The following is a 55866-nucleotide window of genomic DNA, read 5'->3' on the forward strand; positions in this document are numbered from 1 at the left end:
GCCGAGCACTCGACGTTCACGCACTGGTGATAGCGCTGTTTGACGTTCTCAGACAGATAGCGACTGGTGCGGGCGTGCGCACTGGTTTTGCAGAACGGGCAGTGAAACATGCTTATACCTCCGCTTTTGTCTCGCCATTACCAGCCAGTTTTCTGGCGAGCATCATTCTCTTCACCGGGCTGCGTAACAGCTCCATATCCACACCGTTAATCTGCGGCCGGTGCATGCCCGTCACGGACAATACCGGCTCCTGCTTCATATCGAAGTGATACAGGCTGCCCTGACGGCTCAGCGCATCGCGCAACTCGCCGATGGCCACGGACTGGGGTGCACTGTCACCCTGCATTTCGAGGGCGCGAATGCGCAGCAGGAAAGCACGAATGAGCGCGGCGGGGAGCGTGTTGACCGCCTGAGCCCATTCCGCGCCGGCATAAGTGGTAAAGGCATCATCATGCGCTGACAGGTATTTACTGGCGGTCGAGCAGGCATTCAGCATGGCGCGTGTCCGATCAGTTTCCAGCTCCGCAATCAGGCCGGTGAACTCGTCGGCCAGCTCGCGACTGGCGATACGCCTGCTGTGCTCAGCTTTCATTTCAGGGGTGAGATTGCCGCGCAGGGTGCGGAAGCGACTGCGCCAGTCCTGCTCCGCCTCTGCACTCTCACTGAGGGCGGTCTGCCGCTCCTGCTTACAGCGTTCAATGGACGTATCAATCTCTTTCAGTTCCTGCATGCTGGCCGCGTGCGTGTCTCTGGCCGCAGTGAATGCGCTCAGCTTGTCTGTGATGCGCTGGCTGCTCTCTGCTGACTGTTGAGCGGCTACATTCTGCAGGTCGGTAATGACTGTTTCGGGTTTCATGTTCAGGCTCTCCGTGTGTTCAACCTGAAATGATTCTGCCCTTCATGACACAACATCTCGATTCATTGCAGTTGTGGCAGTTCTGGCACAAACACCACTTAAAACCCGGCTTGCCAGAGAAAGGTCTCAGCAAAACCTTACTCATCGTTTGTTTTTTTACTGATAACTGTTCACCACTGTTCACCATAAATAAAAATATAAGTAATACAGTAAGTTAAAGGGTGAGCAGTTGCAGGTCTGACTGTTCACCGTCTGTTCACCACTGTTCACCTGCCGTTCTGGCTTATCTCAGGGCTTTTATATTTTATTCCGGTCAATGCAGGAGGTATTAATCAGTAAAAGTAATCATGGGTTTTCCATCAATTGCCACTGATTGCCAGCAGTTGCCATGGGTTTGCCACATTCGATAAATCAACGGTCTGGATGCAAAATCGTCTGTAAAAGACTTGTTGCCCTGAGGGAAAATATTCACAAAATAGAGAGCTACCCGAGGCCGGACGGACACGACCGGCACAGTATGGACTTTATGAGGTAGCCCGATGCACACCGCTTTTTCTTCCCCGTCTTCTGCCCCTGCCGCCCCGATGATGCCGGTCTCTGATGCGGTTCAGGAACGCTTTATCCGCCTGCCCGAAGTGATGCATCTGTGCGGTCTGTCCCGGTCGACCATTTACGACCTCATCAGCCGGGAGGCTTTCCCGAAACAAATCAGCCTCGGCGGAAAAAACGTGGCGTGGGCGCAGTCTGAAATCACCGCATGGATGGCGGATCGCATTGCCGAGCGCAACCGGGGCTGTGACGCATGATGATGACCGTTCAGCAAACAGCCCCTTTTTCTGGCTTGCTTCCTGTCGCCGTTTCCAGGTATAGTTTTCCCGCTGTCGCAAAATCGGCAGCCGGAATTGGCGTTCCGCGAAACTCAATGGCGACACCAGACGCGCCGTGCGTCTTTTTTTTCGTCGTAGCTCAGGCACACCCATTTTCCGGGCTGTGGTGTCTCTTTTTACACCATGGTTCCAGCAAGATAATGGTAGTCCGGGCGGGGCAGCCTTCGGGCTGGCCGGTATCCATTGAGGCCGGTTACGCCAACCCCGTTCGGGCTGCCACCAGTGAAATTGGCGTTTCCGGTGGTAGCAGTAACCGCTACTCAATGGAGGCTGCCATTATGGCTACTATCCTCACCCCGTCACATCCGCAGTTTGTCTTTGTGTTTGCCGCAGTTCGTCGCGCAGACCGTAAACCCCGTATCTGTATGCTCCGCACCGTTGCCGGTGATGAACACGCCGCACGCCTGTCCCTCGTTCGTGATTACATTCTGTCGTTCGCTGGCCGCCTGCCGGTTACGGAGGTGCGACCATGAAACAGACCCTTATCACCCCTCATGATATTGAGTGCCTTGAGCATATGCGTAATGTCGGCCAGCTCATTGACGAGCTGATGAAGGTGCAGGACTCAACCTCCGTTTGTCGCGACCCGGCGCAGCAGTTGCAGCTCACCTCCGTGATTTACCTCATGACCGCCCAGCTCGACGGCGTGGTCGAGCGCTGCAAAAAGCGCTGGCTGACCGGGGAGGATAACGTATGAAAAAGCCTCTTTCACCTGTATTACGCGCCGCGCTCTATCGCCGCGCCGTGGCCTGTGCATGGCTGACAGTATGCGAGCGTCAGCACCGCTACGAACACCTCACCCTTGATGCGCTGGAAAACGCCATTGCCGACGAGCTGGAGGGCTTCTATCTGCGCCAGCACGGTGAGGCAAAAGGCCGCCAGATTGCCTGTGCGCTGCTGGAAGATTTAATGGAAGCCGGACCGCTCATGGCCGCGCCGTCGCTGTCCTTTCTCGGGCTGGCCGTGATGGATGAACTCTGTGCCCGTCATATCACATCGCCTGTTATGCACTGAGGGAGAAAATAACGATGAAAATGAACGTAACGGAAACCGTAAAACAGGCGTGCGGCCACTGGCCGCGCATTCTCCCGGCGCTGGGTGTGAAGGTCATTAAAAACCGCCATCAGGCCTGTCCGGTGTGCGGCGGCTCTGACCGCTTCCGCTTTGACGATAAAGAGGGGCGCGGCACATGGTTCTGTAACCAGTGCGGTGCGGGTGACGGTCTTAAGCTGGTAGAGAAAGTGTTCGGCGTAACCGCATCAGAGGCTGCCGGGAAGGTGAACGCCGTGACCGGCAACCTGCCGCCGGTTGCCCCGGAAGTGATTGCGGCCGCAGAGGCTGAAACCGATGCCGACCGTAAAGCGGCGGCCGCGCTGGCCGTCAGACTGATGGAGAAAACCCGCACGGCCAGCGGCAACGCCTATCTGACCCGCAAGGGATTCCCCGGTCATGAATGTGTCATGCTGACGGCCACACATAAAACCGGCGGCGTGACGTTCCGCGCCGGTGATGTGGTTGTCCCGCTGTATGACGATACCGGCGTGCTGGTTAACCTTCAGCTTATCAATTCTGAGGGGCTCAAACGCACCCTGAAAGGCGGGGCGGTAAAAGGAGCGTGTCACACCATCGAAGGAAAAAAATAGACCGGAAAACGCCTGTGGATTGCGGAGGGCTATGCAACCGCGCTCACCGTGCATCACCTGACCGGCGAAACCGTCATGGTGGCACTGTCGTCCGTGAACCTCCTTTCTCTGGCGAGCCTTGCCCGTCAGAAACACCCGGCCTGTCAGATTGTGCTCGGTGCCGACCGCGACCTTAACGGCGACGGCCAGAACAAAGCCGCAGCGGCCGCAGAAACCTGTGAGGGTGTTGTTGCCCTGCCGCCGGTGTTTGGTGACTGGAATGATGCGTTTATGCAGAATGGCGGGGAGGCCACGCGAAAAGCGATTTATGACGCCATCCGGCCACCGGCACAAAGCCCGTTCGACACCATGAGCGAGGCGGAATTTACCGCCATGAGCGCCAGCGACAAGGCTCTGCGGGTGCATGAGCATTACGGTGAAGCGCTGGCGGTGGATGCGAACGGCCAGCTCCTGTCCCGTTATGAAGCAGGGATATGGAAAGTCGTTCAGCCGTCCAGCTTCGAACGCGACGTAGCCGGGCTTTTTCAGCGCCTGCGCGCCCCGTTCTCGTCGGGGAGAATCACCTCAGTGGTGGAGACGCTGAAGCTGATTATTCCTCAGCAGGCCGCACCGGCACGCCGTCTGATTGGTTTTCGCAACGGGGTACTCGATACCCAAAGCGGCCTGTTCAGCCCACACAGCAAATCGTACTGGCTGCGCACGCTGTGCGACGTGGATTTTACCCCGCCGGTCGAGGGGGAAACGCTGGAGACCCACGCGCCGAATTTCTGGCGCTGGCTCGACCGGGCGGCCGGTAAAAATCCACAAAAGCGCGACGTGATACTCGCTGCGCTGTTTATGGTGCTGGCGAACCGCTACGACTGGCAGCTCTTTCTTGAAGTCACCGGTCCCGGCGGGAGCGGGAAAAGTATACTGGCCGAAATCGCGACCCTGCTCGCCGGAGAGGATAACGCCACGTCGGCCGATATCGACACGCTGGAAGACCCGCGCAAGCGTGCCTCCCTGATTGGCTTCTCGCTTATCCGTCTGCCTGACCAGGAAAAATGGAGCGGTGACGGTGCAGGGCTGAAGGCCATCACCGGCGGTGATGCGGTCTCGGTTGACCCGAAATACCAGAACCCGTATTCAACGCATATTCCGGCGGTCATTCTGGCCGTGAACAATAATCCGATGCGCTTCACCGACCGCAGCGGCGGTGTGTCGCGTCGCCGGGTGATTATTCATTTCCCGGAGCAGATTGCCCCGGAAGAGCGCGACCCGCAGCTCAGGGATAAAATTGCGCGCGAGCTGGCCGTCATCGTGCGCCAGCTTATGCAGAAATTCAGCGACCCGATGGCCGCGCGCGCACTGCTCCAGTCGCAGCAGAACTCCGATGAAGCGCTCAGCATCAAGCGCGATGCTGACCCGACGTTTGATTTTTGCGGCTATCTGGAAATGCTGCCGCAGACCAACGGAATGTTTATGGGTAATGCCAGCATTGTCCCGCGTAATTACCGTAAATATCTTTATCACGCGTATCTGGCCTATATGGAGGCTAACGGATACAGGAACGTACTCAGCCTGAAAATGTTCGGGCTGGGGCTGCCCATGATGCTGAAAGAGTACGGCCTGAATTATGAGAAGCGGCACACAAAGCAGGGGATACAGACCAACCTGTCACTGAAAGAGGAAAGCTACGGCGACTGGCTGCCGAAATGCGATGACCCCGCAGCGACATAACCAACTCCAGACCGGCAACAGCCGGTCTTTTTCTTTCCGGCAATTGCCATAAGGTGAACAATCCACTGTTCACCCTTCACCGTATATTCACCCTGTATCACTATGAAATTATTGATAAAAAGGCAAAGGTGAACAGTGTGAACAGTAAAACCGGAAAAAACTTTTTATACCCCCTCATCACCATCGTATTGCGGTGATGGTCGCCGGAAACAGGCCAGAAACGCGCTGAGGTGAAGAGTCGACTGTTCACCCTTCACCAACTCATCACCACTTAACTTCATGATATAAAATGAGAAATAACTGAGGTGAACAGTGTGAACAGTAAAATGCAAAAAAACTTTTTTTGTGGGCATTAAGTCCCGGTTAGGATCCGGATTTCGGATCCTAACCGAATAGGGAATTAATCTTTAATTTGGTAGCAATATCAAATAGCTAAGTTTGATATGCTCAAAAAAATCGTTGGGGGCACAAAAGGGGGCATATTTCTTATGATTGTTGTAAATGTTATTGTATTTCAGTTACTTAAGTTGTGATTTGAGTCCGGCCTTCGCACTCATCCTCTAAACACCTCCCTAAGATGCCACTCCACAAACCCCTCCCTTGGATAATTCCCTTTTACCATCGGCAGCGCAATTTGCTTCCCTGCAAAATCCCAGAACAGCCGCCCAACAATCCCGCCCCCATTCACCGCCTCAGACACCAGCACCCGCATACTTTCATCCAGCCCAATCGATCCCTTATCAAACGCTTTATGATGAATTGCACACAACGCCAGTCCGTTCGGGATCTCACATGGTCCGCCAAACTGCTTCCACTTGATATGCGCGGCTTCAAGTCCAACAGAGGCGTTATCATGTCGCATGTTAAACCCGCAGATTGCGCACTCATAGTTATAAGCACGTAGCACCTGCTGCCGGAACAGCGGATCGCGAACCTTACGGATCTGCTGGATATCAAAACCCATCTCATCCGCGAGCTCTTCCTGAATGCTTTCAGGAAAGTGCGCTTCAAGGATCTGCTGCGCCAGCGAGCCGATCAGGTTTTTGTTCTTACCCAGTAGCGCAAAGTGTTCTTCATCAAACCCGCCTGCGACGTTATGTTCCACAAGTTCTTTAACGGGCGGTTGCTTACTGCCATTGGTCGAACAGAACTCAGTATTCTTCAGATCCCAAAATCCATCCCCTTTGAGCCGCCAAAAAGGCATATTCGGGTAATGCGCCTTCCTCTGTGGGCCAAAGCGTTCTAACAGGCTAAGCAACTGCTCGTGGACCTCTGTTCCGTAATCAAACAGTCGCGCATGCCCCTGCTGATAGTTCGCCAGCACGTACAGAAGCAATAAAGGCTTATGCGGCGCACGCTGTTCGCCTTTGCGCCAGATGGTGATGTCGGCAATTGCCTGTTCGAGAGTTTTGCTGGAAGCCATCGCGTTACAGAAGAAGGTAAATAATTGCGATGATGCTCGCAAAACCCAGACCAATCAACCCGTAACCAACAAAAACATGACCTTACCGCACCCAACCTTATTTCCTGAATCCCCCTCGCAAATTCCAAATTTACTCCACACCAAACTGCTGTATTTATATTCAGCCCTGTATAATGAGCATCAGAAATTACGCCGAACGGCAAAGGAAGTATCAAAAAATATTTAAAGAAGAATTCGCGATATGAAGGTGCTGCAACACCCCCATACCGCTAACCACAAACAACTATGAAGGAGTTGAAAATGGCTGCGACGAATTTTAAGCCAGAGTTTACTGTTTGCAAAACAGAATCAGACGCTTTCACCGGCATGATTGAAAACCGCGAGCTGGTACGCAAAAACAGCGCCCGTCGTCTTCACGGCAACCAGCCCAACGCGGCGCCCGTCCATCCCCGCGCGGAAACGCCGCAGGACAGTGCCGCCTGCTGCGAACTGTATGCACGCATAGACATGAAATACCTTCTTTTAGGCGGCGACTGGCTAACCCGTGCAGGCTTTATCAACGGTATGCCGGTAAAAATCCGCGCCATGAAAGACTGCATTGTGATTACGCCACAACATACAAGAGAATTATGGGGATGCCTGGAAGGTATGAGTGTGGTGAATGTAAATAAACAGAAAATCGCTCAGTGGTTAAAAACGTTTCCGGGTGCGTTAAATGACACCGGCGATATTCCGGTGATTAAGCGCAACGCTTGATAAATATCCCGGCCCTGCGCCGGGATTATTATTTATATCGCTCTCAAAACACCGGCACCCCCAGCCCAACCTTCACCTCCCTCAACGTCGCCTGCGTCACCCCCTGCGCCCGTTCGGTCCCTCGCTTCAGCATCGCCATCAACTCTCCCTTGTCCCGCATGTACATTGCCCTCCGCTCCCGCATCGGCGCAATCAGCTCCTGCAAACAACCCTCCAGCTCGTTCTTGCAAACCCGGTCCCCAAGCCCGCCTAACTGATAGTGCGCCTTCATCGCCGCCACTTTCTCCTTGTCCGGATGAAACGCGTCGAGGTACGTAAACACCACGTTCCCCTCAATCTGCCCCGGGTCGCTCACCTTCAGATGATTCGGGTCGGTGTACATGGCGCTGACCGCGCGATGAATGGTCTCTTCGCTGGCAGAAAGGTGCAGCGTGTTGCCCAGCGATTTCGACATCTTGGCGCTGCCGTCGATGCCGGGCAGGCGGCTGGTGTCGCTCAGCATCGCCTTACAGTGGCGCAGCACCGGAGCGGGCAACAGACTGTTCATCTTGTGCACAATCTCGTTGGTCTGCTCAATCATCGGCAGCTGGTCGTCGCCGACGGGCACGCACTCGGCCTTAAACGCGGTGATGTCCGCCGCCTGGCTGATGGGGTAGGCCATAAACCCGACCGGCAGCGAGCGGGCAAAGCCCTTCTGCGCAATCTCGTTTTTCACCGTCGGGTTACGCTCCACGCGGGCGACGGTAACGATGTTCATATACAGCATCGTCAGCTCGGCGAGGGCGGGCAGGGCGGACTGCAGGCAGATCGTGGTCAGGTTCGGGTCGATGCCCGCGGCGAGGTAGTCGGCCAGCACTTCGGAGATGTTGTCGCGGATCTTCTGCGGGTTGCTGCCGTTGTCGGTCAGCCCCTGCAGGTCGGCAATCAGCACAAACTGGTTGTGCGTCTGCTGCAACGCCACGCGCTGGCGCAGCGATCCGACGAAGTGGCCAAGGTGCAGCGGGCCGGTTGGGCGGTCGCCGGTGAGGATGGTTTGCGGGTTCATAAAGACTCCTTAACGTTGTAATGCCGAAAGGGGTCTTAGATGTGAGAAAGCCGCCTTTCGGCGGCTATCTGAAAATGGGGAAAACTACTCCGTGCCGCCTTTAAGAAGGCAGCCACCAGCGGTTTACGGTGAGCACGGCGTGGTTTATGTTCATGCTTTTACCGTATCACGTCCGGCGCAAAAAACAAAAGGGCACGTCATGCTGCAATCTCTCAACCACCTGACCCTCGCGGTCAGCGACCTGCAAAAAAGCGTCACCTTCTGGCACGAGCTGCTGGGGCTTGCGCTGCACGCCCGCTGGAATACCGGGGCCTATCTCACCTGCGGCGATCTGTGGGTCTGCCTGTCGTACGACGAGGCGCGCAGGAACGTGCCGCCGCAGGAGAGCGACTACACCCACTACGCGTTTACCGTGGCGGAAGAAGACTTTGAACCGTTCTCGCACAGGCTGGAGCAGGCGGGCGTCACCGTCTGGAAGCAGAATAAAAGCGAGGGGGAGTCGTTCTATTTTCTCGACCCGGACGGGCACAAGCTGGAGCTGCATGTGGGCAGCCTCGCCGCGCGGCTGGCGGCGTGTCGCGAGAAGCCCTATGCGGGCATGGTGTTTACCTCAGACGGGGCTTGAGGCGCGCGCCTTCAGCCTGCCCGCCAGCGTCACGTGCGTGGCGGCATCTTCCTGATTACACAGGTACTCCACCGCCAGCCGTCCCAGCTCGCTGTAGGGCAGCTGGATACTGGTCAGCGGCGGGGTGAGCTGCTCAGAGATCTTCTGGTCGTCGTAGCCCGCCAGCAGCATGTCCTGCGGGATGCGCACGCCGTTCACCGCCAGCGCCTGATAGCAGCCAATCGCCAGCCAGTCGCTGGCGCAGAAGATGGCGTCCGGTCGCTCGGCCAGTTCCAGCAGCGAAGTGGTGGCGGTAAAGGACTCGCTGAACTGCCAGTTGGTCTGGCGCACCAGGCTGTCGTCGCACGCGAGTCCGGCCTGCTGCAGCGCGGCCTGGTAGCCCGCCAGACGCTGGCGGGAGGCCTCCATCCAGCTCTCACCGGTGATGTGGGCGATGCGCGTCGCCCCGCAGGCGATGAGGTGTTTCGTCACCTGGAAGGCATTGGCGTAGTCGTCCGGGATAAACGACGGCAGCAGCGGCGAGCCGGGGTCGCGCTGGTTGAGCAGCACCAGCGGGATGCGGGTGCAGTCCTGGAAGGCCGTCATGTCCACCAGCGTGGTGACCGGAGAGGCGAGAATAATCCCGATGCAGTTGCGTTTCTCCAGCTGGCGGATGATGTTCAGCGCCAGCTCGATGTCGTCGCCGTAGTCGTAGACGGTGAGCAACGTCTCGTTGCGCCACGCCGCTTCCCGCGCCTGGCTGATGGCGTCGATAAACGGGTCGAAGCTCTGCATGGAGCTCACCAGCAGGGCGATCTCTTCCTGGTTGCGCGGGGCGTGAACGGCGGGGAGGCGGTCGTAGCCGAGCTCAGTGGCCACGTTAATCACCCGCTGGCGGGTGTCGTCGCTGAGCTTGATGTTGCGGGACTGGTTAAGCACCAGCGATACCGTCGCCTGCGACACCCCTGCCGCCCGCGCAATATCGTTCATCGTCACTTTCGTTTTTCGCTTCATCCGTCCTCTCCCTTTCGCGATTTCGCATCATACCCTAACCGCACGCTTTAGCGCCGTCGATCACGTTTCTCATTCATCGAAGCGTGAACTTTGTGAGGGCCGTCGCTTTTCTAAACGCCGTGATTTGCGCATTTATCCCGCAGCTAATATTTATTAGCTAAATATTATCAGTAAGAGGATGCGTAATGAAAGAGCAGTGGAGCAGGGAGCAGGCACAGGCGTGGTATCAGCAAAAAGGCTGGCTGTGCGGGTTTAATTACCTGCCGTCGACGGCGGTGAATTGGACCGATATCTGGCAGGAAGAGACCTTCGATGCCGCCACCATCGAGCGCGAGCTGGGCTGGGCGGCGGAGGCGGGTTATAACACCCTGCGCATTAATCTGCCGTTTATCGTCTGGGAGCACGACCGCGACGGGCTGATGGCGCGCATCGACCGCTTTTTGACGATTGCTGACGGTCGCGGCTTCAGCACCATGCTGACCCTGATGGACGACTGCGGTTTCTCCGGCGACGAGCCGTACCTCGGCCCGCAAAAGCCGCCGGTACCGGGCAAGCACAACAGCCAGGCGGCGGCGAGCCCGGGGCGCGACAAGGTGTGCGATCCCGACTGCTGGGCAAACATTGAACGCTATATCCGCGACGTTGTCCGCCAGTTCCGCGACGATAAGCGCGTGCTGCTGTGGGATCTCTATAACGAGCCGGGCAACCGCGGCATTTTCGCGACCGGCACGCAGGAGGTGCAGTACGACGCGAAGCTGGAGACCTGCGCGCACGAGTTGATGAAGCTGGCGTTCCAGTGGGTGCGTGAAGAAGACCCGACCCAGCCGCTCACCGTCTGCGCGTGGCGTCTGCCGCCGGAAGAGGAGGGCGAGACGTTCTTCCAGCATCCGCTGGACCAGACCGCACTGGCACTCTCGGACGTGGTGAGCTTCCACGCCTACACCCACACTGGCCGTATGACGGCGATTATTCAGCAACTGCAAAAGCTTGGTCGACCGCTGTTCTGCACCGAATGGCTGGCGCGCCACGTGGGTAGCACCATCGAGGAGCAGCTTCCGCTGATGTACGCGGCGAAGGTCGCGCCGTATCAGTGGGGGCTGGTCCGCGGCAAAACCCAGACGTGGCTGCCGTGGCCGGTGGTGATGAAGGAGTCCACGGACTACTGCCGCCTCTGGTTCCACGACGTGTTCGAGGAGAACGGCATTCCGTTCTCACGCCGTGAAATCGCATTAATGCAGCAATTGCGCAAGATCGCCCCGAAAGTCCAGGGCTAATAATATCGACCCGGCGGCCGACCGCCGGGCAACCAGGCAGGCATATAACAATGGCAATGACAATGAAAATACCGTCTCGCGAGTTGTGGTCTTATTTTGGCTATGGTTTAGGTCAGTGTTTTAGCTTTGGTTTAGTGGGTTCGTTTATTAACTATTTTTACACCGACGTGCTGGGGATCTCGGCGCTGGCGGCGAGTACCATCTTCCTGATTGCCCGCGCGTGGGACGCAGTTCACGATCCGCTGTTTGCCAGCATCATGGATACCATTAACAGTCGGTTCGGCAAGTTTCGCCACTTTTTGCTGATTGCGCCGCTGCTGATCACCGGCGTCACGCTGCTGTCGTTCTATAAAATCGAAGCAGACATGACCACCAAAATCCTCTACGCCGGGGTGACGTATATCCTGTGGGGGACGCTGTATGCCATCTCCGATATCCCGTTCTGGTCGATGTCGTCGGTGATGACCAACGACTCCGCCCAGCGCACCCGCGCGGTGACGGCGGCGATGCTCGGGGTGAACGCGGGGATTGCCTGCGCCAACATCTTCTTCCCGAAGCTGGCGGCGTTCTTCGCCCAGTACAGCAATGACAAAGGCTACTTTATGGCGGCGCTGGTGATGATGCTGGTGGGCCTGCCGCTGATGCTTAACGGCTTTATGCAGATCAAGGAGCGCGTGCCGCCGAGCCCGGAAAAGGTGACCATCCGCGACACCTTCCACAACCTGCGCCAGAACAAGCCGCTGTTTATTGTCCTGCTGTCGTTCTTTTTCTGCGTGTTCCACAACGTGGCGGGCGGGCTGTATATCTACTTCTTTATCAATAATCTGGGCGACGGCAGCCTGCAGATGGCGATTGGCGTGATGGGGATTGTGGCGGCGGTGCTGTGCCTGGTCGCCCCGATGCTGACGCGCCGGATGCAGAAGCGGAAGCTGTTTATGATCCTCTGCGGGCTGGACGTGGCGGTGCGCGTGGTGATGTGGTTCATCGGCTATCAGCAGGTGACGATGCTGTTCATTCTGCTCGGCCTGAGCACGCTGTTCGTGATGATGACCAACATCCTCACCTCGTCGATGATTGCCGACACCATCGAGTACGCGGAGTACCACACTCACAAGCGCTGCGCGGCGATCACCTTCTCGGGGCAGACCTTTACCGGCAAGATGTCGGTGGCAGTGGGCGGCGGGTTAATCGGCGTGTTTCTGACGATGATCGGCTACGTGCCGCAGGCGCAACTTCAGAGCGAAGGCGTGCTGTCGGGGCTGTTCTTCGGGATTTGTTTGTTACCGGCGATTGGCTCGTTGATCCGCATGGGCTTTATGTCGCGCTTTACCTTTACCGAGGAGAAGCATGCGGAGATTTGTCGGCTGCTGGCGGAGCGGAACGCGTCTGCGAAAGCGCCGGGTGGCAGCTGCGCCTTACCCGGCCTACAGAAAATTACAGCGAGTTCACAAACGCCAGCAGATCTTCGTTGAGCTGGTCCTGGTGGGTCAGCGCGAAGCCGTGCGGCGCGTTATCGTACACCTTCAGCGTGGCGTTTTTGATCATCTCTGCCGCCAGCTTGCCGGTGCTTTCAAACGGCACGATCTGGTCGTTGCTGCCGTGGATCACCAGCGTCGGCACGTCGATTTTCGCCATATCCGGGCGGAAATCGGTTTCGCCGAACGCGGTCACGCAGTCGATGGTGCCCTTCAGTGACGCCAGCAGGGCGATGTTCAGCGTCTGGGTCAGAGCACCGGCAGAGACGGTCTGCCCGGCATTGATGCCGTAGAACGGGGTGGCGAAGTCGCTGATGAACTGGGCGCGATCTTTACGCAGGCCGTCGCGAATACCGTCGAACACGCTCTGATCCACACCCTGCGGGAAGGTATCTGATTTACCGAAGATCGGCGTGACCGCGCCCAACAGCGCCAGACCGGCCACGCGCGCGCTGCCGTAGTTATTGATGTAGCGGGTCACGTCGCCGCCGCCCATGGAGAAGCCCACCAGCGTCACGTCCTGCAGATCCAGAGTGGTAATCAGGTCGTTGATATCGGACGCAAAGGTGTCGTAGTCGTAGCCGTTCCACGGCTGATCCGAGCGGCCAAAGCCGCGACGGTCAAAGGCGATGGCGCGGAAGCCGCGTTCGGCCAGATAGTTCAGCTGGCTGTCCCACATGTCGCCGTCCAGCGGCCAGCCGTGGCTGAAGAGAACCGGTTTACCCGCGCCGCAGTCTTTGTAGTAAATCTGCGTGCCGTCTTTTGCCTTAAACGTTGCCATAGTGTGTTCCTGTACAGGTGATGGTTATGGTTATACCGGCGCGACCAGGTAGCGAATAGCCGGTGATGTTGTGCCCTGATGAAAAGCCAGAACGCGGCTCTGCAGCAGGAGGTCATTCATGGTGTGGCGCTCCTGCTGGCGCAGATGCTCAATCCAGGAGCCCATCAGGAAGGTCTCGATAAACAGTCCGGGGCGCTCGATATCCTCGTATACCGCCCAGCTCATCGCCCCGGCGCGGCGGCGTACCCGGCGCAGCTCGTGCACCGCCTGCAAAAACGCTTTCGCGTTGTGCGGGTCGATGATGTACTCGTGCGACACCAGCACCGGGCCGCGCTCGTTCGGCAGGTCGATCTCCACGCCGTCCAGCGGCTGGCCGCTGAGGTCGAGATTTAAATCAGGATCTTTCTCCAGCTTCCAGCGGAACACCGTCGCGCTCGCCAGCACCATCCCCAGCGTGGCGACCACCAGCGAGGTCGGGGTGCCAAACTGCGAAGCGATCTGTCCCCAGAGGGCGCTGCCTGCGGTCATCGAGCCGAAGAACACCGTCAGATAAACCGCCAGCGCGCGGGCTTTCACCCAGCGTGCCGCACTGCGCTGCGCGCCGAGATTGAGGGTGGAAAGCACCGCAATCCATGCGAAGCCGGTGAAAAACTCAAACAGGTTCAGCAGCCAGAAGTGGCGTACGAACGCCAGCGCCAGCATGGTGAGGGCAAACGTCAGGCTGGCGGCCACCATCAGGCGGTCGGCGTTCAGCCGCTGGCGCAGCCGCGGCAGCAGGATCGCCCCGGCGATCGCCCCCAGGCCAATGCAGGCCAGCATCACGCCGTAGCCCGCCGGGCCTAAACCCAGCTCGCGGCGCGCCACCAGCGGCAGCAGGGCCCAGCCCGCGCTGCCAAAAACGAAGAAGGCCACCGTGCGCACCAGCACGTTGCGCAGCACCGGCGCGGCGTGCACGTAACGGATGCCAGAGCGCACCGCCGAGAAGAAGTGCTCCGGCGGCAGACGCTGCACTGTCGGTGCGGGACGCCAGCGCCACAGCACCCACGCCACGCCGACCACGGAGAGCGCGTTCAGGGCAAACACCATCCACGGCCCGGCCAGCGACAGCAGAAAACCGCCCAGCGCAGGGCCGATTGCCCGGCTGATGTTCACTCCGAGCGAGTTGAGCGCCACGGCGGCACCCAGCTCCGGCTTGCTCACCAGGTCAGGCACCACCGCCTGGAACGGCGGCGAGCTCATCGCCGCGCCCACGCTCAGCAGAAACGTCGTCACCAGCAGAACCGCAGGTGTGACGTGGCCGGTGAAGGAGAGCACCGCCAGCCCGGCGGCGGCGATGAACACCCACAGCTGGGAGAAGAGCAGGTATTTACGTCGGTCGACAATGTCCGCCATCACCCCGGACGGCAGGGCGAAGAGGAACATCGGCAGGCTGCTGGCCGCCTGTACCAGCGCGATATCCAGCGGATCGGCGCTCAGGCTCAGCATGCTCCAGTTAATACCGACGTCGCTCATCCATGAGCCGACGTTAGAGACCACCGTGGCGATCCACAGCATGCGGAATACCGGCTGGCTCAGCGGCTGCCAGGGCGAAACCGTCGGTGCGGGCGTCGTTTCGACGTGGGCGTCACGAACGTCGTTAACCTGGGTCATGCAAATTTCTCCGTTACCTTACGCTGCAGCCGCCACTGGCCCGGCCCGGTCAGGGCAAGGGTGGTGAAGATAATCAGCAGCAGCCAGCCAAACTGCCCTTCGGCAATCGACCAGTTGGGGTGAACCGCCAGCATCGCCACCAGCAGCACGGCAATAATCGGCAGGCACGCCAGGCGGGTGTAGACGCCCGCAATGATAAACAGCGGGCAGATCACCTCGGCGACAATCGCCGGGATCAGGCTCGCCCAGGGCCCGAAGCCGAACGGATCTTCAATGCGCGTCAGCTCTTCGCTGAAGTGCAGCACCTTCGGCAGGCCGTGCACGTACAGCAACAGCAGGCTGCCGGTCAGGCGCAGGAAAAACAGCCCCAGGTTGACCCGGGGCGGAGCAAAGGTGTTTTTCATCAGAATGCAAAGCAGCTGCAGCCCAGCGCCCCCCAGAATGCGTTATCGTCCGACACCGGTATCTCTGACGTGCGCGCAAAATCATGCTGGTGGCTGTGCACCCCGCACGGGCCGCTGCAGTGGTGGACGGCGTTCATACCCACGCGTGTGGCCTGCGGCGGCGCGCTGCGGTAGTGGCCCGGCACCTTCACCACCGGGGACCACTCGGGCAGAACCGGAATGGCAGGCGGGGCCAGCGGGCCAAAGCTGCCTGCGGCGTAGACGATATCGCCGTTGACCACCGTCAGGACGGATTCGATGCCCTTGATCTCCTCTTCCGGCACGCGGAAGTAGTCTTTGCTCAGCACCGCCAGGTCGGCGAGCTGGCCGACTTTGATCTGCCCCTTCTGGTTTTGTTCGCTGGAGAACCATGCGCTGCCCTGGGTCCAGAGCATCAGGGCGGTGTCGCGATCCAGACGGGCGCTGTGATCGTACATCTGCATCCCGCCGACGGTGCGGCCGGAGACCAGCCAGTAGAGGGCGGTCCACGGGTTGTAGCTCGCCACGCGGGTGGCATCGGTGCCTAAGCCCACCGGTACGCCGGTCTCCAGCATTTTTGCCACCGGTGGCGTATGGCGGGTGGCTTCAATGCCGTAACGCTCGGCAAAGTATTCGCCCTGGAAGGCCATACGGTGCTGCACGGCAATGCCGCCGCCGAGCGCTTTGATGCGGTCGATGTTGGCCTGGGTGACAGTCTCCGCATGGTCGAAGAACCAGTGCAGGCCGTTAAACGGAATATCGCGGTTAACTTTTTCGAACACGTCCAGCATGCGGCTGATGGACTCGTTGTAGGTGGCGTGCAGGCGGAACGGCCAGCGGTGCTCTACCAGATGGCGAACCACGCGCTCCAGCTCATCCTCCATACCCGGCGCGAGGTCAGGGCGTGGTTCGAGAAAATCTTCAAAATCGGCGGCGGAGAAGACCAGCATCTCGCCCGCGCCGTTATGGCGGAAGAAGTCGCTGCCCTGGCCCGGCGTGAGCATGTCGGTCCATTTTTCAAAGTCTTCCAGCTCGTGGCCCGGACGCTGGGTAAAGAGGTTGTAGGCGATGCGGACGGTCATCTGCTTTTTCTCGTGCAGCTCGGCAATCACCTCGTAATCTTCCGGGTAGTTCTGGAAGCCGCCGCCCGCGTCGATGGCGCTGGTCAGCCCCAGACGGTTCAGCTCGCGCATAAACTGGCGGGTGGAGTTAACCTGCTGCTCCAGCGGCAGCTTCGGCCCTTTGGCCAGCGTGGCGTAGAGGATCATGGCGTTCGGACGGGCGATCAGCATCCCGGTCGGGTTGCCGTTGGCGTCGCGCTGGATCTCGCCGCCCGGCGGGTTTGGCGTGTCTTTGGTGTAGCCAACCACCTTCAGCGCGGCGCGGTTGAGCAGGGCGCGGTCGTAGAGGTGCAGGATAAAGACCGGGGTGTCCGGCGCGGCGTCGTTGATTTCGTCCAGGGTTGGCATGCGGCGTTCGGCAAACTGAAACTCGCTCCAGCCGCCCACCACGCGCACCCACTGTGGCGATGGCGTGCGCAGGGCTTGTTCTTGCAGCATCCGCAGGGCATCGGCCAGAGACGGCACGCCTTCCCAGCGCAGCTCGAGGTTGTAGTTCAGCCCGCCGCGAATGAGGTGCAGGTGGGAGTCGTTCAGGCCGGGGATGGCGGTGTGGCCTTTTAAATCCACCAATTTAGTGCCGTCGCAGTGGTGTTGCATCACCTCGGCGACGGTACCCACTTCCAGAAATTTTCCGTCGCGCACGGCGACTGCTTCCGCCACAGGATTCTCGCGATCGACGGTGTGAAACTGGCCGTTAACCAGAATGAGATCGGCTTTTCCAAGGGTAACCATAACTGCTCCTGACTGAGAGGGGAATGGTCAGGATTATGGGAACCGGTTTCGGCAAAGATCCAGTTATACAATAGGATAGGTATACCAAAGTATAACTATACCTAAGGTTAACTATACGAAGAGATAATTACGCACAGGCGCAGAAGGCCGCAGGATGGGGGCGACTTTATCGGCGTGGCACTCACGGCGATTTCACCCTTAACCACTGGAAAATGCTATGACCTCTTCAAAGCTCGAAGTATTAACCCCTGCGAACTGTCAGATTATTTTCATCGACCACCAGCCACAGATGGCGTTTGGCGTGCAGTCTATTGACCGCCAGGTGCTGAAAAACAACACCGTGGCGCTGGCGAAAGCGGCCAAAGTGTTCAACATCCCGACCATCATCACCACCGTAGAGACCGAAAGCTTCTCCGGTAACACCTACCCGGAGCTGCTGGACGTGTTCCCGGGCCAGGACATTCTGGAGCGTACCTCCATGAACTCCTGGGATGACCAGAAGGTGCGCGACGCGCTGAAAGCCAACGGCAAGAAGAAGGTGGTGGTTGCCGGTCTGTGGACCGAAGTGTGCAACAACAGCTTTGCCCTGTGCGCAATGCTGGAAGGTGACTACGAAATTTATATGGTGGCGGACGCGTCCGGCGGTACCACCAAAGAAGCCCACGACTTTGCCATGCAGCGCATGATCCAGGCGGGCGTGATCCCGGTGACCTGGCAGCAGGTGATGCTGGAGTGGCAGCGCGACTGGGCGCGTAAAGAGACCTACACCGCGGTGATGGATATCGTGCGCGAGCACTCCGGCGCGTACGGCATGGGCGTGGATTACGCTTACACCATGGTGCACAAAGCGCCGTCTCGTCAGAAGAGCGAGCACCGTACCTTAGCGCCGGTCCCGGCCCGCTAAGTCCCGGTGGCAGGCTGGTCCCTCATCCGGCCTGCCACTGACTGCTTTCTGGAGTTCTCTATGAGTACAGGGTTGATATCCCTTGCGGCAGGCGTGTTGATCGGCCTGATGTATGCCGCGCTGAAGGTACGCTCCCCCGCGCCGCCCGCGCTGGCGCTGATTGGCCTGCTGGGGATGCTGGCCGGGGAGCAGGCGACGCGCCATCTGTTAGCCCGCGACAGCGTGGTGAGCGTTCCGGCAGTGGTTCACCATCCGGCAGGAGAGTCATCATGAAGGCCTGGATAATTTCGCTGGTGTGCGGCGTGCTGGCTGGGGTAATTTACGCTCTGCTCAACGTCCACTCTCCGGCACCGCCGGTTGTCGCCCTGCTTGGCCTGTTTGGTATGCTGGTGGGCGAACAGCTGATCCCGGTGGGACGTCGCATACTGAATCGCGAACCGCTGACTCTGGCCTGGTTTCGTCACGAGTGTGTGCCGAAAATCAGCGGCACGGCGCCTCCCGCGCCCGTGAAGGAAAACCGCGACGTTTAATGATTTTTTGAGGAATAACAGCATGACGCTGCCGTGGCGCATTGCCATCATTGATGACGAACGTTCTGTCCGCAGCGGGCTGAGTAACCTCCTGGAGTCGGAAGGGTATGCGACCGACACGTTTGATTCGGCAGAGGTGTTTCTGAGCCACCCGTTCGCCCTGTCCGGCGCGGCGCTGGTGATCACCGATATCAAGCTGCGGGGCATGAACGGCCTGGAGCTGTTTGAAAAGCTGCGGCTGTTGGCTGCCCCGCCTCCCCCCGTACTCTTTATCTCCGGTCATGCTGATGAAAATATGCAGCGGTACGCTCTTGATTTGGGCGCCGCTGCATTTTTGCGTAAGCCTATTAACATCGATATTCTGCTGGATCATATTCAGCGGGAGCTGGCCCGCCGACAATAAGGATCGCGGATGAACGAAAACGAGCTGCCTGCATTCTGGCCCGCCCAGGGAAATCTCCATGATGGGCGGGTTTTTGTCCTTAAAGAGGATGTCATTTTTACCGTGCTGGCGCAGGAGGGCGGGATCTCCTGGATGAACGCCCGACATCCCCATTCTGGCGGCTCCTTTATCATTGCCACCGCGGTCAGCGACGAAGAGGAAGAGCGGGCCACCCGGCTGCTCAAAAATGAGTTTGCGTTGCGCGATCACCTTCAGGACAGCTGGGCCATTCGCGCCGTGGCCTCCACCCAGTACCGGGGGCGTTTTGCACTGGTGTACGCGCCATTTTCGTTTGAGCTGCTGGCGCGACGCGCGGGCAGGGCGATCTCGGGGATCGCCCGGTTTATCGAGCTGGCGATCCAGATCTGCACGCCGCTGCGTCAGATGCACCTGCAGAACCTGATCCACGGCGATATCAAGCCCGGCAATATCTTTGTTCATCACGATTCAACCTGCCGTCTGGGCAGCTTTGGCCTCTCATGCAGTATCTCCGGGGCCTTTTCCCAGACCCGGCTGGCCGTCTCTGGCGGTACGCCCGCCTATATGTCCCCGGAGCACACCACCCGCACACAGCGGGCCGTCGATTGCCGCAGCGATCTCTACAGTCTCGGCATTGTGCTTTATGAGCTCCTGACCGGACGCCTGCCGTTTGAGCTGGGCGAGAACGAGCAGACCAACTGGGCGCATTACCACATTGCGTCTGAGCCGCTCTCTCCCGCCGTGTTGCGTCCGGATGTGCCCGACATGCTGTCGACCATCATCCTCAAGCTGCTGGAGAAGCAACCCGATAACCGCTACCAGACCGTCGACGGGCTGATTGCCGATCTTCGACGCTGTCAGGCGACGTTAACCTCCGAAGGCGAGATCGTCGCCTTTACGCCAGGCCAGCAGGACCGGACGCCGGCGATCCATCTGGCGGACTCCCTGTTTGCGGCGCATCCGCAGGCAAACGACGTCATCGCCGCGTTTGAGCGGGTGGGGCAAAACATTGTGCCGGAGCTGGTGACGATCGGCGGGCCGTCGGGGATCGGTAAATCCTCGATTATCGCCACGGCGTTAAAAACGTTGCAACAGCGCAGGGTGCTGCTGGCGGTGGGCAAGGTCGATCAGTTTTCGCCGACGTTACCCTACGGCGTATTAAGCTCGGCGTTTCGCACCCTGACGCTGCACCTGCTCGGGCTGCCTGCGGAAGAGGTGGCGAAGTGGAAAATCCGCCTCGCGCGCGCCCTGGAAGGATATGAAGAGCTGGCTGTCAGCCTGGTGCCCGAGCTGGGGTTGCTGCTGGAGAGTAAACCTCGCTTCTCGGCAGATACATTTTCCATTGATGCCCGGGCCCGCTTCAGCCATATGGTGCTGGCGCTGGTTAAAACCTTTGCCTCGCAGGGCTGTCCGCTGGTCTTGCTGCTTGACGATCTGCAGTGGAGCGACGCCGCCAGCCTGCAAACGTTGAAGCACCTGCTGGCGACCTGCGGTGCCATTCCGCTATTGCTGGTGGTGGCGCACCGGGACATCGCCTCGTTATCCGATCCCGCGCTACAGCAGCAGCTCGCGAGCCTGCCGGCGTCGGCGCAACACGCCATCGAGATTATCCCGCAGCCGCTGACGGTGAAGGCGGTAGCACGCTGGCTGGGCACGCTGTTTCGCGTGCGCAGCGCCACAACAACCGACCTCGCCACGCTTATCCACGAGAAAACCGGCGGCAACCCGCTGTTCGTGCATGAGTTTTTCCGCCGCATTGTTGATGACGGGCTGGTGGTGCATAACAAGTATCAGGACAAATGGCAGTACGATCTGCAGGCGATCCGCGCCCGGCATTACACCGAAAATGTCGTCACCCTGGTGCTGGAAAAGCTCGAAGAGATGCCCGACGAGACGCGTCGTCTGCTGGGCAGCATTGCCTGTCTTGGCGGCACGGGCGAGCTGGAGATGCTGTGCCGCGTGGTCGGGATGTCGGTGGCGGAAATCCGTTATGCGCTCCACCCGGCGGTGATGGCGCAACTGATTGTGTTGACGGAAAAAGCGTATGCCTTTACCCACGACAGGGTGCAGGAGGCAGCCTTCGCGCTGCTGGATCAGCGTGAGAGGAGCCACCTGCACCTGACCACCGCCAGCCTGCTGGCCGAGGCCGCGCGTCAGGCGGCGGGGAACGAACTGCTGTTCCGCGCCGTGCATCACGTGACGGCCGCGCTGGACAGCATTCAGCCTGCGCCGCAGCGCCAGATGTTCCGCGAGCTCAGCCTGCTGGCCGCACGGCGGGCGAAGCGCACCGGCGATTATCATTCGGCCCTGAGCTACATTCAGACCTCCAGAGCGCTGGGCAATGCCGGGACGGTGTCTGACTTTATGCTCGACATCGAAGAGGCGGGCTGTGAATTTGCGCTCGGCCACCTGGAGCGAACCCGCGAGCTCTGTGACGCGATCCTCGGCTGCCCCGGCGGGCTGACTGAAAAAGCGCTGGCGGCTAACCTGCTGGTGGAAGTCTACATTCGCCAGTCCGACAGCCGTCTGGCGCTGGAGGCGGCGCTGTGCTGGCTGGGGATTTTTGGTATCCAGATCAGCCACTACCCGGAAGACAGTGAGTGCGACGAAGCCTGGAAACACTTCTGCAACCGAGTGGGTGACGCGCCGCAACAGCAATTTGTCCAGCTCTCGCAAATGGACAACCCGCAAACCGAAGCGGTGATGAACCTGCTGTATAGCGCCAGCATTTGCGCCAGTTTTATCTGTCCGCGCCTGCACTTTTTGCTGCTTTGTCGCATGATGCACCTGACCCTCGACCACGGTATCACCGGCGCCTCCACCACGGCGATGGCCTGGTTTGGGGTGTTGATTGGCCAACGCTACGCCGAGTATCGCCTTGGTTTCCAGTACGGCACGCTGGCCCGCGAGCTGGTAAACCGTCACGGCTACGATGCCTTTGAAGCCAAAACCCTGCTGCCGCTCGATCAGCTCAGCGTCTGGACCCAGCCGCTGTCGTTCACCATCGAGTGCGCTAAGGCCTGCTTTACCGCCGCCGTCACTCACGGTGATATGACGGTGGCCTGCTTTGCGGCCTGCCATCAGGTGATCAACTTCCTCTCGCGGGGCGATCATCTGGACGGGGTGCTGACCAGCATCGATCGCGGTCTGGCCTTTGTCCGTAAAACCCACTTCCAGGACATCGAAACGATTTTGATGCTCCAGCGCGGCTACGTTGAGTTTCTGCGTACGCCGGTCATCGGCACCTGGAGCGCCGCGCAGGTACTCCCTGAAGCGATGCTGCCAGCGGCGCCTGAGCAGGCCCCGGAGCAGACCTCGACCATGCTGTTCTGGTACTGGCTGTACCGTGGGATGGCGCACTTTACCTGCGGGGAGTATGCCGCCGCGCAGGCGGAGCTGGAGCAGGCGGGCTGGTTCGCGTGGTCTGCGCCTGGCCACATTCACCTGCTGGATTACCATCTCTACAGCGCCCTGTCGCTTTCCAGACAGCTGACGCCGGAGACCTTCTCGGCGAATCACCGTCGCAGCATTCACGCCCACTACGACAAAATCGCCCTCTGGGCGCGGATTAATCCGGGCACGTTTGCCGACAAAGAGGCGCTGATTTACGCCGAAATCGTGCGTCTGGACGGGATGAACAGCATTGCGCTTGAGCAGTATGAGAAAGCGGTGCGCCTCTCGCGGGAGGGCGGTTTTAATCCGCTGAACGCGCTGGCCCACGAGCTGGCAGGGCGCTTTGCCCTTGCCTGCGGCTATCCGACCGCCTCGGACGCCCACTTCCGCGGGGCGATCGCCGCCTGGGGCCGCGCCGGTGCACAGGCAAAAGCGCGCCAGCTTGAGCAGGATTTCCCGCATCTTCTGAGCTCCGCCCAGGCCAGCGCGTACGACACGGTGGCTTTCGCGCAGAATGAAGTGATTCGCGATCTGCAAAGCGTGATCAAGGCGTCACGCGCGCTGTCTGAAGAAATTAACCTTGAGCGGTTGATCGAAAACCTGATGACGCTGCTGCTTGAACGGGCCGGGGCGCAGCGCGGTCTGCTGCTGCGCGTGAGCGACAACCATATCCCGGAGATCGAGGCCAGCGCGTGGACCAGTACCGACGGCGTGCGGGTGCGGATCCTGAAAGAGGTCCCGATGGCGACCGATATGCCGCTGTCGGTGCTGGCGGCGGTGATCCGCACCGGACAGGAGATCCGCACCGGCAAGCCGGAAGAGTTCCACCCCTTCAGTCAGGATCCTTATCTCGTGACCTCGGGGGCGGCCGTGATGTGCGTCCCGATGTTCAAACAGGCGCGTCTGGTGGGCGTGCTCTACCTGGAAAATCGCCTGATGCCGGAGGTCTTTACCGCCGAGCACTCCCGCGTGGTGAGCCTGCTGGGGGCGCAGGCGGCGGTCTCGCTGGAGACGGCGCGCCTGTATGCCGAGCTGCTGGCGGAAAACATCCAGCGTCGTCGCGTGGAGAAAGAGCTGCGATCCAGCCAGACCTCGCTGATGCTGGGCGAGCAGATCAGCCACACCGGCAGCTGGCGCTGGGAGCTGGAGCAGGATCTGATGTTTATCTCCGAAGAGTACGCCCGTATCCTCGGCCTGCCTGAACAGCAAAAGAAGATCTCCATGGCGGAGTTTTTGACCTTTGTGCATCAGGATGATTACGCCCGGATCAGTACCATCGTCACCCAAAGCGTACGCGAAGGGCTCTCCATGCGGGCGGAGTTCCGCATTAACCGTACCGATGGCTCAACCCGCTATATTCTCGGGATTGGCGATCCGGTGGGCGTGGGCAGCGAGGTGAACGAGTATTACGGCATCATCACCGACATTACCAGCCAGCGGGCGGCGGAAGATGCGATGCGGGTGGCGCAGGCGGATCTGGCGCGCGTTTCCCGGGCGACCACCGTTGGGCAATTGACCTCTTCCATTGCCCATGAGATCAACCAGCCGCTGATGTCGATCGTCTCCAACGCCGGGGCGAGCCTGCGCTGGCTCAACCGGGAGCCAGCCCGGCTGGATAAAGTGCGTGAAGGGCTGGAGGAGATCGCCGCTGAAGGGGCGCGGGCGGGGGAGATCATCCGCAGCATTCAGTCCCTGACGCGCAAGCAGGATCCGACCTTCTCACGCATCGATCTGCACTACCTGGTCCACCATATCATCGCGCTGTCGCGCAGCGAGCTTGAGCAGCGACACATTAGCGTCGATTACCTTTTGCAGGCGCATGACAGCTTTATCACCGGCGACAGCGTGCAGATCCAGCAGGTACTGCTCAACCTGGTGATGAATGCGGTAGAGGCGATGGCCGAGGTGAAAGATCGCTCTTGCACCATCACCATCAGCACCAGCAATGCAGAAGGGAGAGTGCTGGTGGAGATAGCCGATACCGGCAGCGGCATAGAGCCTGAGCGGCTGGAGAAGATTTTTGACTCGTTCTATTCCACCAAAGCGCAGGGCATGGGGATGGGGCTGACCATCAGCGCCAGCATCATTGAGCGGCACTGCGGGAAACTGAGCGCGCGCCGCCGGGAGCCGCACGGCACCGTCTTTGCCTTTACGCTGCCGCTTGCGGCACAGGAAGGGTAACGGCTATTCCGTTGGCAGACTTTTGCTCAGGCGTTCCACGACCCTGACCAGCTCTGCCACGGAGCGCACCTGCATCTTCTCCATCACGCGGCGGCGATGGACTTTCACCGTGATTTCGCTCACCCCAAGCTCGGCGGCGATCTGCTTGTTCAGCAGGCCGCTTATCGCCAGCTGGAGCACTTCATGTTCGCGCGGGGTAAGAGACATATGGCGCTGCTTCAGGGCGTAGTGCTCTTTGTTACGCACGGCGTTGTTTTCCGCCAGCCGGAGTGCGGATTCAATGGCGTCGATAAGCGCGGCGGATTCAACCGGTTTGGTCAGAAACTCATAGGCCCCGCCTTTGATGGCGCGAACCGACATCGGGATGGTGCCGTGGCCGGTGAGGAAAATAATCGGGATCTCACGCCCGCTGTCCCTGAGGGCATCAGCCACCTCAAAACCGGAGATGGTGGGCATTTGCATATCGAGGATCACGCACGAAGGCAGATCCTCGAAGCGGTGCTGAAGAAATGCTTCTGCCGATGAAAAGCCGATAGCGTTCAGGTCTGCCGATTCCAGTAGCCCGGTCACGGACTGCCTGACGGCGTCATCGTCATCAACCACATACACAATGTGTTCCATTCACCGCCCCGGTGCTGATTTAAATGTCGAGGATGCAAACCGTCCCTTCGGTTACGTAAGAGACTGTTTATGCTGACTTTCATCTTAACACATTAAATATCATTATCATTTAACAATATGATAACCATATGAAGTATAGCGAGCCGGAGCAGGGGCGGTGAAGGAACGAAACGCTGTTTTTATGCACCGACAAGCTCAATGCGATTGCCGTCCGGGTCCGCGATTACCGCTTCATAGAAGCCGTCCCCGGTCATACGCGGGGCGCTAAGCAGCGTGCCGTTTGCCCTGGCCTGTGCCGCCATGCTGTCCACCTGTGCTTTTCCGCCGACGTTGATGGCGATATGCGCCCAGCCGATAAATTCAGGGTGGGCAGGCGCGTCGGGCAGGTCCGGAATGGTCATCAGCTCAATCGTCGGCCCCTCGTCCAGGGTAATAAAATGGGATTCAAAACCCGGACGATTTTTACTGACGTAGCGCGCGTTGCTGCGGCCATTAAACACCGTTTCCCAGAACTGAACCTGGACCTTAAGGCTGCGGGTCCAGAGTGCGACATGTGCAATATTCATTGTAACCCTCGTTGTTTGTGTTGCGCGGTTATGCAACATTATGCGCATTGATACTCGATTAGAATTTTTAAAGGACTTTCAATGCTCGATTATGCAGCTTTTCCTGAACAGCGACAAGCGCGGATCCGCCAGATCCTTCAGAAGAGCGGAAGGGTGGTCTGTACCGAGCTGGCGAGCCAGATGAACGTATCCGAGCACACTATTCGCCGTGATTTACATGAACTTAGCAAAGAGGGCTATTGCAAAAAGGTCTACGGCGGCGCGGTGCTTCAGCTTCCGGATGCGGGTAATTTTTTAAGCCGCGAGCAGAAAATAAGTGCAGAAAAGCACACAATCGCGCAGAAAGCAGCAACGCTGGTTCAGGCGGGCGGGTGCATTTTTATCGACGCGGGGACAACAAACCTGGCGCTGGCGAAAGCCCTCCCGGCGGATCTCAACGTCACGGTGGTGACCAACTCACCGGCCATCGCCACGGAACTGCTGCGCCATCCCCTGTGCGAGGTGATCATCACCGGCGGGCAGATCCAGCGGGCATCCGGCGGGTCGGTGGGCGCCACGGCCGCGGGTCAGATCCAGGGCATTATCTTCGATCAGGCCTTTATTGGCGGCTGCGCGATGGATCCGCAGATGGGACTCACCGGCTTTGACTTTGCCGACTGCGAATTCAAAAAGGCGGTTATCGCCCAGAGCAACCAGACCATCGTGGCTCTGACGGCAGACAAACTTCCCGGCGTGGCGCGCTTTGTGGTGGCGACGTGCCAGGACATTGATGTGCTGGTGGTAGAAGAGGCGCTGGAACAGGGCGTTGTCGACGCGTTTGCGGCCCAGGACATTCGCATTGTGTGCGCCTGAGGACTTTCACGGGTAAAACAGGCTACACTCTGGTTTTAAGCGCTAAATGCTGAGGACATAACAATGCACTACACACTGAAAGACGGCGATAAGGATAAAGCGGAAGGGACACAGAGCGCACTGCAGCAGAAGCTGCTGGAATCCCGCTCGATTGTTATCTCCGGTGAAATCAACCAGGCGCTGGCAGAGAAAGTCATCACCCAGCTGATCCTGCTGCAAAGCGTGAGCAACGATCCGATCAAACTGTACATCAACAGCCAGGGCGGTCACGTGGAAGCCGGTGATACCATTCACGACTTCATCAAGTTCATCCGCCCGGATGTACACGTGATCGGTACCGGCTGGGTGGCAAGCGCCGGGATCACCATCTTCCTGGCGGCGAAAAAAGAGCATCGCTACTCGCTGCCAAACACCCGCTTTATGATCCACCAGCCGCTGGGCGGCGTGCGCGGTCAGGCGACGGATATTGAGATTGAAGCGCGCGAGATCATCCGCATGCTGGACCGGGTAAACAAACTGATCGCCGACGCCACCGGCCAGCCGCTGGAAAAAGTGAAAAAAGACACCGACCGCAACTTCTGGATGTCTCCGGCCGAAGCGCTGGATTACGGCATTGTGGGTAAACTGATTACCCATTATGACGATCTGAAGCTGGATTAAGTTTTTAACGCCGTGTACGTGTCGGGTGGCGGCTACGCCTTACCCGACCTACGCGTGCTGGTTTGACCCATGACAAGTTCCCCCTCTGCCTTCTTGCCTATAATCGCGCCTGTTTCCCCTCTCACTGGTGCTATCCATGGCGTATCAACTGAACCTGAACTGGCCGGAATTTCTTGAGAAATACTGGCAAAAAAAACCCGTTGTGCTGAAAAATGCCTTCCCGAATTTTGTCGACCCGATTACCCCGGACGAGCTGGCTGGCCTGGCGATGGAGCCGGAGGTCGATAGCCGTCTGGTGAGCCATTTCAACGGCAAATGGCAGGCCAGCAATGGTCCGTTTGAGCACTTTGACGGCCTGGGTGAAACCGGCTGGTCGCTGCTGGCGCAGGCGGTGAACCACTGGCACATGCCGGCGGCGGAGCTGGTGCGCCCGTTCCGCGTGCTGCCGGACTGGCGTCTGGATGATCTCATGATCTCCTTCTCCGTGCCGGGCGGCGGCGTGGGCCCGCATATCGATCAGTACGATGTCTTTATCATTCAGGGGATGGGCAGCCGTCGCTGGCGCGTGGGTGACAAGCTGCCGATGCGTCAGTTCTGCCCACATCCGGCGCTGCTGCACGTGGATCCGTTTGAACCGATCATCGACGAAGATCTGGCGCCCGGCGATATTCTCTACATTCCACCAGGATTCCCGCACGACGGCTTCACTCATGAAACCGCGCTGAACTACTCAGTGGGTTTCCGGGGGCCAAACGGCCGCGATCTGATCAGCAGCTTTGCCGATTACGCGCTGGAAAACGATCTGGGCGGGGAGCATTACAGCGATCCGGATCTGACCTGCCGCGAACACCCTGGGCGCATTGAGCAGTACGAGCTCGATCGCATTCGCCAGATGATGATCGACATGATCGGTAAGCCGGATGATTTCACAAAATGGTTCGGCAGCTTTGTCTCCACGCCGCGTCACGAGCTGGATATCGCCGCCGCCGAGCCGCCGTATGCGCCCGAGGAGGTGCTGGACGCGCTGCAGGGCGGCGAGAGATTGTCTCGCCTGAGCGGCCTGCGCGTGCTGAATATCAACGGCAGTTTCTTTATCAACAGCGAACAGCTCGAGACAGTCGACGCGAAGGCGGCGGACGCGCTGTGCCGCTACACTGAGCTGGGCCAGGCCGAGCTGGGCGATGCGCTGAACAACCCGGCGTTTGTCGAGGAGCTCACCGGGCTGATTAACCAGGGGTACTGGTACTTCGACGAGTAGTGCGGCCTGTTGCCCGGTGGCGCTGCGCTTACCGGGCCTACAACGGCGGTTTTCTCCCTCTCCCTGTGGGAGAGGGCCGGGGTGAGGGCATCAGGCCGCACTAGCCCTCCTCCATCGCAATCACAATCGCTTCACCCATCTTCTTCAATGCCTCGCGATTCTTATCCGTCGGCGGTAATGCCACGTTAATCCGCAGGCAGTTGCGGTACTTCCCGGAGGCGGAAAACAGCGACCCGGCCGCCGCCTGGATCTTCAACCGGCACAGCTGCTTGCTGACGCACACCATGTCGACCTTCTCCGGTAGCTCCACCCACAGCAAAAAACTGCCCTGCGGGCGCGTCACGCATATGTCTGCCGGAAAATATTGCCGTACCCAGCAGGTATAGGTTTCCATATTCTGCTGATAAATCTGGCGCATACGGCGCACGTGGCGATGATAATGGCCGTCGCGGATAAACGCCGCCACCGCCATCTGCGTGCCCGGCACGTTAAACCCGCCCGCGGCGTATTTCATGTGCATCACCCGGTCGTAGTAGCGTCCCGGCACAATCCAGCCGACGCGTAACCCTGGCGCCACGGTTTTGGTAAACGAGCTGCAGAGGATCACGCGGCCATCAATATCCATGGAGTGAATGGTCCGCGGGCGCGGGTATTCCGCCGCCAGCTCGCCGTAGATATCATCCTCGACGATCACGATATCGTGCCGCTGGGCCAGGGCCAGCACCTGCTTCTTACGCGACTCCGGCATGATAAACCCAAGCGGATTATTGCAGTTGGGCACCAGGATGACTGCTTTGATGGGCCACTGCTCCAGCGCCAGCTCTAAAGCCTCAATGCTGATCCCGGTTTGCGAATCGGTCGGAATTTCTATCGCCTTGATGTCAAACCCGCGCAGCATCTGCATGGTGCCGTGGAACGACGGCGACTCGACCGCCACAATGTCTCCTGGTTTACAGACCGACAGCAGGGCGATGGAGAGCGCGCCGTGGCAGCCGTTGGTGATCACAATTTCGTTCGCCGCCACGGTGGAGCCCCCGTCCAGCATCAGCCGGGCGATCTGCTCGCGCAGCTCAAGGCGCCCGTCGAGTACGTCATAGCTCAGCATTTCGGCGGGGTTGTGCTGTGCGATGCGGCTCATCTCACGCCACAGGGGCTTCAGGCTCGGCTGGTTAACGTCTGGCGAACCGCCGCCAAAGGAGATCATCTCTTTGTCGGCGCGGGCATCCAGCAGCATCATCACCTCATCCCACTGGGTGACGTCCACCGGGCGCTGCACCGGGCGCGTCATGGCCGGCATCGGCGGCTGGGCCTTGCGCTTAGACACAAAATAGCCGGAACGCGGCTGGGGAGTGATGAGCTGCAGGTTTTCGAGGATCTGATAGGCCTGCTGTATGGTGCTGATGCTCACGCCATGCTCCTGGCTCAGCGCGCGTACCGACGGCAGACGTTCACCGCTGCGATACAGCCCTTGTTCAATGCGTTCTGCCAGTAGATTGGCCAGATGTTGGTAGCGCGTCATGCTGTATCCTTTGTTGTCACCATACAGATTACAAAACCAGTACAGATTGCCGCAAAAAACGGCATGCAGATACCGTTTTAGCGGATCTGTATGTTAAACAAAAGTTGTTTTTGAGTCTGTATTGCTAAAGCCGTTTTCCACGATCATAGCCCCACTGACACGGTGAGGAGAGCATCATGGAATTCTATGAGAATCGTTCAAAACGTCCGTTTATTGTCTTCGTCTGGATCGGCAAAACGATCTGCAACTGGTATCGCATCAACCGTACCCGCCGCATTCTGAGCCAGATGAGCGATGAGCAGCTCAAGGACGTTGGATTGTCGCGGTATGATGTGTGAGACACGTCGCCGCCGGGTGGCGGCTGCGCCTTACCCGGCCTACTCGATCCCGTAGGCCCGGTAAGCGTAGCGCCACCGGGCGATGTTTAGCTCAACAGCGCAAGCGTCTGCCGCTTCGGTCTTTCCAGCAAATCCACCGCCTCCTGATATGACCGCACGTTGTTATAGCCCATCACCAGCCCGTAACGTTTGCCCGACCCGCGATACCACTCTGAAAGGGCATTCACCTGCAGCTGCTGCGCTTGCCAGCAGCACGCCACCTCCCGATCGTTGCTGCCTTTCGCCAGAAACGCCACGATATGCATTCCGCCGTCGTTCTGCTCGGTGAAAAACAGATCGCCATATACCTCACGCAGGGCGGCAATCATCCACTCCCGGCGGGTCTGGTACAGCGCGCGCATCTTCTTAAGATGACGGAAAAAATGGCCCTCGTTGAGAAAGGTGGTGAGGATTTTTTGCGTCAATACCGGCTGGCCGCTGGCGACGATGTCCGCGCAGTCGGTAAATGCCTCAACCGTGCTGGCGGGCATCACGATGTAGCCCATGCGCAAGGAGGGCATAATGGTTTTACTGAAAGTGCCCATAAAGATCACCCGATCATGGCGATCGAGGCTTTTCAGCGACGGCAGCACCTTGCGGGTATAGTGAAATTCTCCGTCGTAATCATCTTCAATAATCCACGCCCCGTTCTGGCTCGCCCAGTCGAGAAGCTGCTGTTTACGCGGCAGAGAGAGCGTTACCGCCAGGGGGCTCTGGTGAGAGGGCGTCACGATAGCAAAACGGGCGTCGCGGTGATGGTGCAACAGGTACTCCGTGTCGATGCCGCATCGATCGACCGGCACGGTGTGCAGACGTGGCACAATCCGCTTAAGCAGCTGCTGGCCCATAAAATAGCCCGGATCTTCAAACACCACTTTGTCGCTGCGGCTGGCGAGCGTATCGAGGATCAGGCGCAGACTGCCGCTGTAGCCGCTGGTGATCAACACCTGTTCGGCGGTACACGAGAGCCCGCGGGAGATATTCAGATAGCGGGCGATAGCCTGGCGCAGGGGATACCAGCCCAGCACCGGCGGGTTGAGCATCTCTTCCGGGCGCATCGAGCGCGTCGCCTGGCCTGCCAGCAGTAACCATTTTTTATAGGGGAAGCTGTCGAGGGAGGGAATGCCGGGGCGCAGAAAACCCGCTCGTTCACGCTGGCTGATAAGCGATGCCGGGAGTGTACCGGTGGTGTGATCCGCTGGAGCCGGCGTCGCGGGCAGCAAGAGATCGGGATTGACCCGCGTGCCGCGCGCGCCCTGGCTCATCAGGTACCCTTCGCCGATTAAAATAGCATACGCCGTTTCGACGGTTTTGCGCGCCACCTTGAGCTCTTCGGCCAGTACGCGAATGGCGGGCACCTTATCGCCAGGCTTCAGCACGCCGCGCGTAATGTTGTCGCGATAGCGGGTGTAAATGTCGTGATAGCCCGGCTTCATGTCCTACCTCATTTTATGGTTTTTGTATCTTTTTACTATGTCATGACCCGCGTAGATTGTCCTCATCGCATGACACATACCGTGTAAATAAGAGGAAAGACAATGAGCACTCGCGTAAACCACCATAAAGTCACTCCAGCCCTTGCCAACGCGCTGTCCGCCCTGAGCATGGAAGTGGCGAAAACCTCCATCGACCCGGCGCTGAAGCACCTGATCGACATTCGCGTTTCCCAGCTGAACGGTTGTACCTTCTGTCTGGATATGCACTCCAAAGAGGCCAAAATTGCCGGGGAGCGCGAACTGCGCCTTTACCACCTGGCGGCCTGGCGCGAATCTCCGCTGTTCAGCGCTCGCGAGAAAGCGGCGCTGGCCTTCGCCGAAGCGTTGACCCAGATTGGCGTTCACGGGGTGAGCGACGCGCTGTACCGCAGCGTGGCGGAACACTTTTCTGACGTGGAGATTTCAGAGCTGAACTTTGCCATCGTGGCGATCAACGCCTGGAACCGTTTAGGCATTACCTCGCGCATGGCCCCCGGCTCGCTGGACGCAGCTTACGGACTGAACAAGGCTAACCTGGAATAATCCCGCGCTCGCGGATCATCGCCACCAGCGCCCGCAACCCCGGCGGGACGTGGCGATGGCCTGGATAGTAAAGACGCAGCCCGGCAAACGGCTGCGTCCAGTCGTTTAACACGCTCAGCAGTTCCCCGCTTTTCAGCTCGTCACGGATATAGAGTTCCGGTAAAAAGCCAATCCCCAGCCCTGCTTTGACCGCGCGGATCGAGGCAAAAAGATCGGATGTCGCAAAACGCGGCGGCACGGCCAGCGCATACTGGACTCCCCGACGGGCCAGCTCCCAGCGGTAGATCCCACCGTGGGCCATGCGCATCCCGATCCCCTGATGCAACAGCAGATCCTCCGGCGTTTGCGGGACACCGTGGCGGGCAAAATAGTCCGGTGTGGCGGTCACGAGCTGGCGGATCTCTCCGGTCAGCGGTACGGCGATCATATCCTGCGGCACCGCCTCTTCAAGGCGGATCCCGGCGTCGTAGCCTTCGGCGACGATATCGATCATTCGCGCCTCGCTCACCGTTTCCACGCGCATTTTCGGGTAGCGGATCATAAAGTCGATCAGCAGCTGGTCCAGAAACAGGGAGCCAATATTGTTCGGCACGTTCAGGCGCAGGGTGCCTGCGGGTTCGCCGGTGTCGCTGTGGATCTCTTCCCCGGCCTGACGAATTTCCTGCAGCGCCGGACCGATGCGCGCCACATAACGCTGCCCGGCGTCGGTGAGCGCCACGCTGCGGGTAGTGCGGTTAAAAAGACGCGTCTCGAGGCGGCTCTCCAGCCCGGCGATGGCGTTACTCACCGCCGTGGCAGACATGCCCAGCTCCTGGGCGGCACCGCGAAAGCTGCCGCGTCGTACCACCGCCATCACCACTTCCAGCTCTGTCAAACCTGAACGATGCATAGATTATCCTGAAAATCGAAACAACCCTTGCAGCATAGCGTGGATTATCGCAACGGAGTAGTCGTGCCAGACTGTGTCCACACAGCCTGAGGAGGTTTATATGCACCACATCGAACAGATTTTTATCAACGGCGAATTTGTTACCCCGCACGGCACCGAGCGTTTTGATTTATACAACCCGGCGACGGCACAGGTCATAGGGCAGGTGCGTCTGGCAGATGAGGTCGACGCTGAACGCGCCATTGCGGCCGCCAAAGTGGCGTTTCCGGCGTGGTCGCAAACCACAAAACAGGAACGGATTGCTGCGTTAACACGTATGCATGCCGCTGTTGCCGCCCGTCATGACGAACTGCTGGAGGCGATAATCGAAGAGTACGGCGCACCGGCCGCACGTTCGGCGTGGATGGCCAGTTATCCGACCGATGTCATAGCCCAGGCGATTGAGGCCCTGGAGGCGTTTGAATTCGCATTTTCAGCGGGGGCGGCATCGGTGCAGATGACGCCGCTAGGCGTAGCGGGTCTGATCACGCCGTGGAACAGCGATGCGGGGTTTATCTGCGGCAAACTGGCGGCGGCGCTCGCGGCGGGCTGCACGGCGGTGATCAAACCCAGCGAAATGAGTGCTCTGCAAACGCAGATCATCACCGAGGCGCTGCGTGATGCCGCATTGCCAGCGGGCGTGTTTAATATCATCACCGGGCGCGGCGAGACGGTGGGGGAGACCATTAGCCGCCACCCGGACGTGGCGAAAATCTCGTTTACGGGGTCGACGAATACCGGCAAAGCGATCCTGCATAACGCGGCGGAGGGTTTTAAGCGCGTCACGCTGGAGTTAGGCGGTAAATCGCCGACGATTTTGCTGGATGATGTCGATCTTGCACGGGCGATCCCGCTGGTGATTCAGGCCGGGTTTATGAACAGCGGGCAGGCGTGCGTGGCCGGCACGCGTATTCTGGTGCCGCAGTCGCGCAAGGCCGAGATGGAAACCGCCCTGGCGCAGGCGGTGACGGCGGTGAAATCCGGCGACCCGCGCGAAAGCGCGACAGAGATTGGCCCGATGGTCAGCGAAAAGCAGTGGCTGCGGGTGCAGGGATATATTCGCAAAGGGCTCGACGAAGGCGCGCGACTGCTGGCGGGCGGCGAAGGGCGACCGGACGGGACGCGGGACGGCTGGTTTGTGCGCCCGACGCTGTTTACTGATGTGAACAACCAGATGACCATCGCGCGTGAGGAAATTTTTGGCCCGGTGCTGTGCATTATTCCTTATCAGGACGAGGCGGAGGCTGTCGCGATTGCCAACGATACCGAGTACGGCCTGAGCGCGATGGTGCTGGGGCGTGACACCGGGCGTGCGCGTCGCGTGGCGCAGCAGATTGTTTCCGGGCGCGTGCTGGTAAACACCCTCGCGCATGAGCCAAAAGCCCCGTTTGGCGGGTTTAAACACTCCGGCGTGGGACGCGAGATGGGCGAATGGGGAATTGGGGCGTTTATGGAGCCGAAGTCGATTGTGGGTTAAACCCATTACGTGTTACTCACGCCCGGTTCGCGGGGCGTGAGTAACAGACTTAATCTGCAAACAGTCTTTCGATGGTTTTAGTCGGCAGGAAGAGAGTATTTTCATTCTCTGCCTGAAGGGCGATAAACCCCAGTTTAAGGTAAAAGTTTTTGGCGCTGTCGTTCAGCGCTTCTACGAATATCCCATGGATACCCACGGCAAAAGACGCCAGGTAGACCGTTTTCAGAGCATGGGTGACCAGCAACTCCCCCAATCCTTGCCCCTGGAAGCGTTTATCAATCGCCAGGCGGCCCAGCGTGACGCTGGGAACATTTTTGTAAGGCACTCGCTTCTGCTGGGTTTTAGAAGGAAGGTACGCCTTTTCAAAGCAGCTCCCGGACAGCGTGTAATAACCCAACACCCGCGGCTTTTCCCCGGATGCGACAAGAACGTAACCCCGCAAAAATTTCCCACGATGCTGGCGTTTCAGGTGCGCCGTCAGAAAGGTGTTTAGGCTCTCTTCTCCGCAATCGAAATGGCTTAGATCATACTCAACGTCATCTGAAAAAATCCCTATTTTCATGTTATTCACGTATCACTCCAGATCCTGGAGACGCCTGGCTGCTCGCTTCAGTCGTTCATTTGGCGTTGGCGGGTTACTGATCGCATCCATCACCTGGTTCCATGATGCCTCGTTGAGGATCAGGCGGCGGTGCTGTTCAATCACTTCTGCTGCGCGCTCGGAGGCTGTACTTACCATGAATTGTGAAATTGACTGGTTCGTCATTGCCGCTGCTTCTTCGATCAGGCTTTTGTCGTCTTCGGTTAAGCGTAGATCGATGCGCTGTTTCTTTAGTGCTGACATGATTCGCTCTTCATCGTGACCTGGGGTTAATGCCCCGGTTGCATAATAATATTATGTACGGAATTTTACCGTACATAAATCATATGTCTGTCATCGTCGGATTTCAACGGGAAATTGAGCGCAGCACCATCCGGCACAACACTTCGCTCCATACCGAAGCATCCTTGTCATCTGTCCTGCATTCTCTCCACACCATCACAACGGAGAGACCTTCATGATCGCAGTCATTTTCGAAGCCAAAGCCACGCCGGCGCATCAGGCGCGCTACCTGCAGCTCGCGGCCGAACTTAAACCCCTGCTGGCGGATATTGACGGTTTTATCGATATCGAACGTTTCCAGAGCCTGACCACCGACGGCAAAATTCTCTCGCTCTCCTGGTGGCGGGACGAAGAGGCTATCCGCAACTGGAAGCAGAACGTTTTTCATCAGGCCGCGCAGGCCGAGGGGCGGGAGTCGATTTTTACGTACTACCGCATTCGGGTGGCACAGCTGGTGCGGGAATACAGCGCCGAAAACGGAGGGCACGCGGATGTATGATGTTCATGTGATTTTTAACGATATGCCGGGTGAACTGGCACGCTTTGGTCAGCTGTTGGGCAGTAAGGGGATTGGACTGGAAGGCGGTGGCGTATTCGGCGTTGAGGCGCATTTTCTGGTGGAAGACGGCGAAAAAGCCCGCCATGTTCTGCTTGAGGCCGGATTTAACCTGAAAGCGGTTCGTCAGCCCATCATCAGAAAACTGAGGCAGGAACGCCCCGGCGAACTGGGGGAGATAGCTGCTGCACTGGCGGCTCGCGGGGTGTCTATTTTTACCCAGTACAGCGACCACGCGAATCACCTCATTCTGCTGACGGATAATGATAAGCTGGCCGCAGCAATCACCGAACCCTGGGCAACCTATGTTAAAGACGAGCTTACCGCCAGATAACAGCGCAGCGCTGGAGCAGGCCATTGCCGCAGTAGCAGCCGCAATGGCCGATCCGTCGCGCGTGAAAATGCTTTGTGCGCTGATGGACGGGCGGGCGTGGACGGCCACCGAGCTGAGTACGGCGGCGGATGTGGCGCCGTCTACCGCCAGCGGGCACCTTGCGCGACTGCTGGACGGAAAGCTCATTACTTGCCTGTCGCAGGGGCGCCATCGCTATTATCGCCTGGCAGGGCATGACGTAGCGGAGCTGGTGGAGCAGATGATGGGGCTGTCGTGGCACCGCATTTCTCCGCCGGAAACCAGCGCGCCAAAAGCCCTGCGTGAAGCCCGCACCTGCTACGACCATCTGGCGGGCGCGGTGGCGGTGCAGATCTACGATTTCATGCAAGCCGAAAGTTGGCTGGAGCCAGACGGTTCAGTATTGACGCTGTATGGCCGGGAGCAGTTTCTGAAACTCGGTATCCCGTTAAGCACCCATCCCCGGCGAAAGGCCTGTTGCGCCTGTCTGGACTGGAGCGAGCGGCGGTTTCATCTGGGCGGTGAAGCCGGTGCGGCGCTGCTCATGCATCTGGAAAGCAAGGGCTGGATCCAGCGGGTAGCGGGGTATCGGGAAGTGGTGCTTACGGCTTCGGGGAAGGGCGCCATTACCCGACATTTTAGCCGCTAAACTCCGCTGCGGGCTGTGCCCTCACCCCAACCCTCTCCCTTAAGGGAGAGGGGGTCCTCCGTGCAGGCATTATTGTATGGGGAACCCTCAGCCCGCCGGGAGAGGGAGATATCCTTTCGCAATTCCTGCTCTTTCGCCTCGCGTTTCTTGATACTTACCCTGATAACTATTATCTTGACGACGTGTTTCGAGAGGTTCCCCCCATGAGTGAAGAACAACTGTTTTGCCGCAGGCCGATGGGCATGCGGATGGCGATGATTGTGCGCCAGTGGCGCGCCGTTATTGACGACGCCATTCTCGATACCGGGTTAACCCAGTCGAGCTGGACGGTAATGATGCAGCTTCATCAACTGGGGGATAACGTCTCGGTGAGTGAACTGGCGGAGGTGCAGGGCATTGAACTGCCGCCGCTGATGCGCACCCTGACACAGCTGGAAAAGCAGGGATACCTGCTGCGCACCGTATCGCCTTATGACAAGCGCATCCGGCTTCTGACGCTGACGCCTGAGGGAAAAGCCATCCTAAAAAGGCTCACCCAGGTGATTGAGACGTACCAGACACGCGTATCGCAAAACATCGCGCCTGAGCATATCGAAATTTTCAGCGCCACCTTGAATCAAATCGCCTGCAATTTGCGGACAATCCGCGAAGAAGATAACAAGACCGAAAAATAATGACTCCTGAACAAAAGTTTGCCCGCTGGGTAAGGGTGAGTATTGCCTCTTTCCTGCTGATGTTTGTCTACTTTGTCGTCGCCGATATCTGGATCCCGCTGACGCCGGACTCCACCGTCATGCGCGTGGTGACGCCGGTTTCTCCGCGCGTCTCCGGGTATGTGTCGGCCGTGCACGTACACAACAACAGCCAGGTGACGCGGGGCGACCTGCTGTTTGAGCTGGATGACACGCCGTTTCGCAATAAAGTGGAGGCGGCGCAAATCGCGCTTGAGCAGGCACGCCTGTCCAATGAACAGCTGGACGCGCAGATCGCCGCCGCCCAGGCCAGCCTGAAAACCGCCGTGCTGACCGCGCGTAACGACAAAGTGACCTTTGACCGCTACCAGAAGCTGAGCACGTTACAGAACGTCTCGCAGGCGGATCTGGATAAGGTCCGTACCACCTGGCAGAGCAGCGAGCAGTCCGTGAGCTCGATTCAGGCGAACATCCATAACCTGCGCATCCAGCGCGGCGAGCGGGAAGAGCACCGCAACGTGACGCTGCAAAAATACCGTAACGCGCTGGATGAGGCGGAGCTGAACCTCGGCTGGACGAAGGTTTACGCCCAGGCGGATGGTACGGTCAGCAACCTGCAGTTGAGCCCCGGGTTTTATGCCTCGTCCGGCTCGGCGGCGCTGGCGCTGGTGAATAATCAGACCGATATTGTGGCCGATTTTCGTGAGAAGAGTCTGCGCCATACCCATCAGGGGACCGATGCCGCCGTGGTATTTGACGCCTTTCCGGGACAGGTTTTCCGCGCCCACGTGACCAGCAGCGATGCGGGGATCCTTGCCGGACAGGAGGCGGTGAGCGGCGAACTGTCCGCGCCGGAAACCTCCAACCGTTGGGTGCGCGACGCTCAGCGAATGCGCATTCACGTGGCGCTGGATGAGACGCTGCCGAAACCGCTCCCGACCGGCGCTCGTGCCACCGTGCAGCTCTACAACAGCGAAGGGCCGTTTGCGCGCTTCTTCTCCGGGATGCAAATCCACCTGGTGAGCCTGCTCCACTATGTCTATTAGCACGCTGGCGCGGGTCTTTACCCCGCACGGCAACATCGTCTATACGGCCAATGACTTTCGCCAGACCCTGCGCATCGTCTTTGCCGGGATGATCGCGCTGAGTATTTCAAGTTTCTATAACACCAGCTACGGCGTGTTTTATGTGGTCTACCCCATCATGCTGCTGTCGCTGGTGCCGGTCTTTAACCGCCATGTGGCGAAGCAGTTTATCTTCAGCGCATCGCTAAACTGCGTCGAAATGGTGATTATCATCGGCTATCTGTCCCAGTGGCCGGTGATCATGACGCTGGTAGTTTTTGCCCTGTATGTCATGCGTTTTCGCTTTATGAGTAAGGGGCCGCTGTTCCTGTTCGGGTCGATGGGCGTGGTGTGCCAGAGCGTGATGCTCAACTTTATGAGCTATCCCACCACCGACTGGCACACGCTGCTGTTTTCCAACATTGAAGCGAGTGTGATGGCGGTATGCCTGAGCGCGCTGATGAACTACCTCCTGCCGGACGTTGAACCGCGCAAGCCGCCGCCGCTGATCGAGAAAGATGATGCCCGCGTGCGGCACGAGTCTCTGCTCTCCGGCACCGTTGCGACGATGATTTTTGTTATCTTCCAGATAAGCGATTTAAGCGATTCGCTTTCGGCGCTGATGGCCGGTGTGTTGATTCTGTTCCCGATGCACTATCGCGGCGCGGTGATGAGCTCTATCTGGCGCGTGGCTGGCGTGGTGCTGGGCTGTCTCTATATTCTGGTGGTGCAGCTTATCCTCTACGATCACAGCAGCCACATGCTACTGATGATGCCGCTTATCGGCCTCGGGCTGGCGTTTGGTGCGCGTCTGCATGTGATGGAGAAGGTGGGAGCCGGCGTTGGGTTTGCCAGCATCACCACCATCGGGATTATGTTCGGTCAGAACATGCACCCGGACAGCGACCTGGTGTTCAGCGATCTCTACCGCATCACCTCGGTGACCTTTTCTCTGGTGGCGACGCTGACGATGGTGTTTCTGGTGCACTTGATCCTCAATCGCTTTGAGGCGACGCGCTACGTCATTGCACCACCCAAAACGGAGTAATGCGCAAGCACGGCGGGCAGTTGCGAGAGTAAAAACAGGATCAGGCCAATTGTCCCGCCCACCAGGGTGCCGTTGACGCGGATAAACTGCAGATCTTTGCCGATATTAAGCTCGATCTGGCGGGACATATCTTTGGCGTCCCAGCTTTTTACCGTGTCGCTGATATGGCGAGTGAGAAACGCCGCGAAATCCGGTGCCACGCGGTGCGCCGCCTGCTCCAGATGCTCATTGAGCGATGCCCGCAGGCTGTCGTCACCGAGCAGCGTTTCGCCGAACCACTGCCCGGCGTTGGCGATGCGCTGCTTCACGCGGGAATCCTCACGTTGCATATCCGCCTTCAGCCACTGGCGCAGGTCAGCCCACATCTCACCCAGATAGCGGTTAAACGCGTCGTCGTTCTTCAGGTAATGCTTGATGTTCTCTGCCTTTGCGGCCATCTCCGGATCGTTTTTCAGGTTGTCGATAAGCTTCAGCGTGGCGCGGTCGAACGCCTGGCGGATCTGGTGGGTGCGGTCATGACTAACGTCGTCCAGCAGGGTATTCACCGCGTTTGACACCATCTCCGCGCTCTGATCGCCCAGCCACTCGGTGGGCAGCACCATCGCCTTGCGCGGATGCTCGGTCTTAAGCCAGTGGACGATCTGGTCTGAAATAAATTCCCGCGTGCTATCGCGTTGAATCAAGGTGATCAGGCGGTTGATGATGGCGTCCAGCAGTACCTGATGGCGGTTGTTTTTGGTCATGCTCTCCAGCATCACTGCGCTGGTTTCGGTGAAATCGACCTTGTCGATGGCCTTATGCACCGCGCGTTTGAGCAGGCGCTGAATACGCCCGTCATCGGTCAGCTCAAGAAAACCACCCATCACCTGAATCAGATGCTGCCCGACACGCTGGGCATTGTCGGGCTTACTGAACCAGGTGCCAATCATCTGCGCCGGCTCATAACGGCGGATCAGCGCCACCAGCGACTGGGTGTCGAGAAACTTCTCCTGCACGAACTGGCCGAGATTATCGCCAATCCGGTCTTTATTGCGCGGGATAATCGCCGTATGGCGCGAGATAAACGGAATGGGCACCCGGCGAAACAGCGCGACGACCGCAAACCAGTCCGCCAGCGCGCCAACCATCGCCGCCTCGGCAATGGCCTTCACGCCGCGCACCCAGAAGGTTTGCGGCAGAAACAGGGTGGTGATAAACGCCGCGACGGCAATCAGCAGCAGCGACAGCGCCAGCAGCTTGGCGCGTTTGAGTTCAGCGATTTTTTCCATGGGTTAAGGATAGAGGGAGACGGGGGGGAAAGTGCAAAAACCGCCACAACACCCATACCCCAAAACCTATCAACACCGCGCCCGCCGCCCGCTCAATTAGCCACAGCGAACGGCTGAGCCTCTGTTGCACCGCGGGCAGCCCCATCAGCGACACCAACGCCAGATCCCACACCAGCACTACCATCACCATCCAGACGCCGCAGGTCGACTGCTGAAGCAGCGTGACGTCCGGCCCCAGTAACGCCGTCATCAGCGCCAGATAGAACAGGGCGTTCTTTGGATTTAATAACGCCGAGCCAAGTCCCAGCAGGATCTGCTTACGCAGTGAAGGGAAGCGCTGGTGGGTTTCATTCAGTGCCAGTGCTTGCGGGCGGCTGCGCACCAGATGCGAGCCGATCCACAGCAGATACAGCGCCCCGCAAAACTCGATAAGGGTAAACAGCCACGTAAACTGGCGCAGCGCGCTCCAGCCGATAATCACCAGCAGGATATACAACCCGTTGCCCGCGGCGATGCCGAGGCACAGCCCGGCGCTGCCGCGGACCCGGTAGCGCGCCGCGTAGCCCACCAGCAGGAAGAAATCCGGGCCCGGGCTTAACAGGGCGACAAAATGCGCCAGCGCCAGAGCGAGAAAAGCGGAAGGGAATAACAGTTCCATAGCAACCTCTGTGTAAAAAACCGAGGTCAGACTACGGCGATGCAAACGCTATTTATTGTCCGATATTGATCGGCCCGTGGCGTACTGGCGCGGCGTGGCGGCGGTATAGATCACAAAGGTCTTATGAAAATGGCTCTGATCGGCAAATCCGCTCTGGTAGCCGACATCGGCAATATCATCCCCGGCACGCAGCCGCGCTTTGGCGTATTCCACGCGGGAGATGTTGAGAAAGCTGCCCGGCGTCAGGCCAGTGTCCTGCCTGAAGGTGCGGATCAGCGTCTCCTTGCGCAGCGAGAAGCGATGGGCAAGGTCGTCGAGTGACGGCGGGCTGGTTAAATCGGCAAGAAACGCCTGCTGGATGTGCTGGCTGGTTGTACGTAGTTCACCCGTGCGGCTGGCGCAGCGCGGAAGGGCAGAAATCAGCATGTTCAGGGAATTAGCCGACATGTTCTCAACAACGTTCTGGTAAAGAGCAAACAACGTGCTGTCGCGTATGACCTGTTCTGCCAGGGGATAATCCGTGTCGATATAGAGCATGTGATAGCTACGGGGCTGGCCCGCAACGGGGTTGCAGCTGTGCGGCACATGTGCCGGGATCACGATGAGATCGCCGGGGTGGAGGATGTACTGCGTGTCATTGCACCGGCAGCAGGTCTGGCCTTCCACTATCGCGCCAATCGAAAGTTGGGGGTGACAATGACGTTTATACGCCACGGTACTCTGCCACGTGCTGCGCAGCTCAAGGCCCGGAAGGCGGTTAAAGGTCTGGCGGATCTGTCGGGTATGGGTCATAGGCGCTCCTGTCAGGAACATTTTTATACCATGCCCTGGCCCTGCTAAGAACCTTCCGGATATACCCAACTTTACGTCCATCACCCGTCATGTTGTCTACCCTTACTACCCTAAGCGGTAAAACATGGAGATTCGATATGGCTTATCAGACAGTAAATCCTGCCACCAACCAGCTCATCAAAGAATATCCCTCTCATACCGACGCGGATATCGAAGCGGCGCTGAAAGCGGCCGACGCCCTTTACCATTCGCAGTGGGCGAAAGGCGACATTGAACAGCGCCTGCCGGTGCTGCATAAGCTTGCTGACCTGATCGACGAACGCACCGAGGAGCTGGCTAAAATTGCCAGTCAGGAGATGGGTAAGCTCATCGAACAAAGCCGCGGCGAGGTGAAGCTGTGCGCGCAAATCGCCCGCTACTATGCCGATAACGCGAAGCAGTTCCTGGCCCCGGTGAAGTACCCGTCTGAACTCGGAGAAGCGTGGGTGGAGCATCACCCCATCGGCGTGCTGATGGCCGTGGAACCGTGGAATTTCCCGTATTATCAGCTGATGCGTGTTCTGGCACCTAACCTGGCGGCGGGTAACCCGGTTCTGGCTAAACATGCCAGCATCGTGCCGCACTGTGCCGAAACCTTTGCTCATCTGGTGCGTGAGGCAGGGGCGCCGGAAGGGGCATGGACCAATCTCTTTATCTCGTCTGAGCAGGTGGCGAACATCATTGCTGACGACCGCGTACAGGGGGCCGCGCTAACCGGCTCTGAGAAAGCGGGCAGCGTGGTGGCCGCGCAGGCGGCGAAGCACATCAAGAAATCCACCCTTGAGCTGGGCGGTAACGACGTTTTCGTGGTGCTGGACGACGCGGATCTCGATAAAGCGGTGAAGACAGGCGTGAACGCGCGACTTAACAACGCCGGTCAGGTCTGTACCGCAGCGAAGCGCTTTATCCTGCATGAGAAAATTGCTGATGCCTTCCTGAGCAAATTCACCGACGCCTTTAAGCAGGTGAAAATTGGCGACCCGCTGGATGAAAGCACCACGCTTGGGCCACTGTCGTCTAAAGATGCGCTCGAAACGCTGACAAAACAGGTCAACGAGGCGGTGAAAAAGGGCGCGACGTTACACTATGGTGGTAAACCGGTGCAGCGCGACGGGAGCTTCTTTGAGCCGACGATCCTGACGAATATCTCCCGCGACAACCCGGCGTACTTCGAGGAGTTCTTCGGCCCGGTGGCGCAGATATATGTGGTGAAAAACGATGACGAGGCGGTCGCCCTGGCGAACGACTCCCACTACGGACTGGGCGGTGCGGTGTTCAGTCAGGATATTGAACGCGCGAAGAAAATGGCGTCACGGATTGAGACCGGGATGGTGTATATCAACTGGCTCACCGATACCGCACCGGAGCTGCCGTTTGGCGGCGTGAAGCGCTCCGGTTACGGACGCGAGCTGTCGGATCTGGGGATCAAAGAGTTTGTGAACCAGAAGCTGGTGGTGGTGCGTAAGTAAGCAGCAATAAAAAACCTGCCAGTAGGCAGGTTTTTTAGAGATTATTGCACTTCAATTTTATCCCAGCCGCTTTTGAACATGCAGCTGTCTACGAGGGTCGCCCTGCGATCCTCATTGGCGTCTTCAACCGTGTAGCTCGTGGAAATATCCTTTTTCTTGTTCTTCAGATCCGTTTTTTCCGAGTCCGAACCGGTTACGACGTTATCCGGGGGCAGATCGATCAGCGCCTGCGCTTCACATTCCGTGAGCTTTTTGTTCATTTCAGCGTCGCTGACGCCCGGTTTCACCCATTTGTACTGGACGCAGCCGGTGAGCAGAAGCGTGAGGCTCAGAACGCAAAGCGCGGTAATGCGGTGTTTCATCAGAAGGTGACTCCACCGCCAACATACGCACCGTCAATCAGGGTGTGGCCTGGACGACCGTCTTTACCATCCACGCTCACGTGGCGGTAACCCACTTTCAGGGTCACAGGTGTAACTGGCGTCCAGCTTACGCCGCCGTTGGCTTCAACGTAGTTTTTCACGCTGTTGTTCATCCCTTCTGGTGCCACGTAGCCTTCACCATACAGATGAATGCTGTCGGTCAGGGCAACGTTTACGCCGCCACCGATCGGGAACGCCACGCCGTTATCGCCTTTTTTCGGGCCGATATAGATAGCTTTTGCACCCGCGTTCAGCATGACCGGGCCAAGACCCAGGTTATAACCTGCACCCACACCGCCGGTCTGCGTACCGTCATCGGTGTTTTTCAGCCAGTTGCTTTCCACATACAGGCCGGATGAGGATTTACCCATCTCCAGGTTGAGGTTGGTAAAGTTTTTACCCTGCTCAACGCTGCCACCCAGAGCCAGTGCAGAACCCGATACAGCAGTCAACGCAGTCAGCAGAAGGATATTCAGTTTTTTCATCTCATATGCCTCGTCATCAATTTAATCTGGGCGCACCTTAACAAGCGATGTTAATGACTGCAAATGTGATGAAAGTCGCCGTTTTATGCTGTTTTTGTTAATTTTTTAATTTGGTGGTGTTGCGAGAGTGTTGGGTTGCGAGGTCGTCAACGGGTAATGATTTGGCGTTTAGAAAGTGTTTATTTTTTTAGCTAAACATAATCTGAACGAGAGCAGAAAGAGTGGTTCGCAGCGAATTAATTGGGTTTCTAATAATTTCCAGAAATGTTTCTGTTGTTACAGATAACAACAGAGCTTTACATTTCTTTGGCGCTCCGGCCCGCGCAATGTTGCCATTCGATGTCATTTTCCTGACACGTTTCTTCTTTACGGTGTGAGCTTCACTTTATGGATGCTAACAATATGAAAAGAAAAATTATTCCTGTGCTAATCGGTTGTGTTCTCTCTTTCTCTGCCCTCGCGGCGCAGCCTACGGCTGAGCGCTATGTCGTCAGTTTTCCAGAAGGCACACACGTGAACTACACCGGCGCATTTGCCAGTGCATTCCCGAACGGCCTTCCGGTTGGGATAGGTTCTGGCCTGCTGTTCACCGGGAAACAGGGCGATGCCCTGACCTTCGCCACCATTACCGATCGCGGTCCGAACGCGGATTCACCGAAAGTGGGTAAAAACGAAGCCAAAATTTTCGTTACGCCAGATTTCGCGCCGCTGCTGATGACGATTCGTGTACAAAACGGCAAAGCGGAGGCCATTGATGCCCGTCCTCTGCATGACGATAAAGGCGCGATCAACGGTCTGCCGCTGGAAAGCGACGTGATTGGATCCACCAATGAAGTGGCCTTCAGCGACACGTTAAAGAGGCTGAAGGGGGATAATCGCGGGCTGGATACGGAAGGGATCACCCCGGACGGTAAAGGCGGTTACTGGCTGTGCGATGAGTATGGCCCGTTCCTGATTAACATCGACAGTAAAGGGAAAATCCTGGCGATCCACGGTCCGCAGGCGGCGGAAGGGGAAAAAGCAATTGCGGGCGGTTTGCCAAATATCCTCAAATGGCGTCAGGCGAACCGCGGCTTTGAAGGCCTCACCCGTATGCCGGACGGGCGTATTATTGCCGCCGTGCAAAGTACGCTGGATATCGACGGTAAGAGCAAGAAAAAGGCGCTGTTTACGCGTCTGGTGAGCTTTGACCCGGCAAGCGGAAAAACCGCGATGTACGGTTATCCCATCGACAGCGCGGCTTACAGCAAAAACAGCGACGCTAAAATCGGCGACATCGTGGCGCTCGATAACCAGCACATCCTGCTGATCGAACAGGGAAGTGATAAAAACGACGGAATGCGTAACCTGATTTACAAGGTCGATCTCAGTAAGGCGAGCGACCTGTCAGGTTTCGACAAGCCGGGCGAGTATCCGGAGTTTGATGATGAGAAAACCCTGGCACAGCGCGGCATTACCCTTGCGCAGAAAACGCAGGTTGTTGATCTGCGCGCCCTGGGCTGGCAGCAGGAAAAGGCTGAAGGGCTGGCGCTGATCGACAGCAAAACGCTGGCGGTGGCGAACGATAACGATTTTGGCGTGAAGGTGGCGATGCAACATCCGGTCGAGGGCAAGAAGCTCAAGGATTATCGGGTGAACGCGGAAGGAAAGCTGACGCTGGATGATAAGCCGGTTGAGACGACCCTTAGCGTGAAGCCGCTGGAGAAACCGGCGTCTGACAGTGAGTTGTGGATTGTGACGCTGCCGGAGGCGGTGAAATAAGGTTTACCCCTCACCCTAACCCTCTCCCTGTGGGCTGAGGGTTCCCCAGAAAAATGAAAAGCACGATGAAGTGTGATCTACTGGTTGCGCTAACAAATCAGAAGAGACCTCATCGTGCCTTTACAGACAGTCTGCCAGAAATTTTTCTCCGCGTCTTTACCGGACGTTCACAGCTTCCGGATTAATGTCCTTGTTTCCATGGCCGTTGCCCTCACGCACGGTGCGGATCTGACCCTGACCAGCCTTGGTCGCACTCTTCCCGGCAGAGCGCACGTCAAAAATAAAATTAAACGTGTTGACCGTGCCCTGGGTAATACCGCCCTTCACCGGGATATTCCCCGTATTCAGCACCTGCTCACACATACCATCACCTCCCTGATGCCCTTCTGTGTGATTGCTGTCGACTGGACAGGCTGGCATGACAGGAACTGGTATCTTCTGCGGGCAAGCCTGGTCTGTAATGGTCGCTCACTGCCGCTTATGAGTGAGGTTGTCCCCGCAGAGCTGGCGCAGAACAGTGGTGTACAGTGCCGCTTCCTTGACCGCCTGCATGATGCCATCCCGAAAGATAAAGCCGTCACCATCATTACAGATGCAGGCTTCCGGACAGACTGGTTCCGGCATGTCAGCCAGCTGGGCTGGAGCTTCACCGGCAGGGTCAGGGGCTGCATCAGCTTCCGGCTGGACGGAGATAAAAAGTGGATGAAAATCAGTGAGCTTGAGGCTACCGGACAACCGGTCTGCGTGGGTTACGGTGTCCTGTCCCGTAAACCACGAACGCCCTGTTACGGCCGGTTCTATCTGCATAAGCGCCCTGACGCAGGGCGTCAGGGAAAAGGGGGGATGCCGAAAACACAGCGGGAACACCGCAGTAGCGCGCGGGAGCCCTGGCTGCTGTTCAGTAATGCAGAGGGACTGGAGCCGCACCAGATAATGGCCCTGTACAGCCGCAGAATGCAGATAGAACAAAACTTCCGGGACGACAAAAGTCCACGCTTCTGGTTCGGTCTGAGGCTGAGCCGGAGTCAGGGAAAAGGGCGACTGGAAGTGCTGAATATGGTCGCGGCAATGGCAAGCCTGGTGATGTGGCTGGCAGGTTACAGGGCAGAAAGGCAGTGTTTACACTGGCACTATCAGGCAAGTAGCATCAGGCACAGACGGGTTCTGTCATACCTGAGTCTGGCAGAAGAAGTCATCCGGCATGAGCCCGGGAAAGTGAGACGGCTGAATATAGTTAACGAGATGAAAAAGCTGGGAAAAGAGTACAGTAATATGGTCATGGTGGCATGACCATATTACTGGGGATCCCTCAGCCCAAAGGGAGAGGGGATGCTGGGCGGTTATCTCTTCAGCCCCGCAAACGCCGCCCGAATTTCCTCTTCCGGCAGCTGGATGCCAATAAACACCATCACGCTGCGCGGCGGCTCGTCGCCCCAGGGTCTGTCCCAGTCCGCGCTGTACAGCCGCTGTACGCCTTGGAACAGCAGGCGGTTTGGTTCGCCGTCGATCCACAGCATGCCTTTGTAGCGCAGCAGTTTATCGGCAAAGGACAGCAGCAGGTTCTCCATCACGCGGGAGACCTCGCTGATGTCTACCGGGTAATCCAGCTCCAACACAATCGACGCTACGTCGTTCTGCTTATCCGCCATAAAGTGAAAACGCGGTTTTGAGGTGACATGCTCTTCCAACATAAAACCGTTGGTGTTGAACAGCTGAGACAGGTCGATATCGCCGTGCGTCACGGTGTATACCGGCGCGCGGGCGTTGATGCGTGCGAGGCGCTCGCGCAGTTTAACGCTCTCGCCCGCCACGTCGGTTTTGGTCAGCAGGATGCGGTCGGCGTAGCCCACCTGAGACTGGGCGATGGTGAACTGGTTCATCTGATCGTCGGCGTGAACCGCGTCGACCAGGGCAATCACGCCGTCCAGCAGGTAGCGCTGGCAAAGGATGTCATGCGAGAAAAAGGTCTGAATAATCGGGCCGGGGTCGGCCATGCCGGTGCATTCAATCACCAGGCGGTCAAAGTGGATGTCCCCACGATCGCGGCTGTCGAGCAGGTCCAGCAGGGCATCTTCCAGTTCGTTAGAGCGGGTACAGCAGATGCAGCCGTTGGTCAGGGTTTTGATCTGCGTGGCGCGATCGCCAATCAGCTGGTCGTCAACGGAGACTTCGCCGAACTCGTTTTCGATCACGGCGATTTTGAAACCGTGCTGTGCGTTGAGAATGTGGCGCAGCAGGGTGGTTTTACCGGCGCCGAGGAAACCGGTCAACAGGGTGACGGCAATCGGGGTCATGGTCTCTCCTTTAGCAGCAGCGGACGCCGCCTTCTCCACTTCCGCCGTAGCGCGCTTCCTGACGCTCGCGGAAGAATTCAGTGTAGGTCATGTAGGGCTTATCCGGGTGGTTGGTTTTCATATGCTCAACGTAGTTGTCATAGTCCGGAATGCCAATCAGCATTTTCGCTGCCTGACCGAGGTATTTTTTTGCTTCGCCTAAGTTACCAAACATTGTGGATTCCAGACAGGAAAAGCCCCTCACCCTAACCCTCTCCCCATAGGGGAGAGGGAACTTTTACACCCTCTCCCCTATGGGGAGAGGGCTGGGGTGAGGGGTATTAGTAGATTAATGGTGCGAAGAGGTCTTCACGCCGCCTTCCGGTACCGGCACGTACGGGGTCTCTTTGTCCGTACGACCTTCAGCGTTACGCACTTTCATCCAGGTTTTGATGCCGTAGAAGATAATGCTGTAAACCACCACCAGGAACAGAATGCTCAGACCCGCGTTGGTGTAGTTGTTCACCACGATATGGTTCATGTTGGCAATCTGCTGGGCGGTGAGATCCGCGCCACCGGCGGCAATTTTCGCTTTGTACTGGTTAGCCATGTAGAAGAAGCCTTCCAGCTGCGGGTTGCTGCTGAACAGTTTCAGACCCAGCGCCCAGGTGGTGCAGAGCAGCAGCCACAGCGCAGGCACCATGGTGACCCAGATGTATTTGGTGCGTTTCATCTTCACCAGTACCACGGTGCCGAGCACCAGGGCAACGGCGGCCAGCATCTGGTTAGAGATACCGAACAGCGGCCACAGGCTCTTCACGCCGCCGAGTGGGTCAACAACGCCCTGGTACAGCAGGTAACCCCACAGGCCAACGCAGCCCGCGGTACCCAGCACGCCCGCCACCAGAGAGTCGGTTTTCTTCAGGAACGGCACGAAGTTACCCAGCAGATCCTGCAGCATAAAGCGGCCTGCACGGGTACCGGCGTCCAGCGCGGTGAGGATGAACAGCGCTTCGAACAGAATACCGAAGTGGTACCAGAAGCCCATGTCCGCCCATGGCAGCACTTTGTGGAACACGTGTGCAATACCTACCGCCAGCGTCGGTGCGCCACCGGCGCGGTTCAGCACGGACGGTTCGCCGATGTCTTTCGCGGTCTGCATGATCTGCTCAGGCGAAATCACAAAGCCCCAGGAGCTGACGGTCGCCGCCGCGTGGGCGCTGGCGTCCTTCAACTGCGCCATAATCAGCGCCGCGTTGTCACCGCCCATCTCATGCAGATTTGGCATGGTGATGCCCAGGCCTGCCGGCGGGGTGTTCATCGCGAAGTAAAGACCCGGTTCGATGATAGACGCAGCCACCAGCGCCATGATCGCCACGAAGGATTCCATCAGCATGGCACCGTAACCGATGAAACGCGCGTCGGTTTCGTTGGCCATCAGCTTCGGCGTGGTGCCGGAGGAGATCAGCGCGTGGAAGCCAGAAACGGCACCACAGGCGATGGTGATAAACAGGAACGGGAACAGGGCGCCTTTCCACAGCGGACCGGTACCGTCAATGTACTGGGTCACCGCCGGCATTTTCAGTTCAGGGTTGATGATCACAATACCGATCGCCAGCCCGACGATGACGCCGATTTTCAGGAAGGTCGCCAGATAGTCACGCGGAGCCAGAATCAGCCATACCGGCAGAAGGGCAGAGATAAACGCGTAACCAATCAGGGCAAAGGTGATGGTGGTGTCTTTGAAGGTCAGCGCCGGACCCCAGTACGGGTCGTGCGCAATCACACCGCCGAAGTAGATTGAGGCAACCAGCAGCACGATACCAATGACCGACACCTCGCCGACGCGGCCAGGGCGCAGGAAGCGCATGTAGATCCCCATGAACAGCGCAATCGGCACGGTAGAGCAGACGGTAAAGACGCCCCACGGACTTTCAGCCAGCGCTTTCACCACGATTAATGCCAGCACCGCGAGGATGATGATCATAATCAGGAAGCAGCCGAAGAGGGCGATGGTACCCGGCACGCGGCCCATCTCTTCTTTGATCATCTCACCCAGCGACGAACCGTTACGGCGCGAGGAGATAAACAGCACCATAAAGTCCTGCACCGCACCCGCCAGCACTACACCAGCGAGCAGCCACAGGGTACCCGGCAGGTAGCCCATCTGCGCGGCCAGTACCGGGCCGACCAGCGGGCCAGCGCCTGCAATGGCGGCAAAGTGGTGACCAAACAGCACATAGCGGTTGGTTGGCACGTAGTTCAGGCCGTCATTGTTAATGACCGCCGGGGTGGCACGCGTCGGGTCGAGTTTCATGACCTTCTGCGCGATGTATAAGCTGTAGTAGCGATAAGCCACAAGGTAGACGGAAACCGACGCGACCACGATCCACAGGGCGCTTACGTGTTCGCCCCGGCGTAATGCGACAACCGCCAGACAGAAAGCGCCGAGGATCCCGAGTAAGGCCCAGGGCACGTGCTTCAGTAGTTTTTTAGTATCCATAGTAAGACCTGGTTTTTTATGTAAAGAAAAAAGGGTCAGGGTTCGTTGTGAGGAGGTATTGAGTAATGCTGGAGCGATCGTGCCAGAAGCTTGCGCGCGTAAAGGGGAGAAAATGGGTGAGTGGTTGAAAGTGCCTGGTGAGCGGTCAAAGGGGGCGGCGAGTGGTTCAGGCTCGCCGCCAGCGGGAGAAATAATGTGATACAGATCACCCGGTTACCGTGGCTGCGCTCCCCGCCAGGTAGCCTTCCAGCGTTTTAACCAGCTTTTCCTTAAGCCAGGCTGGCTCCAGGATCTGAATGTTGGGTAACCAGTAGAACAGCAGCGGCAGGATCTGGTTTTCATGTGCTGCCTGACAGCGCAGCGTCACGCCGTCGTGTTGCTCCTCCAGCAGCTCTTGTGCCGGGAGGAGATCGCGGCGCAGGAAGTAGTGTGAAATATTATCCTTAATAAATATTTTCACCTCGAAAGTATCTTCCGATACCCACGGATCGAGGTTTTTTTCCAACAGCCCGATCACATTTTCGTCCGGCGTAAAGGTGCGTTTCTGAATATCAAGCCAGCGAATCTGACTCAATGAGAAGGATTTTAACCGGCTATTTTCGGTAGCTTGTAAATACCATATATTTTTTTTGTTAATGAGTTTATAGGGGTTAATCAGCCGGGTTTTGCCTTTATAAACGATCTGGCAAACATTACAGTTTTTAATCGATTTTTCAATGTTGGATAAATGGCGACGAATATCACGTTCCGCCGTGTGCTCCGCCTCGTTGGCGAGAATAAGAATATGATTTTCGTCAACGCGGTTTTCGAGTTTCTCCCAAAACTCCGCGTTTCTTTCGGGGAAAAAGCTATCAGCATTCAGGAAGTTAGCAAGGGTATGGTGTAATCCTTTTCCGCCGGGCGATTGAGCGGAATGGATCAGTCGATATAGCCCGTTTCCGGTATGTTCCACAATCGGGGAGAGCGCATTTAAATCCCGGTAGACGGTACGCTCGGTAATATTAAATTTCTCCATCAGCGCACTGCGGTTTATCACACCGTTTAAATGTAGCTCAAGGAGAATATCGACCAGACGTTCAGCCGAGCGGCTCCGCGTCGTTTTAGCCATAAGGTCTTCCTGTATATTAGGGTATGCGCTGAATGATGCGGGTAGCACTGACACAGCGTGTCAGTATTCAGGCACAGAAAATTTCTCTTATGGCTATATAACGGCGTGATTTAGCGGAAACCTTAGGAATTTTTGCAGAAAGGCGCGCTGGCCTCAGGAGGGCCAGCGCGAGAGGGGATCACACGGCTGCTTCCGGCTCCATCATTACCGGGTGGAAACGACGTTTGAAATAGATCAGGCCGTGGCCCTCTTCACTGAGGATGATATTTTTAATTTCAACAAGATAAACCAGATGCGTGCCGATGGTTTGCACCTGACTTATCTCGCCTTCCAGGCTTGCCAGCGCCCCTTTCAGCACCGGTTGCGCCAGAGGACCTTTCTGCCAGCAGGAGAGGGTAAAGCGCTCCTCCATGGCCATCCCGGTCATACCGGCGAAGTGGCGAGCCATGATCTCCTGCTCGTGGTTGAGCACGTTCACGCACAGTTTGCCGTTGCCCTGAAACACCGGGTTCATGGCGCTGTTGGCGTTGATACAGACCATGACCGACGGCGGGGAATCCGTTACCGAGCAGACGGCAGTGGCGGTGATCCCGCAGCGTCCGGCATCGCCCGCCGTGGTGATGACATTCACCGCGGCCGACAGGCTGGCCATGGCGTCGCGAAAACGCAGGCGTTGTTCATCTGAATGCATTGAAACCTCCCGCTGCGTTATTTCAGCAGCTTGTCCAGCATGTTGATATCGCTGTTGTTGTGCAGGTGTGGCACCGTCCAGCCGTGTTGGTCGTACTCAGACATGCAGCGGTCGACCATCGCCATCATTTTGTCCATGTTGCCGGAGCTTTGCGCCTGGCGCAGACACTGCAGGCGAATTTCGTCCTGGCTGCCGGAGTAATTGATCTCATACAGCTCGTGACGGCCGCCAAATTCGCTGCCGATGGCATCCCACATCAGCTTCAAAATCTTGATGCGTTCGACGTGATCCATGCCGTTGGAGCCGCGCACGTACTTCGCCAGATACTGATCGATCTGCGGGTTGTTCAGATCCCGTGCGCTGGATGGCAGGTAGATCAGCCCGCTGGTGACGTTGCGTTCGATGATGTTTTTAATCTTCGCGTAGGCCATTGGCGCCATCACGCGATAGGTTTGCAGCGCCGCGTGATCCGGCAGGTACGCACCGTTCACCCACGGCGTGGCTTCGGAACACATGGAGTCGCTCAGCGCCCAGAACATATTGCGCCAGGCGACCACTTCGCCGAGATCTGCCTGCACGCCGCGGAACTCCAGGGTGCCGGTACACTCCAGCGATTTTTTCAGCAGGGCGGTGATGAAGTCGAGCTTCACCGCCAGACGCACGCAGGCCTGCAGCGGGTACATGCGGGCAAAACCGCCTTCCATAGTCCAGCGACGGCAGCGGTCGAAATCGCGGTAGATCAGCACGTTTTCCCATGGGATCAGTACATTATCCATCACCAGGATCGCGTCGTTCTCATCAAAACGGCTGGAGAGCGGGTAGTCGTACGGCGAGCCGGTAGCGCCAGCCACCATCTCGTAGGAGGCGCGGGAGATCAGCTTCACCCCTTCGGCGTCCATTGGCGCGACGAACATCAGCGCAAAGTCCGGGTTTTCGCCCATCACCTGCGCGGAGCCAAAGCCGATCATGTTGTAGTGGGTCAGCGCCGAGTTGGTGGCAACTACTTTGGCACCGCTGACGATGATCCCGGCGTCGGTCTCTTTTTCCAGCTTGATATAGACGTCTTTCACCTCGTCCGCCGGTTTGTGGCGGTCGATAGGCGGGTTGACGATAGCGTGGTTAAAGTACAGGCCGGTTTCCTGAATGCGGGTATACCAGTTACGGGCATTTTGCTCAAACTGGCCGTAGAAGGCCGGGTTTGCGCCGAGCGCGCAGCCGAACGCGGCTTTGTAGTCCGGCGTGCGGCCCATCCAGCCGTAGCTCAGGCGAGACCACTCGGCGATGGCGTCTCGCTGCTGACGCAGGTCGTCGGCGCTTTTCGCCACGCGGAAGAACTTATGGGTGTAACCGCCGCTGCCGGTGTCGGTGCCCCAGCACAGCGTATCCTGCATGTCCGGTTTGTGCAGCGCGTCGTACATCTGCGCGATGGAGGCCGCCGCATTGCGAAACGCCGGATGGGTGGTGACGTCTTTAACGCGCTCGCCGTAGATATAAATCTCGCGGCCATCCTGCAGGCTTTTTAAATACTCTTCGCCGGTTAACGGGCGTTTGGTATCAGCGCGGAACTCTTCAGGCTTCATAGGGACCTCGTATCGGAATTGGTTTGTTAAATTTATGTTTTGTTTTTGTTGTTTAATTGAAGCGTGAGAGGGGCGGAACGTGAAGGGACGATTGGGACAACGGCAGGTACTTTTCGCGAGAGATCGCAGAGTGTGATTTCCCTCACCCTAACCCTCTCCCAACGGGAGAGGGATCCCCAGTAATGTTTACCGAAAGCGATGAACGTTGTTTCAGGAAAATGAATGACTTACAGCGACGCCCTGGTCCGGCTGTAAATCGCTGAGGCGTTTCCTGCAGGCCGGGGCGAGGCGCAGGGATGCGCCGAGAGGGCGGCCTTACAGGGACGTTACATCCGCCCGTCCCCGATAAGCCGGAAGGAATAAGCCGAAGGCACCGCGAAGCGGCGATTTACCGCCGGGAGCCCGGGTCGCCAGGGTGGTGGCGACTGAGCCACCCTGGCACGTTCACGGGTCATGTTGTTACAGA

55 protein-coding genes and 1 pseudogene (1 of these 56 cut by a window edge) are annotated in these 55866 nt (G+C 58.2%); 29 read left to right on the top strand and 27 right to left on the bottom strand.

The window, feature by feature from the left end:
• On the bottom strand, positions 1-110 hold the 5' portion of the coding sequence (locus ECL_RS03335) for an ogr/Delta-like zinc finger family protein (RefSeq protein WP_013095389.1). The gene continues 109 nt to the left of window position 1, outside the view; only the first 110 of its 219 coding nucleotides appear in the window; it begins with the start codon at positions 108-110; the stop codon falls past the left edge of the window.
• A 2-nt stretch (positions 111-112) separates the two neighbouring features.
• The gene (locus tag ECL_RS03340; RefSeq protein ID WP_013095390.1) at positions 113-856 is read right to left on the bottom strand and encodes a phage capsid protein; all 744 of its coding nucleotides are present in this window, start codon (positions 854-856) and stop codon (positions 113-115) included.
• A 539-nt stretch (positions 857-1395) separates the two neighbouring features.
• Here ECL_RS03340 and ECL_RS03345 point away from each other — a divergent pair.
• The 5 genes and pseudogenes from ECL_RS03345 (at position 1396) to ECL_RS03365 (ending at position 5105) form a co-directional block, all read left to right on the top strand.
• Entirely contained in the window at positions 1396-1662 is a 267-nt protein-coding gene (locus ECL_RS03345) for a helix-turn-helix transcriptional regulator (RefSeq protein WP_013095392.1), read from the top strand.
• Positions 1659-2216, top strand: coding sequence for a host cell division inhibitor Icd-like protein (locus ECL_RS03350; protein WP_044158902.1), 558 nt, complete (start codon positions 1659-1661; stop codon positions 2214-2216). Before ECL_RS03345 ends, ECL_RS03350 begins: the two co-directional genes overlap by 4 nt.
• Complete coding sequence (locus tag ECL_RS03355) at positions 2213-2440, top strand: hypothetical protein (RefSeq protein WP_013095394.1); 228 nt, start codon at positions 2213-2215, stop codon at positions 2438-2440. The genes ECL_RS03350 and ECL_RS03355 overlap by 4 nt, the downstream gene beginning before the upstream one ends.
• Positions 2437-2757: a DUF5375 domain-containing protein gene (locus ECL_RS03360; RefSeq protein WP_013095395.1), complete on the top strand. Its 321-nt coding sequence runs from the start codon at positions 2437-2439 to the stop codon at positions 2755-2757. Before ECL_RS03355 ends, ECL_RS03360 begins: the two co-directional genes overlap by 4 nt.
• Positions 2758-2771: 14 nt before the next feature.
• Positions 2772-5105: pseudogene (locus ECL_RS03365) on the top strand (primase-helicase zinc-binding domain-containing protein).
• Positions 5106-5658: 553 nt separating this feature from the next.
• Here the strand turns inward: ECL_RS03365 and ECL_RS03370 are convergent.
• Positions 5659-6528, bottom strand: coding sequence for a phosphorothioated DNA-binding restriction endonuclease (locus ECL_RS03370; protein ID WP_013095399.1), 870 nt, complete (start codon positions 6526-6528; stop codon positions 5659-5661).
• A gap of 300 nt (positions 6529-6828) precedes the next feature.
• On the opposite strand from ECL_RS03370, the gene ECL_RS03375 reads away from it, so the two are divergent.
• Entirely contained in the window at positions 6829-7284 is a 456-nt protein-coding gene (locus ECL_RS03375) for a SymE family type I addiction module toxin (RefSeq protein WP_013095401.1), read from the top strand.
• 43 nt (positions 7285-7327) lie between these two features.
• Here ECL_RS03375 and trpS read toward each other — a convergent pair whose 3' ends face one another.
• Complete coding sequence (gene trpS, locus ECL_RS03380) at positions 7328-8329, bottom strand: tryptophan--tRNA ligase (protein WP_013095402.1); 1002 nt, start codon at positions 8327-8329, stop codon at positions 7328-7330.
• Positions 8330-8528: 199 nt separating this feature from the next.
• Here trpS and fosA point away from each other — a divergent pair, with 199 nt between their 5' ends.
• Entirely contained in the window at positions 8529-8954 is a 426-nt protein-coding gene (fosA, locus tag ECL_RS03385; protein ID WP_044158900.1) for a FosA/FosA2 family fosfomycin resistance glutathione transferase, read from the top strand.
• Here the strand turns inward: fosA and ECL_RS03390 are convergent.
• Positions 8940-9947, bottom strand: coding sequence for a LacI family DNA-binding transcriptional regulator (locus ECL_RS03390; RefSeq protein ID WP_013095404.1), 1008 nt, complete (start codon positions 9945-9947; stop codon positions 8940-8942). The two genes, fosA and ECL_RS03390, sit on opposite strands and share 15 nt — an antisense overlap.
• 185 nt (positions 9948-10132) lie before the next feature.
• On the opposite strand from ECL_RS03390, the gene ECL_RS03395 reads away from it, so the two are divergent.
• Together ECL_RS03395 and ECL_RS03400 are read left to right on the top strand one after the other, a co-directional pair.
• Positions 10133-11221, top strand: a complete 1089-nt coding sequence (locus ECL_RS03395; RefSeq protein WP_013095405.1) for a cellulase family glycosylhydrolase — start codon at positions 10133-10135, stop codon at positions 11219-11221.
• 50 nt (positions 11222-11271) lie between these two features.
• Complete coding sequence (locus ECL_RS03400; protein ID WP_013095406.1) at positions 11272-12693, top strand: MFS transporter; 1422 nt, start codon at positions 11272-11274, stop codon at positions 12691-12693.
• On the opposite strand, the gene ECL_RS03405 is transcribed toward ECL_RS03400, so the two are convergent.
• The 4 genes from ECL_RS03405 to ECL_RS03420 are packed head-to-tail and all read right to left on the bottom strand — an operon-like array spanning position 12656 to position 17402.
• Positions 12656-13477, bottom strand: a complete 822-nt coding sequence (locus ECL_RS03405; RefSeq protein WP_013095407.1) for an alpha/beta fold hydrolase — start codon at positions 13475-13477, stop codon at positions 12656-12658. The genes ECL_RS03400 and ECL_RS03405 overlap by 38 nt on opposite strands.
• A gap of 30 nt (positions 13478-13507) precedes the next feature.
• On the bottom strand, positions 13508-15127 hold the full coding sequence (locus ECL_RS03410) for an MFS transporter (protein ID WP_013095408.1): 1620 nt from the start codon (positions 15125-15127) through the stop codon (positions 13508-13510).
• A complete protein-coding gene (locus tag ECL_RS03415) occupies positions 15124-15531 on the bottom strand; it encodes a DoxX family protein (RefSeq protein ID WP_013095409.1) in 408 nt (135 codons plus the stop codon). Before ECL_RS03415 ends, ECL_RS03410 begins: the two co-directional genes overlap by 4 nt.
• The gene (locus ECL_RS03420; RefSeq protein WP_013095410.1) at positions 15531-17402 is read right to left on the bottom strand and encodes an amidohydrolase; all 1872 of its coding nucleotides are present in this window, start codon (positions 17400-17402) and stop codon (positions 15531-15533) included. Before ECL_RS03420 ends, ECL_RS03415 begins: the two co-directional genes overlap by 1 nt.
• Before the next feature lie 217 nt (positions 17403-17619).
• Between ECL_RS03420 and ECL_RS03425 the strand changes: the two genes are divergently transcribed.
• Genes ECL_RS03425 through ECL_RS03445 form a run of 5 tightly spaced genes read left to right on the top strand, consistent with a single transcriptional unit; the run spans position 17620 to position 24831 of the window.
• Positions 17620-18306, top strand: a complete 687-nt coding sequence (locus tag ECL_RS03425) for a hydrolase (RefSeq protein ID WP_013095411.1) — start codon at positions 17620-17622, stop codon at positions 18304-18306.
• 60 nt (positions 18307-18366) lie between these two features.
• Positions 18367-18579, top strand: a complete 213-nt coding sequence (locus ECL_RS03430; RefSeq protein WP_013095412.1) for a DUF1427 family protein — start codon at positions 18367-18369, stop codon at positions 18577-18579.
• Positions 18576-18836 (top strand): XapX domain-containing protein, encoded by a 261-nt coding sequence (locus tag ECL_RS03435; RefSeq protein ID WP_013095413.1) that lies wholly within the window; start codon positions 18576-18578, stop codon positions 18834-18836. Before ECL_RS03430 ends, ECL_RS03435 begins: the two co-directional genes overlap by 4 nt.
• Before the next feature lie 22 nt (positions 18837-18858).
• Positions 18859-19239, top strand: a complete 381-nt coding sequence (locus tag ECL_RS03440; RefSeq protein ID WP_013095414.1) for a response regulator transcription factor — start codon at positions 18859-18861, stop codon at positions 19237-19239.
• Positions 19240-19248: 9 nt separating this feature from the next.
• On the top strand, positions 19249-24831 hold the full coding sequence (locus tag ECL_RS03445; protein WP_013095415.1) for a trifunctional serine/threonine-protein kinase/ATP-binding protein/sensor histidine kinase: 5583 nt from the start codon (positions 19249-19251) through the stop codon (positions 24829-24831).
• Between the two features lie 3 nt (positions 24832-24834).
• On the opposite strand, the gene ECL_RS03450 is transcribed toward ECL_RS03445, so the two are convergent.
• Positions 24835-25452 (bottom strand): response regulator transcription factor, encoded by a 618-nt coding sequence (locus ECL_RS03450; protein ID WP_023620669.1) that lies wholly within the window; start codon positions 25450-25452, stop codon positions 24835-24837.
• 179 nt (positions 25453-25631) lie between these two features.
• A complete protein-coding gene (locus tag ECL_RS03455; RefSeq protein ID WP_013095417.1) occupies positions 25632-26018 on the bottom strand; it encodes a glyoxalase/bleomycin resistance/extradiol dioxygenase family protein in 387 nt (128 codons plus the stop codon).
• An 81-nt stretch (positions 26019-26099) separates the two neighbouring features.
• Between ECL_RS03455 and ECL_RS03460 the strand changes: the two genes are divergently transcribed.
• The 3 genes from ECL_RS03460 (at position 26100) to ECL_RS03470 (ending at position 28788) form a co-directional block, all read left to right on the top strand.
• The gene (locus tag ECL_RS03460) at positions 26100-26870 is read left to right on the top strand and encodes a DeoR/GlpR family DNA-binding transcription regulator (RefSeq protein ID WP_013095418.1); all 771 of its coding nucleotides are present in this window, start codon (positions 26100-26102) and stop codon (positions 26868-26870) included.
• Between the two features lie 63 nt (positions 26871-26933).
• Entirely contained in the window at positions 26934-27530 is a 597-nt protein-coding gene (locus ECL_RS03465) for an ATP-dependent Clp protease proteolytic subunit (RefSeq protein WP_013095419.1), read from the top strand.
• A gap of 136 nt (positions 27531-27666) precedes the next feature.
• Positions 27667-28788, top strand: coding sequence for a ribosomal protein uL16 3-hydroxylase (locus ECL_RS03470; RefSeq protein WP_013095420.1), 1122 nt, complete (start codon positions 27667-27669; stop codon positions 28786-28788).
• A gap of 100 nt (positions 28789-28888) precedes the next feature.
• Here ECL_RS03470 and ECL_RS03475 read toward each other — a convergent pair whose 3' ends face one another.
• A complete protein-coding gene (locus ECL_RS03475; RefSeq protein ID WP_013095421.1) occupies positions 28889-30307 on the bottom strand; it encodes an aminotransferase-like domain-containing protein in 1419 nt (472 codons plus the stop codon).
• Between the two features lie 176 nt (positions 30308-30483).
• On the opposite strand from ECL_RS03475, the gene ECL_RS03480 reads away from it, so the two are divergent.
• On the top strand, positions 30484-30645 hold the full coding sequence (locus ECL_RS03480) for a DUF1127 domain-containing protein (RefSeq protein ID WP_013095422.1): 162 nt from the start codon (positions 30484-30486) through the stop codon (positions 30643-30645).
• An 86-nt stretch (positions 30646-30731) separates the two neighbouring features.
• Here ECL_RS03480 and pdxR read toward each other — a convergent pair whose 3' ends face one another.
• Positions 30732-32120, bottom strand: a complete 1389-nt coding sequence (pdxR, locus tag ECL_RS03485) for a MocR-like pyridoxine biosynthesis transcription factor PdxR (RefSeq protein WP_013095423.1) — start codon at positions 32118-32120, stop codon at positions 30732-30734.
• A gap of 102 nt (positions 32121-32222) precedes the next feature.
• Here pdxR and ECL_RS03490 point away from each other — a divergent pair, with 102 nt between their 5' ends.
• Positions 32223-32702 (top strand): carboxymuconolactone decarboxylase family protein, encoded by a 480-nt coding sequence (locus ECL_RS03490; RefSeq protein ID WP_013095424.1) that lies wholly within the window; start codon positions 32223-32225, stop codon positions 32700-32702.
• Here the strand turns inward: ECL_RS03490 and ECL_RS03495 are convergent.
• Positions 32689-33591, bottom strand: coding sequence for a LysR family transcriptional regulator (locus ECL_RS03495; RefSeq protein WP_013095425.1), 903 nt, complete (start codon positions 33589-33591; stop codon positions 32689-32691). The two genes, ECL_RS03490 and ECL_RS03495, sit on opposite strands and share 14 nt — an antisense overlap.
• Positions 33592-33691: 100 nt before the next feature.
• Here ECL_RS03495 and ECL_RS03500 point away from each other — a divergent pair, with 100 nt between their 5' ends.
• Positions 33692-35107 (top strand): aldehyde dehydrogenase family protein, encoded by a 1416-nt coding sequence (locus ECL_RS03500; RefSeq protein WP_013095426.1) that lies wholly within the window; start codon positions 33692-33694, stop codon positions 35105-35107.
• A 49-nt stretch (positions 35108-35156) separates the two neighbouring features.
• Here the strand turns inward: ECL_RS03500 and ECL_RS03505 are convergent, their stop codons facing one another.
• The gene (locus tag ECL_RS03505) at positions 35157-35669 is read right to left on the bottom strand and encodes a GNAT family N-acetyltransferase (protein WP_201745556.1); all 513 of its coding nucleotides are present in this window, start codon (positions 35667-35669) and stop codon (positions 35157-35159) included.
• Between the two features lie 12 nt (positions 35670-35681).
• Positions 35682-35951 (bottom strand): type II toxin-antitoxin system TacA family antitoxin, encoded by a 270-nt coding sequence (locus ECL_RS03510; RefSeq protein ID WP_013095428.1) that lies wholly within the window; start codon positions 35949-35951, stop codon positions 35682-35684.
• A gap of 214 nt (positions 35952-36165) precedes the next feature.
• On the opposite strand from ECL_RS03510, the gene ECL_RS03515 reads away from it, so the two are divergent.
• The 6 genes from ECL_RS03515 (at position 36166) to ECL_RS03540 (ending at position 40351) form a co-directional block, all read left to right on the top strand.
• Complete coding sequence (locus tag ECL_RS03515; RefSeq protein WP_013095429.1) at positions 36166-36489, top strand: antibiotic biosynthesis monooxygenase family protein; 324 nt, start codon at positions 36166-36168, stop codon at positions 36487-36489.
• On the top strand, positions 36482-36880 hold the full coding sequence (locus ECL_RS03520; protein ID WP_013095430.1) for an amino acid-binding protein: 399 nt from the start codon (positions 36482-36484) through the stop codon (positions 36878-36880). The genes ECL_RS03515 and ECL_RS03520 overlap by 8 nt, the downstream gene beginning before the upstream one ends.
• Positions 36852-37547 carry an ArsR/SmtB family transcription factor gene (locus ECL_RS03525; RefSeq protein ID WP_013095431.1) on the top strand — a complete coding sequence of 232 codons (696 nt, stop codon included), beginning with the start codon at positions 36852-36854 and terminating at the stop codon, positions 37545-37547. Before ECL_RS03520 ends, ECL_RS03525 begins: the two co-directional genes overlap by 29 nt.
• A gap of 203 nt (positions 37548-37750) precedes the next feature.
• Positions 37751-38221, top strand: a complete 471-nt coding sequence (locus ECL_RS03530) for a MarR family winged helix-turn-helix transcriptional regulator (RefSeq protein WP_013095432.1) — start codon at positions 37751-37753, stop codon at positions 38219-38221.
• The gene (locus tag ECL_RS03535; RefSeq protein WP_095440265.1) at positions 38218-39285 is read left to right on the top strand and encodes an HlyD family secretion protein; all 1068 of its coding nucleotides are present in this window, start codon (positions 38218-38220) and stop codon (positions 39283-39285) included. Before ECL_RS03530 ends, ECL_RS03535 begins: the two co-directional genes overlap by 4 nt.
• On the top strand, positions 39275-40351 hold the full coding sequence (locus ECL_RS03540) for a DUF2955 domain-containing protein (RefSeq protein WP_013095434.1): 1077 nt from the start codon (positions 39275-39277) through the stop codon (positions 40349-40351). The genes ECL_RS03535 and ECL_RS03540 overlap by 11 nt, the downstream gene beginning before the upstream one ends.
• On the opposite strand, the gene ECL_RS03545 is transcribed toward ECL_RS03540, so the two are convergent.
• Genes ECL_RS03545 through ECL_RS03555 form a run of 3 tightly spaced genes read right to left on the bottom strand, consistent with a single transcriptional unit; the run spans position 40321 to position 43069 of the window.
• On the bottom strand, positions 40321-41619 hold the full coding sequence (locus tag ECL_RS03545; protein ID WP_013095435.1) for a DUF445 domain-containing protein: 1299 nt from the start codon (positions 41617-41619) through the stop codon (positions 40321-40323). The genes ECL_RS03540 and ECL_RS03545 overlap by 31 nt on opposite strands.
• Positions 41603-42277, bottom strand: a complete 675-nt coding sequence (locus ECL_RS03550) for a LysE family translocator (protein ID WP_013095436.1) — start codon at positions 42275-42277, stop codon at positions 41603-41605. Before ECL_RS03550 ends, ECL_RS03545 begins: the two co-directional genes overlap by 17 nt.
• Before the next feature lie 48 nt (positions 42278-42325).
• A complete protein-coding gene (locus tag ECL_RS03555) occupies positions 42326-43069 on the bottom strand; it encodes a helix-turn-helix transcriptional regulator (protein WP_013095437.1) in 744 nt (247 codons plus the stop codon).
• Between the two features lie 137 nt (positions 43070-43206).
• On the opposite strand from ECL_RS03555, the gene ECL_RS03560 reads away from it, so the two are divergent.
• Positions 43207-44577, top strand: a complete 1371-nt coding sequence (locus ECL_RS03560) for an NAD-dependent succinate-semialdehyde dehydrogenase (protein WP_013095438.1) — start codon at positions 43207-43209, stop codon at positions 44575-44577.
• A gap of 41 nt (positions 44578-44618) precedes the next feature.
• On the opposite strand, the gene ECL_RS03565 is transcribed toward ECL_RS03560, so the two are convergent.
• Together ECL_RS03565 and ECL_RS03570 are read right to left on the bottom strand one after the other, a co-directional pair.
• Positions 44619-44939 (bottom strand): hypothetical protein, encoded by a 321-nt coding sequence (locus tag ECL_RS03565; protein ID WP_013095439.1) that lies wholly within the window; start codon positions 44937-44939, stop codon positions 44619-44621.
• Positions 44939-45484: a YfaZ family outer membrane protein gene (locus ECL_RS03570; RefSeq protein WP_013095440.1), complete on the bottom strand. Its 546-nt coding sequence runs from the start codon at positions 45482-45484 to the stop codon at positions 44939-44941. The genes ECL_RS03565 and ECL_RS03570 overlap by 1 nt, the downstream gene beginning before the upstream one ends.
• Positions 45485-45886: 402 nt before the next feature.
• On the opposite strand from ECL_RS03570, the gene ECL_RS03575 reads away from it, so the two are divergent.
• Positions 45887-47245, top strand: a complete 1359-nt coding sequence (locus tag ECL_RS03575) for an esterase-like activity of phytase family protein (RefSeq protein WP_013095441.1) — start codon at positions 45887-45889, stop codon at positions 47243-47245.
• A gap of 114 nt (positions 47246-47359) precedes the next feature.
• A complete protein-coding gene (locus ECL_RS03580; protein WP_013095442.1) occupies positions 47360-48535 on the top strand; it encodes an IS4 family transposase in 1176 nt (391 codons plus the stop codon).
• 50 nt (positions 48536-48585) lie between these two features.
• Here ECL_RS03580 and yjiA read toward each other — a convergent pair whose 3' ends face one another.
• The 6 genes from yjiA to hpaB form a co-directional block, all read right to left on the bottom strand.
• Positions 48586-49539, bottom strand: a complete 954-nt coding sequence (gene yjiA, locus ECL_RS03585) for a GTPase (protein ID WP_013095443.1) — start codon at positions 49537-49539, stop codon at positions 48586-48588.
• 10 nt (positions 49540-49549) lie between these two features.
• Complete coding sequence (locus tag ECL_RS03590; protein ID WP_003856610.1) at positions 49550-49753, bottom strand: YbdD/YjiX family protein; 204 nt, start codon at positions 49751-49753, stop codon at positions 49550-49552.
• Between the two features lie 114 nt (positions 49754-49867).
• Positions 49868-52021, bottom strand: coding sequence for a carbon starvation CstA family protein (locus ECL_RS03595; RefSeq protein ID WP_013095444.1), 2154 nt, complete (start codon positions 52019-52021; stop codon positions 49868-49870).
• Positions 52022-52226: 205 nt separating this feature from the next.
• Positions 52227-53129 (bottom strand): helix-turn-helix transcriptional regulator, encoded by a 903-nt coding sequence (locus tag ECL_RS03600; RefSeq protein WP_013095445.1) that lies wholly within the window; start codon positions 53127-53129, stop codon positions 52227-52229.
• Between the two features lie 178 nt (positions 53130-53307).
• A complete protein-coding gene (locus tag ECL_RS03605; protein WP_013095446.1) occupies positions 53308-53820 on the bottom strand; it encodes a 4-hydroxyphenylacetate 3-monooxygenase reductase subunit in 513 nt (170 codons plus the stop codon).
• 17 nt (positions 53821-53837) lie between these two features.
• The gene (gene hpaB, locus ECL_RS03610) at positions 53838-55400 is read right to left on the bottom strand and encodes a 4-hydroxyphenylacetate 3-monooxygenase, oxygenase component (RefSeq protein ID WP_013095447.1); all 1563 of its coding nucleotides are present in this window, start codon (positions 55398-55400) and stop codon (positions 53838-53840) included.
• Positions 55401-55866 lie beyond the last annotated feature (466 nt).

It is taken from the genome of Enterobacter cloacae subsp. cloacae ATCC 13047, assembly GCF_000025565.1.
GTDB classification, from domain to species: Bacteria; Pseudomonadota; Gammaproteobacteria; order Enterobacterales; family Enterobacteriaceae; genus Enterobacter; species Enterobacter cloacae.

Bases quoted from the DNA above. Each gene is read 5' to 3' on its own strand.
- ECL_RS03340 (WP_013095390.1), bottom strand. From the start codon at position 856: ATGAAACCCGAAACAGTCATTACCGACCTGCAGAATGTAGCCGCTCAA.
- ECL_RS03345 (WP_013095392.1), top strand. From the start codon at position 1,396: ATGCACACCGCTTTTTCTTCCCCGTCTTCTGCCCCTGCCGCCCCGATG.
- ECL_RS03350 (WP_044158902.1), top strand. From the start codon at position 1,659: ATGATGATGACCGTTCAGCAAACAGCCCCTTTTTCTGGCTTGCTTCCT.
- ECL_RS03355 (WP_013095394.1), top strand. From the start codon at position 2,213: ATGAAACAGACCCTTATCACCCCTCATGATATTGAGTGCCTTGAGCAT.
- ECL_RS03360 (WP_013095395.1), top strand. From the start codon at position 2,437: ATGAAAAAGCCTCTTTCACCTGTATTACGCGCCGCGCTCTATCGCCGC.
- ECL_RS03370 (WP_013095399.1), bottom strand. From the start codon at position 6,528: ATGGCTTCCAGCAAAACTCTCGAACAGGCAATTGCCGACATCACCATC.
- ECL_RS03375 (WP_013095401.1), top strand. From the start codon at position 6,829: ATGGCTGCGACGAATTTTAAGCCAGAGTTTACTGTTTGCAAAACAGAA.
- trpS (WP_013095402.1), bottom strand. From the start codon at position 8,329: ATGAACCCGCAAACCATCCTCACCGGCGACCGCCCAACCGGCCCGCTG.
- fosA (WP_044158900.1), top strand. From the start codon at position 8,529: ATGCTGCAATCTCTCAACCACCTGACCCTCGCGGTCAGCGACCTGCAA.
- ECL_RS03390 (WP_013095404.1), bottom strand. From the start codon at position 9,947: ATGAAGCGAAAAACGAAAGTGACGATGAACGATATTGCGCGGGCGGCA.
- ECL_RS03395 (WP_013095405.1), top strand. From the start codon at position 10,133: ATGAAAGAGCAGTGGAGCAGGGAGCAGGCACAGGCGTGGTATCAGCAA.
- ECL_RS03400 (WP_013095406.1), top strand. From the start codon at position 11,272: ATGGCAATGACAATGAAAATACCGTCTCGCGAGTTGTGGTCTTATTTT.
- ECL_RS03405 (WP_013095407.1), bottom strand. From the start codon at position 13,477: ATGGCAACGTTTAAGGCAAAAGACGGCACGCAGATTTACTACAAAGAC.
- ECL_RS03410 (WP_013095408.1), bottom strand. From the start codon at position 15,127: ATGACCCAGGTTAACGACGTTCGTGACGCCCACGTCGAAACGACGCCC.
- ECL_RS03415 (WP_013095409.1), bottom strand. From the start codon at position 15,531: ATGAAAAACACCTTTGCTCCGCCCCGGGTCAACCTGGGGCTGTTTTTC.
- ECL_RS03420 (WP_013095410.1), bottom strand. From the start codon at position 17,402: ATGGTTACCCTTGGAAAAGCCGATCTCATTCTGGTTAACGGCCAGTTT.
- ECL_RS03425 (WP_013095411.1), top strand. From the start codon at position 17,620: ATGACCTCTTCAAAGCTCGAAGTATTAACCCCTGCGAACTGTCAGATT.
- ECL_RS03430 (WP_013095412.1), top strand. From the start codon at position 18,367: ATGAGTACAGGGTTGATATCCCTTGCGGCAGGCGTGTTGATCGGCCTG.
- ECL_RS03435 (WP_013095413.1), top strand. From the start codon at position 18,576: ATGAAGGCCTGGATAATTTCGCTGGTGTGCGGCGTGCTGGCTGGGGTA.
- ECL_RS03440 (WP_013095414.1), top strand. From the start codon at position 18,859: ATGACGCTGCCGTGGCGCATTGCCATCATTGATGACGAACGTTCTGTC.
- ECL_RS03445 (WP_013095415.1), top strand. From the start codon at position 19,249: ATGAACGAAAACGAGCTGCCTGCATTCTGGCCCGCCCAGGGAAATCTC.
- ECL_RS03450 (WP_023620669.1), bottom strand. From the start codon at position 25,452: ATGGAACACATTGTGTATGTGGTTGATGACGATGACGCCGTCAGGCAG.
- ECL_RS03455 (WP_013095417.1), bottom strand. From the start codon at position 26,018: ATGAATATTGCACATGTCGCACTCTGGACCCGCAGCCTTAAGGTCCAG.
- ECL_RS03460 (WP_013095418.1), top strand. From the start codon at position 26,100: ATGCTCGATTATGCAGCTTTTCCTGAACAGCGACAAGCGCGGATCCGC.
- ECL_RS03465 (WP_013095419.1), top strand. From the start codon at position 26,934: ATGCACTACACACTGAAAGACGGCGATAAGGATAAAGCGGAAGGGACA.
- ECL_RS03470 (WP_013095420.1), top strand. From the start codon at position 27,667: ATGGCGTATCAACTGAACCTGAACTGGCCGGAATTTCTTGAGAAATAC.
- ECL_RS03475 (WP_013095421.1), bottom strand. From the start codon at position 30,307: ATGACGCGCTACCAACATCTGGCCAATCTACTGGCAGAACGCATTGAA.
- ECL_RS03480 (WP_013095422.1), top strand. From the start codon at position 30,484: ATGGAATTCTATGAGAATCGTTCAAAACGTCCGTTTATTGTCTTCGTC.
- pdxR (WP_013095423.1), bottom strand. From the start codon at position 32,120: ATGAAGCCGGGCTATCACGACATTTACACCCGCTATCGCGACAACATT.
- ECL_RS03490 (WP_013095424.1), top strand. From the start codon at position 32,223: ATGAGCACTCGCGTAAACCACCATAAAGTCACTCCAGCCCTTGCCAAC.
- ECL_RS03495 (WP_013095425.1), bottom strand. From the start codon at position 33,591: ATGCATCGTTCAGGTTTGACAGAGCTGGAAGTGGTGATGGCGGTGGTA.
- ECL_RS03500 (WP_013095426.1), top strand. From the start codon at position 33,692: ATGCACCACATCGAACAGATTTTTATCAACGGCGAATTTGTTACCCCG.
- ECL_RS03505 (WP_201745556.1), bottom strand. From the start codon at position 35,669: ATGAAAATAGGGATTTTTTCAGATGACGTTGAGTATGATCTAAGCCAT.
- ECL_RS03510 (WP_013095428.1), bottom strand. From the start codon at position 35,951: ATGTCAGCACTAAAGAAACAGCGCATCGATCTACGCTTAACCGAAGAC.
- ECL_RS03515 (WP_013095429.1), top strand. From the start codon at position 36,166: ATGATCGCAGTCATTTTCGAAGCCAAAGCCACGCCGGCGCATCAGGCG.
- ECL_RS03520 (WP_013095430.1), top strand. From the start codon at position 36,482: ATGTATGATGTTCATGTGATTTTTAACGATATGCCGGGTGAACTGGCA.
- ECL_RS03525 (WP_013095431.1), top strand. From the start codon at position 36,852: ATGTTAAAGACGAGCTTACCGCCAGATAACAGCGCAGCGCTGGAGCAG.
- ECL_RS03530 (WP_013095432.1), top strand. From the start codon at position 37,751: ATGAGTGAAGAACAACTGTTTTGCCGCAGGCCGATGGGCATGCGGATG.
- ECL_RS03540 (WP_013095434.1), top strand. From the start codon at position 39,275: ATGTCTATTAGCACGCTGGCGCGGGTCTTTACCCCGCACGGCAACATC.
- ECL_RS03545 (WP_013095435.1), bottom strand. From the start codon at position 41,619: ATGGAAAAAATCGCTGAACTCAAACGCGCCAAGCTGCTGGCGCTGTCG.
- ECL_RS03550 (WP_013095436.1), bottom strand. From the start codon at position 42,277: ATGGAACTGTTATTCCCTTCCGCTTTTCTCGCTCTGGCGCTGGCGCAT.
- ECL_RS03555 (WP_013095437.1), bottom strand. From the start codon at position 43,069: ATGACCCATACCCGACAGATCCGCCAGACCTTTAACCGCCTTCCGGGC.
- ECL_RS03560 (WP_013095438.1), top strand. From the start codon at position 43,207: ATGGCTTATCAGACAGTAAATCCTGCCACCAACCAGCTCATCAAAGAA.
- ECL_RS03565 (WP_013095439.1), bottom strand. From the start codon at position 44,939: ATGAAACACCGCATTACCGCGCTTTGCGTTCTGAGCCTCACGCTTCTG.
- ECL_RS03570 (WP_013095440.1), bottom strand. From the start codon at position 45,484: ATGAAAAAACTGAATATCCTTCTGCTGACTGCGTTGACTGCTGTATCG.
- ECL_RS03575 (WP_013095441.1), top strand. From the start codon at position 45,887: ATGAAAAGAAAAATTATTCCTGTGCTAATCGGTTGTGTTCTCTCTTTC.
- yjiA (WP_013095443.1), bottom strand. From the start codon at position 49,539: ATGACCCCGATTGCCGTCACCCTGTTGACCGGTTTCCTCGGCGCCGGT.
- ECL_RS03590 (WP_003856610.1), bottom strand. From the start codon at position 49,753: ATGTTTGGTAACTTAGGCGAAGCAAAAAAATACCTCGGTCAGGCAGCG.
- ECL_RS03595 (WP_013095444.1), bottom strand. From the start codon at position 52,021: ATGGATACTAAAAAACTACTGAAGCACGTGCCCTGGGCCTTACTCGGG.
- ECL_RS03600 (WP_013095445.1), bottom strand. From the start codon at position 53,129: ATGGCTAAAACGACGCGGAGCCGCTCGGCTGAACGTCTGGTCGATATT.
- ECL_RS03605 (WP_013095446.1), bottom strand. From the start codon at position 53,820: ATGCATTCAGATGAACAACGCCTGCGTTTTCGCGACGCCATGGCCAGC.
- hpaB (WP_013095447.1), bottom strand. From the start codon at position 55,400: ATGAAGCCTGAAGAGTTCCGCGCTGATACCAAACGCCCGTTAACCGGC.